General features: G+C 68.3%; 48 protein-coding genes and 2 tRNA genes (1 of these 50 cut by a window edge). 20 read left to right on the top strand and 30 right to left on the bottom strand.

The window, feature by feature from the left end; all coding sequences use genetic code 11:
* Positions 1 to 227: 227 nt before the first annotated feature.
* A complete protein-coding gene (locus J7500_RS18355) occupies positions 228 to 455 on the top strand; it encodes a hypothetical protein (protein WP_294063549.1) in 228 nt (75 codons plus the stop codon).
* Between the two features lie 101 nt (positions 456 to 556).
* Positions 557 to 946, top strand: coding sequence for a VOC family protein (locus J7500_RS18350; RefSeq protein WP_294063548.1), 390 nt, complete (start codon positions 557 to 559; stop codon positions 944 to 946).
* 108 nt (positions 947 to 1,054) lie between these two features.
* On the opposite strand, the gene J7500_RS18345 is transcribed toward J7500_RS18350, so the two are convergent.
* Positions 1,055 to 1,231 (bottom strand): hypothetical protein, encoded by a 177-nt coding sequence (locus J7500_RS18345; protein WP_294063545.1) that lies wholly within the window; start codon positions 1,229 to 1,231, stop codon positions 1,055 to 1,057.
* A 217-nt stretch (positions 1,232 to 1,448) separates the two neighbouring features.
* Here J7500_RS18345 and J7500_RS18340 point away from each other — a divergent pair, with 217 nt between their 5' ends.
* Positions 1,449 to 1,952, top strand: coding sequence for a hypothetical protein (locus tag J7500_RS18340; RefSeq protein WP_294063542.1), 504 nt, complete (start codon positions 1,449 to 1,451; stop codon positions 1,950 to 1,952).
* Between the two features lie 6 nt (positions 1,953 to 1,958).
* Here the strand turns inward: J7500_RS18340 and J7500_RS18335 are convergent, their stop codons facing one another.
* From J7500_RS18335 to J7500_RS18325, 3 genes are all read right to left on the bottom strand, one after another.
* On the bottom strand, positions 1,959 to 2,360 hold the full coding sequence (locus tag J7500_RS18335) for a DUF6491 family protein (protein WP_294063541.1): 402 nt from the start codon (positions 2,358 to 2,360) through the stop codon (positions 1,959 to 1,961).
* Between the two features lie 148 nt (positions 2,361 to 2,508).
* Positions 2,509 to 2,832 (bottom strand): DUF2218 domain-containing protein, encoded by a 324-nt coding sequence (locus J7500_RS18330; protein WP_294063540.1) that lies wholly within the window; start codon positions 2,830 to 2,832, stop codon positions 2,509 to 2,511.
* A 65-nt stretch (positions 2,833 to 2,897) separates the two neighbouring features.
* A complete protein-coding gene (locus J7500_RS18325; protein WP_294063539.1) occupies positions 2,898 to 3,488 on the bottom strand; it encodes a PadR family transcriptional regulator in 591 nt (196 codons plus the stop codon).
* 253 nt (positions 3,489 to 3,741) lie between these two features.
* Here J7500_RS18325 and J7500_RS18320 point away from each other — a divergent pair, with 253 nt between their 5' ends.
* From J7500_RS18320 to J7500_RS18305, 4 genes are all read left to right on the top strand, one after another.
* The gene (locus J7500_RS18320) at positions 3,742 to 5,076 is read left to right on the top strand and encodes a replication-associated recombination protein A (RefSeq protein ID WP_294063538.1); all 1,335 of its coding nucleotides are present in this window, start codon (positions 3,742 to 3,744) and stop codon (positions 5,074 to 5,076) included.
* On the top strand, positions 5,069 to 5,416 hold the full coding sequence (locus tag J7500_RS18315) for a hypothetical protein (RefSeq protein WP_294063537.1): 348 nt from the start codon (positions 5,069 to 5,071) through the stop codon (positions 5,414 to 5,416). Before J7500_RS18320 ends, J7500_RS18315 begins: the two co-directional genes overlap by 8 nt.
* A complete protein-coding gene (locus J7500_RS18310; protein WP_294063557.1) occupies positions 5,413 to 6,273 on the top strand; it encodes a hypothetical protein in 861 nt (286 codons plus the stop codon). The genes J7500_RS18315 and J7500_RS18310 overlap by 4 nt, the downstream gene beginning before the upstream one ends.
* Before the next feature lie 41 nt (positions 6,274 to 6,314).
* Positions 6,315 to 6,390, top strand: a tRNA-Thr gene (locus J7500_RS18305).
* 176 nt (positions 6,391 to 6,566) lie between these two features.
* Here J7500_RS18305 and J7500_RS18300 read toward each other — a convergent pair.
* From J7500_RS18300 to J7500_RS18260, 9 genes are all read right to left on the bottom strand, one after another.
* A complete protein-coding gene (locus tag J7500_RS18300; protein WP_294063536.1) occupies positions 6,567 to 7,742 on the bottom strand; it encodes a Yip1 family protein in 1,176 nt (391 codons plus the stop codon).
* 140 nt (positions 7,743 to 7,882) lie between these two features.
* A complete protein-coding gene (locus J7500_RS18295; RefSeq protein ID WP_294063535.1) occupies positions 7,883 to 8,887 on the bottom strand; it encodes a sugar kinase in 1,005 nt (334 codons plus the stop codon).
* Positions 8,884 to 9,639 carry a 2-dehydro-3-deoxy-D-gluconate 5-dehydrogenase KduD gene (kduD, locus tag J7500_RS18290; RefSeq protein ID WP_294063534.1) on the bottom strand — a complete coding sequence of 252 codons (756 nt, stop codon included), beginning with the start codon at positions 9,637 to 9,639 and terminating at the stop codon, positions 8,884 to 8,886. Before kduD ends, J7500_RS18295 begins: the two co-directional genes overlap by 4 nt.
* 135 nt (positions 9,640 to 9,774) lie before the next feature.
* Positions 9,775 to 10,614 carry a 5-dehydro-4-deoxy-D-glucuronate isomerase gene (gene kduI / locus J7500_RS18285; RefSeq protein ID WP_294063532.1) on the bottom strand — a complete coding sequence of 280 codons (840 nt, stop codon included), beginning with the start codon at positions 10,612 to 10,614 and terminating at the stop codon, positions 9,775 to 9,777.
* A gap of 14 nt (positions 10,615 to 10,628) precedes the next feature.
* Positions 10,629 to 12,077, bottom strand: a complete 1,449-nt coding sequence (uxaC, locus tag J7500_RS18280; protein WP_294063531.1) for a glucuronate isomerase — start codon at positions 12,075 to 12,077, stop codon at positions 10,629 to 10,631.
* A gap of 30 nt (positions 12,078 to 12,107) precedes the next feature.
* On the bottom strand, positions 12,108 to 13,409 hold the full coding sequence (locus J7500_RS18275) for an MFS transporter (protein ID WP_294063530.1): 1,302 nt from the start codon (positions 13,407 to 13,409) through the stop codon (positions 12,108 to 12,110).
* Positions 13,410 to 13,521: 112 nt separating this feature from the next.
* The gene (locus J7500_RS18270) at positions 13,522 to 14,799 is read right to left on the bottom strand and encodes a DUF885 family protein (protein ID WP_294063529.1); all 1,278 of its coding nucleotides are present in this window, start codon (positions 14,797 to 14,799) and stop codon (positions 13,522 to 13,524) included.
* 40 nt (positions 14,800 to 14,839) lie between these two features.
* Positions 14,840 to 15,634, bottom strand: coding sequence for a fumarylacetoacetate hydrolase family protein (locus J7500_RS18265; protein WP_294063528.1), 795 nt, complete (start codon positions 15,632 to 15,634; stop codon positions 14,840 to 14,842).
* Positions 15,635 to 15,754: 120 nt separating this feature from the next.
* Positions 15,755 to 17,236, bottom strand: coding sequence for a UxaA family hydrolase (locus tag J7500_RS18260; RefSeq protein ID WP_294063527.1), 1,482 nt, complete (start codon positions 17,234 to 17,236; stop codon positions 15,755 to 15,757).
* A gap of 140 nt (positions 17,237 to 17,376) precedes the next feature.
* Here J7500_RS18260 and J7500_RS18255 point away from each other — a divergent pair, with 140 nt between their 5' ends.
* Together J7500_RS18255 and J7500_RS18250 are read left to right on the top strand one after the other, a co-directional pair.
* Positions 17,377 to 18,951 carry a carboxylesterase/lipase family protein gene (locus J7500_RS18255; protein WP_294063526.1) on the top strand — a complete coding sequence of 525 codons (1,575 nt, stop codon included), beginning with the start codon at positions 17,377 to 17,379 and terminating at the stop codon, positions 18,949 to 18,951.
* Positions 18,952 to 18,976: 25 nt separating this feature from the next.
* A complete protein-coding gene (locus J7500_RS18250) occupies positions 18,977 to 19,969 on the top strand; it encodes an alpha/beta hydrolase (protein WP_294063525.1) in 993 nt (330 codons plus the stop codon).
* 69 nt (positions 19,970 to 20,038) lie between these two features.
* Here J7500_RS18250 and clpX read toward each other — a convergent pair whose 3' ends face one another.
* The gene (gene clpX / locus J7500_RS18245) at positions 20,039 to 21,304 is read right to left on the bottom strand and encodes an ATP-dependent Clp protease ATP-binding subunit ClpX (protein ID WP_294063524.1); all 1,266 of its coding nucleotides are present in this window, start codon (positions 21,302 to 21,304) and stop codon (positions 20,039 to 20,041) included.
* A gap of 149 nt (positions 21,305 to 21,453) precedes the next feature.
* Positions 21,454 to 22,110, bottom strand: a complete 657-nt coding sequence (locus tag J7500_RS18240) for an ATP-dependent Clp protease proteolytic subunit (RefSeq protein ID WP_294063523.1) — start codon at positions 22,108 to 22,110, stop codon at positions 21,454 to 21,456.
* Between the two features lie 149 nt (positions 22,111 to 22,259).
* Here J7500_RS18240 and J7500_RS18235 point away from each other — a divergent pair, with 149 nt between their 5' ends.
* Positions 22,260 to 23,576 carry a hypothetical protein gene (locus J7500_RS18235; protein ID WP_294063522.1) on the top strand — a complete coding sequence of 439 codons (1,317 nt, stop codon included), beginning with the start codon at positions 22,260 to 22,262 and terminating at the stop codon, positions 23,574 to 23,576.
* Here J7500_RS18235 and J7500_RS18230 read toward each other — a convergent pair.
* Positions 23,537 to 24,472 (bottom strand): glycosyltransferase family 2 protein, encoded by a 936-nt coding sequence (locus J7500_RS18230; RefSeq protein WP_294063520.1) that lies wholly within the window; start codon positions 24,470 to 24,472, stop codon positions 23,537 to 23,539. The two genes, J7500_RS18235 and J7500_RS18230, sit on opposite strands and share 40 nt — an antisense overlap.
* A gap of 97 nt (positions 24,473 to 24,569) precedes the next feature.
* Here J7500_RS18230 and J7500_RS18225 point away from each other — a divergent pair, with 97 nt between their 5' ends.
* Positions 24,570 to 25,127, top strand: a complete 558-nt coding sequence (locus tag J7500_RS18225) for an ABATE domain-containing protein (protein ID WP_294063519.1) — start codon at positions 24,570 to 24,572, stop codon at positions 25,125 to 25,127.
* Entirely contained in the window at positions 25,124 to 26,023 is a 900-nt protein-coding gene (locus J7500_RS18220; protein WP_294063517.1) for a cyclase family protein, read from the top strand. Before J7500_RS18225 ends, J7500_RS18220 begins: the two co-directional genes overlap by 4 nt.
* Before the next feature lie 137 nt (positions 26,024 to 26,160).
* Here J7500_RS18220 and tig read toward each other — a convergent pair whose 3' ends face one another.
* Together tig and J7500_RS18210 are read right to left on the bottom strand one after the other, a co-directional pair.
* Positions 26,161 to 27,783 (bottom strand): trigger factor, encoded by a 1,623-nt coding sequence (gene tig / locus J7500_RS18215; RefSeq protein WP_294063515.1) that lies wholly within the window; start codon positions 27,781 to 27,783, stop codon positions 26,161 to 26,163.
* Between the two features lie 66 nt (positions 27,784 to 27,849).
* A tRNA-Leu gene (locus tag J7500_RS18210) sits at positions 27,850 to 27,934 on the bottom strand.
* Between the two features lie 109 nt (positions 27,935 to 28,043).
* On the opposite strand from J7500_RS18210, the gene J7500_RS18205 reads away from it, so the two are divergent.
* Entirely contained in the window at positions 28,044 to 28,235 is a 192-nt protein-coding gene (locus J7500_RS18205; RefSeq protein WP_294063514.1) for a hypothetical protein, read from the top strand.
* A gap of 16 nt (positions 28,236 to 28,251) precedes the next feature.
* A complete protein-coding gene (locus tag J7500_RS18200) occupies positions 28,252 to 28,470 on the top strand; it encodes a hypothetical protein (protein WP_294063513.1) in 219 nt (72 codons plus the stop codon).
* A gap of 6 nt (positions 28,471 to 28,476) precedes the next feature.
* Here the strand turns inward: J7500_RS18200 and J7500_RS18195 are convergent, their stop codons facing one another.
* From J7500_RS18195 to J7500_RS18175, 5 genes are all read right to left on the bottom strand, one after another.
* The gene (locus J7500_RS18195) at positions 28,477 to 29,076 is read right to left on the bottom strand and encodes a hypothetical protein (protein WP_294063512.1); all 600 of its coding nucleotides are present in this window, start codon (positions 29,074 to 29,076) and stop codon (positions 28,477 to 28,479) included.
* Position 29,077: 1 nt separating this feature from the next.
* Positions 29,078 to 30,259 (bottom strand): M48 family metallopeptidase, encoded by a 1,182-nt coding sequence (locus J7500_RS18190; protein WP_294063511.1) that lies wholly within the window; start codon positions 30,257 to 30,259, stop codon positions 29,078 to 29,080.
* Entirely contained in the window at positions 30,256 to 30,978 is a 723-nt protein-coding gene (locus J7500_RS18185; protein WP_294063510.1) for a hypothetical protein, read from the bottom strand. The genes J7500_RS18190 and J7500_RS18185 overlap by 4 nt, the downstream gene beginning before the upstream one ends.
* A 124-nt stretch (positions 30,979 to 31,102) precedes the next feature.
* Complete coding sequence (locus J7500_RS18180) at positions 31,103 to 31,717, bottom strand: peptidylprolyl isomerase (RefSeq protein ID WP_294063509.1); 615 nt, start codon at positions 31,715 to 31,717, stop codon at positions 31,103 to 31,105.
* Positions 31,718 to 31,763: 46 nt separating this feature from the next.
* On the bottom strand, positions 31,764 to 32,084 hold the full coding sequence (locus J7500_RS18175; protein WP_294063508.1) for a metalloregulator ArsR/SmtB family transcription factor: 321 nt from the start codon (positions 32,082 to 32,084) through the stop codon (positions 31,764 to 31,766).
* 85 nt (positions 32,085 to 32,169) lie between these two features.
* Here J7500_RS18175 and J7500_RS18170 point away from each other — a divergent pair, with 85 nt between their 5' ends.
* Positions 32,170 to 33,075, top strand: a complete 906-nt coding sequence (locus J7500_RS18170; RefSeq protein ID WP_294063507.1) for an acyl-CoA desaturase — start codon at positions 32,170 to 32,172, stop codon at positions 33,073 to 33,075.
* Positions 33,069 to 33,461: a hypothetical protein gene (locus tag J7500_RS18165; protein ID WP_294063506.1), complete on the top strand. Its 393-nt coding sequence runs from the start codon at positions 33,069 to 33,071 to the stop codon at positions 33,459 to 33,461. Before J7500_RS18170 ends, J7500_RS18165 begins: the two co-directional genes overlap by 7 nt.
* A gap of 166 nt (positions 33,462 to 33,627) precedes the next feature.
* Here J7500_RS18165 and J7500_RS18160 read toward each other — a convergent pair whose 3' ends face one another.
* From J7500_RS18160 to J7500_RS18135, 6 genes are all read right to left on the bottom strand, one after another.
* Positions 33,628 to 34,833, bottom strand: coding sequence for a hypothetical protein (locus J7500_RS18160; protein WP_294063505.1), 1,206 nt, complete (start codon positions 34,831 to 34,833; stop codon positions 33,628 to 33,630).
* Positions 34,834 to 34,917: 84 nt separating this feature from the next.
* Positions 34,918 to 36,393, bottom strand: a complete 1,476-nt coding sequence (gatB, locus tag J7500_RS18155) for an Asp-tRNA(Asn)/Glu-tRNA(Gln) amidotransferase subunit GatB (protein WP_294063504.1) — start codon at positions 36,391 to 36,393, stop codon at positions 34,918 to 34,920.
* Positions 36,386 to 36,523 carry a hypothetical protein gene (locus J7500_RS18150; RefSeq protein WP_294063503.1) on the bottom strand — a complete coding sequence of 46 codons (138 nt, stop codon included), beginning with the start codon at positions 36,521 to 36,523 and terminating at the stop codon, positions 36,386 to 36,388. Before J7500_RS18150 ends, gatB begins: the two co-directional genes overlap by 8 nt.
* Before the next feature lie 10 nt (positions 36,524 to 36,533).
* Positions 36,534 to 38,021: an Asp-tRNA(Asn)/Glu-tRNA(Gln) amidotransferase subunit GatA gene (gene gatA / locus J7500_RS18145; protein WP_294063502.1), complete on the bottom strand. Its 1,488-nt coding sequence runs from the start codon at positions 38,019 to 38,021 to the stop codon at positions 36,534 to 36,536.
* Entirely contained in the window at positions 38,018 to 38,305 is a 288-nt protein-coding gene (gatC, locus tag J7500_RS18140; RefSeq protein WP_294063501.1) for an Asp-tRNA(Asn)/Glu-tRNA(Gln) amidotransferase subunit GatC, read from the bottom strand. The genes gatA and gatC overlap by 4 nt, the downstream gene beginning before the upstream one ends.
* 37 nt (positions 38,306 to 38,342) lie before the next feature.
* Entirely contained in the window at positions 38,343 to 40,124 is a 1,782-nt protein-coding gene (locus tag J7500_RS18135) for a DUF4153 domain-containing protein (protein WP_294063499.1), read from the bottom strand.
* A 228-nt stretch (positions 40,125 to 40,352) separates the two neighbouring features.
* On the opposite strand from J7500_RS18135, the gene J7500_RS18130 reads away from it, so the two are divergent.
* Genes J7500_RS18130 through J7500_RS18115 form a run of 4 tightly spaced genes read left to right on the top strand, consistent with a single transcriptional unit; the run spans position 40,353 to position 44,161 of the window.
* Entirely contained in the window at positions 40,353 to 41,456 is a 1,104-nt protein-coding gene (locus J7500_RS18130) for a DUF3089 domain-containing protein (protein WP_294063498.1), read from the top strand.
* Complete coding sequence (ruvX, locus tag J7500_RS18125; RefSeq protein ID WP_294063497.1) at positions 41,453 to 41,914, top strand: Holliday junction resolvase RuvX; 462 nt, start codon at positions 41,453 to 41,455, stop codon at positions 41,912 to 41,914. Before J7500_RS18130 ends, ruvX begins: the two co-directional genes overlap by 4 nt.
* 40 nt (positions 41,915 to 41,954) lie before the next feature.
* Entirely contained in the window at positions 41,955 to 42,944 is a 990-nt protein-coding gene (locus J7500_RS18120; RefSeq protein WP_294063496.1) for an aspartate carbamoyltransferase catalytic subunit, read from the top strand.
* Positions 42,941 to 44,161 (top strand): amidohydrolase family protein, encoded by a 1,221-nt coding sequence (locus J7500_RS18115; RefSeq protein ID WP_294063495.1) that lies wholly within the window; start codon positions 42,941 to 42,943, stop codon positions 44,159 to 44,161. Before J7500_RS18120 ends, J7500_RS18115 begins: the two co-directional genes overlap by 4 nt.
* A 3-nt stretch (positions 44,162 to 44,164) precedes the next feature.
* On the opposite strand, the gene J7500_RS18110 is transcribed toward J7500_RS18115, so the two are convergent.
* A protein-coding gene (locus tag J7500_RS18110; RefSeq protein WP_294063555.1) for an SPOR domain-containing protein crosses the window boundary here: on the bottom strand, positions 44,165 to 45,146 show its 3' portion. The gene runs 356 nt beyond the window's last position; 982 of the gene's 1,338 nt are visible here — the last part of the coding sequence; its start codon lies beyond the right edge, outside the window; it ends in the stop codon at positions 44,165 to 44,167.

Raw genomic sequence — 45,146 nt, 5'->3', positions numbered from 1 at the left:
ATACTGTCCCAGACCACTTTGAAGAGCGTCCGCCGATCCCGATCTCGCAATGAACGGCTGGGAACGGCAACTTTCCGGCCCTGTGCCCCCAAAGGGGCCGGACCGCTTTCCACCCGATCCCGGATATTCCGGGCTGGAAAGGAACGCCAAAAAGCGGACCGGCAGGAAACGCCCCGATAGCAGTCGTTGGCCAAGCTGCTATAAAGCTCTTGAGCCAGGAGGCGGCTATGACGTCGAAAGCACTGAAAACAGCGAGGCTGGCTCTGCTAATCTCGCTCGGTATCTGGGCGGTCATGATTGCCAGCAGCACCTCAAACCGTATGGAAAACGAGCTCATCTATGTGACCGCCATTTTTGCAGGCGTCGCCATGGGCATCAGCGCCATCGCTTGTGTCGTGCTACAAGCCCTGTCATCTGCCAACCGCAGGCCTCGAATACCGGCGAACAGCAGCTAACCACCCGATCCCGGCCGTTCAGCCCTTGCGCCGAGGCGGGCGTTTATGGGTTCACGACCTAGAATCCCCCGCCTCATCCCTCCGATAGCATGGAGCAAGCGATGCCAGAGACCGTCCCTACCGTCGGCGCCTTCGCCATCGTGCCTAACAACGATCTGCCCGGCGCCGTCGCCTTCTGGGAGCGCCTCGGCTTCGCGCGCGCGGGCGGCGCGCCCGAATATGTCATCATGACCGGCTGGGGCTGCGAAGTGCACCTCACCCAGGCCGGAACCGGCCCGTGGCGCGTGCCCGCCGAGCATAATCCGTTCGGAGTGTATCTCCGCACGCCCGACGTCGCGGCGATTGCCGCGCGCGTCGACGATCTGGTCATCCGCCCCGGCGGCGTGCTGCGCCACCGCGAATGGGGGCTTTACGAAGTGGGGATCGCCGGGCCCGACGGCCTCCTCGTCCGCATCGGATGGCCGTCGCGGCTGATGGATCAGACCCAATAGACACACCCACCCGTTCCCCGGCGAAGGCCGGGGCCCAGTCACGATATCGTTCGAGAGGTGCTCCTACGGTCCAGGGGGCCTCGTTGAACCGGCCCCGGCCGACCGCTTCTACCGCTGCGGCGGCTCCGCCAGCTCGATCGAGTCCGTTTCGAGCCGCTTGGCATATTCCGCTGCGAACTGCTGATGGATCAGGCTGATCGCCGGATCCAAGGCCTCGTCTGCCATCTGCTTGCTCGTACGCAGCCGATGCTCGAGATATTCGCGTTCGCTATGTTGTTGGGGCATGGAAAGCCCTCCGATAAAAGCGGCAGCTCTCCAGTTGCTGTCTGTTGACGTCGTGCTTCAGACTAGGCACGCCAATAGTGGTTTCTTACGCCTATCACGCGCGCAACACGAGCATATTCGTGTTGATGCAGATCAGCCAATCGGATTTGACCGCGCGAATCGGAATGCCGTCCGACGTTAATCGCGCAAAGCCGCCTCCTGAAACAGGAGGCGAAAATTGCAACGACACCCTCACCCCCGCGCCCATCATCCCAGGGCTCTTGCCGCACTCTCCGCCGGCCTTCTGCTGCTGCTTCCTGTCGTGGCGGCTGCCGGCCCGACGCGAACCGAGGAGCTGTCGCTCGGCGACAAGCTGGGCCAGTGGATACCGCTCGCAGAGGACCCCGCGCAGCCGATCACGCTCGACCTGATCCGCGCCGATGTCCGCATCGAGCCCTCGGCCGACGGCACTTCCCGGATGATGGTCCGCGCCAAACGCCCCGATCAGGCCATGCGCATCACGCTGCGCCTTCATCAGGATTCGCAGGCAATCGCGGTTACCGATCTCTACCCGATGCGCTCGCACCTCTTCACGTCGGCCGAATGCCTGCCGCCGCCCGACGTGCGCGGCGACTTCTGGCTGGTCGATGCGGGGCTGGAGGTGGTGCTGCGCGTGCCCCCGCGCACGCGCGTCACCGTCCGTCTGCGCGACGGCGCGGTGCGCGACCCGCGTACCCAGTAATTCCCGCTACGGCCGGTCGCGCGGGCGCAGTCCCTGGACCTCCTCGGGCGTCAGCGCGCGGATCGAGCGGACCTGGCAGCTCCGGCGGCCGCTGGGGCCGCGCGTCAGGATCGTCACGCCCAGCCCGGAGCCGACGCAGATCATCGAGCTGCCGCCGGTCGTCCGGATCGCCATGCGGTTGGTCCAGTTGAGGTCGGGGCAGACCCCGAAGGTCTCGACGCGATAGATGTCGCGGCCCACGCGCAGGTGGACGGTGGTCGAGTCCACGGCGGTGAAGTTGCGCACCTCGCGCGGCAGGAAACATCGCCGCGGCTCGCGGGGTCCGCTGTGACTCGGCTCGACGGGGGCGCATCCCGCCGCGGTCAGAAGCGCGATCGTCGCGGCGGCCCAGGCTGATGCTCTTGCCATCAATGCTCTCCTTCTACCGTCGCCGGCAGGATAGGAGAGGCCGGGCGGGCCCCACCATCGGGAAGAACCCGAATTTGGGCACGTCACAACCATGACGGCCCGCCCGGATCAGCCGGACGGGCCGCCTGTGCGCCGTGGGATAGGCGCCTTACTTCCAATCGTATCGCAACGCGCCTTCGCGGAAGGCGAAGCGATCGAGATGCCGCTCGACGGCGCCCTTCAGCCCGTCGAGCTGCTCCTCGGACGAGGCGTCGATGCGTATCTCCAGCCCCGTCTCGGCCACGTCGAAGGTCACCACCGCATCGCCGGGGTGGTTCGCGCCGCGCGCATCCTTGGGGAAGATCACGGTGCCGTTCTCGGGCGTGAACTCCACCTGCAGGTTATGCTCCCAATGCTTGCAGAGCTGCTGGAGATAGCGGCTCGCATGCTCGGTCGGCACCAGGGTCGTGGCGCTCGCGGTGGTGATCGTCATGCTTTCTCCCTTCCCTTGCGGCGCCAGCCCCAGCCGGCGCCGCAGCATCTCCAGTCGCGGCATCTTCAGAGCCGCTCGATCTTCCGCGCGGCCTCGTCGAGGATGTCGGCGACGGCATGCAGCGTCTCGGAGTCAACTTCCGAACCGCCCAGCCGCTCCTGCAGCACGGCGCGCAAATTGCCCATCGCACGGCGAATCGGGCCGCCGCTGGTGCGGGCCTGATGCTCGCCCAGCGCCGCGAGCCGCGCGAACAGCGCTTCGACCTCTTCGGCCTTCTCCTGCAACTCGGCGGTGCCGGCCTCGGTGATCGCGAACGCCTTACGCGTGCCCTCGGCCTTGGCCTCGACCAGCCCCATGTCGTCGAGCAGGGTCAGCGTGGGATAGACCACGCCGGGGCTCGGGGCATAGGCGCCGCCCGAGCGCGCCTCGATCTCGCGGATCAGGTCATAGCCGTGGCGCGGGCTCTCTTCGATCAGCTTGAGCAGGATCAGCCGCAGCTCGCTGCCGTCGAACATCCGTCGGCGTCCGCGGCCTTCGCCCCGGCCGCCTTCGTGCATCGCCCAGGCCATCGCCCAGGGGCCGCCGCGGCCCCAGCCGCGCGGACCGCACTCGTGGCGGCCGTGGCCGCCGTGCGGTCCATGATGATGAAAACGCATTTTCGTACTCCTTAATGCGAGTCGTGATGGGTCTAAGATATATCTTGAAAGCAACTTTGCAAGCGGCATGAACTTTTCGCTGTCCTACAGCCTCCAATCCATGCATTGTTCCCGATATGTTCGCCAAATCAGCCACTTGCGCCCTTCCGGCTTTATCTTCCCCCCTGCCCCCGCAGTGGTGCACATGCGCGAACTTCGGGAAGTTCGCCGCCCCCGATCGATACAAGCCGCGCGGAAGACGTTAGAAACAGCCATGGCCGACCTTTTCGCCTCCGACGAACAACAGTCCCCCGCCGCCGAGACACCCCCCGGCGGTCCGCTCGCCGATCGCCTGCGCCCGCAGCAGCTGGAGGATGTCGTCGGCCAGGAGCATCTCACCGGCCCCGAAGGCGCGATCGGCCGGATGGTAGCGGCGGGCAAGCTCTCGTCGATCATCCTCTGGGGCCCGCCCGGCACCGGCAAGACCACGATCGCGCGCCTGCTCGCCGATGCCGTGGGCCTGCGCTTCGTCGCCATCTCGGCGGTCTTCTCGGGCGTCGCCGATCTCAAGAAGGTCTTCGCCGAGGCGCGCGAATATGCCCGCCTCGGCCGCCGCACCCTGCTCTTCGTGGACGAGATCCACCGCTTCAACCGTTCGCAGCAGGACGGCTTCCTGCCCTATGTCGAGGACGGCACGGTGACGCTGGTAGGCGCCACCACCGAGAACCCCAGCTTCGAGCTCAACGCCGCGCTGCTCAGCCGCGCGCAGGTGCTGATCCTCCACCGGCTCGACCACCGCGCCCTGTGCAAGCTTCTCGACCGTGCCGAGGCACTCGAGGGCCGCCCCCTCCCCCTCACCCCAGAGGCACGCGACGCGCTTGTCGCCAGCGCCGACGGCGACGGCCGCTTCCTGCTCAACCAGGCCGAGACGCTCTTCTCGGTCAGCTTCGAAGAACCGCTCGATCCGGGCGCGCTGTCCAACTTCCTCCAGCGCCGCGTCGCGGTCTACGACAAGGATCGCGAGGGGCATTACAACCTCATCTCGGCGCTCCACAAATCGATCCGCGGTTCGGACCCCGACGCCGCGCTCTACTATCTCGCGCGCATGCTCGTCGCCGGCGAGGAGCCGCTCTATCTGCTGCGCCGCCTCACCCGCGCCGCGGTCGAGGACATCGGCCTCGCCGACCCGCAGGCGCTGGTACAGTGCATCGCCGCCAAGGATACCTATGACTTCCTCGGCTCGCCCGAGGGCGAGCTGGCGATCGTGCAGGCCTGCCTCTACCTCGCCACCGCTCCCAAATCGAACGCCGCCTACATGGCGCAAAAGGCCGCCTGGCGCTCGGCGAAGGAGACCGGCTCACTGATGCCGCCGGCCAATATCCTCAATGCCCCGACCAAGCTGATGAAGCAGATCGGCTACGGCAAGGGCTATCAATACGACCACGACGCCGAGGGCGGCTTCTCGGGCGACAATTACTGGCCCGCCGAAATGGCGCCCCAGACCTTCTACACCCCCACCGACCGCGGCCACGAGAAGCGCGTGTCCGAACGCATCGCCTGGTGGAATTCGATGCGCGAGAAGATGCGGGAGGGAGGCGGAGATGCGTGATTGGGAAGAAGCCTGCGCCTATGCCTGCACGCTCCCCGATGTCGTGATGGAGAAATGGTGGGGCACGCCCTGCCCCAAGATCAACGGCAAGGGCTTCATGTCGCGCAGCCGCGAGCCCGGCAGCTTCGGGCTGATGGTCACCCATCCTGAGAAGGAGCTGCTGTTCGACACCGATCCCGAGACCTTCTGGCAGACCCCGCACTACGCCAATTACCCGATGCTCCTCGTCCGCTTCGGCACCGCCAGCCGCGACCGGATCGAGCTCTACATCCAGCGGGCCTGGTGGGACCGCGCCAAGAAGCCCCAGCGCATCGCTGCTGGTATGGAAGAACGGCCCTGAACTTCACCGACTTTTACGCCGTCGATTGGTCCGGCCAGGCAGTCGAGCGTCCCAAAGGCCTCGCGGTCGCCCACGCGGCCGGGGGCACCGCAGCACCGGTGCTGATCGACCGCAACTGGTCGCGCCAGGACATCCTCGATTGGCTCGGAGAGCTCGCCACGCAGGGCACCCGCGCCCTCATCGGCCTCGACCTCTCCCCCGCCTTCCCCTTCCACGACGAAGGCGCCTATTTCCCCGGCTGGGAGGCGTCCCCGCCCGACGGCCCGTCGCTGTGGAAGCTGGTCGACGAGCTCTCCGCCGGCGACCCGCACCTCGCCGCCACCGGCTTCGTCAATCACCCAGACGCCCGCCGCCACTTCCGCCAGCGCGGCGACTGCGGCGACCTCTTCCCCGCCGGCCGCGGCCGCTTCCGCGTCTGCGAGCACGGTCAGGAGGCGATGCGCCTCTCACCCTACAGCTGCTTCAACCTCGTCGGCGCGAGCCAGGTCGGCAAATCGAGCCTCACCGGCATGCGCGTGCTCCACCGCCTGCGCGGCCGCGTGCCGCTCTGGCCCTTCGATCCGGTGCCGGAGCGCGGCCCGGTGCTGGTCGAGATCTACACCGCCCTCGCCGCGCGACTGGCGGGGATGCGCAAGGGCATCTCCAAGATTCGCGACGCCGCGACGCTCGACGCGCTGCTGGCCGCCTTTGGTGCGGAACCCCACGGCCCACTGAGCCGGACCGACGACCACGCCACCGACGCGATCCTCTCCGCCGCCTGGCTCCGCATCGCCGCCGGCCGGCACGAACTATGGTCCCCCGCCGCCCTCACCCCGGAACTCGCCCGAACCGAGGGCTGGACCTTCGGCGTTCCATGAAGCATGGGAGCGGCACCAGACAAACGGGGCTTCGCCCCGGGGCCGGTTTAGCTCAGCTGGTAGAGCAGCGGTTTTGTAAACCGAAGGTCGCGGGTTCGATTCCTGCAACCGGCACCATTTCCGTAGCCTCGTGATTGCCCCCCCTGGTGCCACCGCGCCAACGGTTTCGCTTGACTAGTAGGATTTGCTCTCAATTTGTTCTCGCCGCATCAACTGATGTGGAGGGGGCAAATGACTATATCGAGCGAAGCGCGACCGCGGGCGGCGGGGCGCGACCTCGCGCCCCTCGCCCCTCACCGCGCTGCGGCAGCAGCCTCCAGCGCGCCGAAGTTCACGGCGCTGACCGCCGCCTTGAGCGCGTCCATCTCGACGCCCCGGCCCTCGGCCTCGACCATGAAGCGCTCGGCGACGAGCACCCCGTACTTGCCTTGGCGCGCGGTCCCGTCCCAGCTCTCGGTGGTCATGCGGCCATCGACCTTGCCGACGCGCTCATAGCCCGTCTCGGTTTTCTGGTTCGATTCGACGTTGAGCGCCGCGCCCAGGCTGGCAAGCCCGCCCATCGGGCCGGCCATGTCGGTGATGGTCAGCTCGGCATTTGCGTCGCCGCTGCCGTAGCGCGCCTCGATGCTCGCCGCGCCGACGCCGCCAACGCTGTTCGAGGCGCTCTCGACGCCGCTGCGCGCCAGTCCGCCGATGCTCGCGGGCAGCAGCGCCTCAAGCTTGGCGGGATCGACCAGCTTCGGCGGATTGGCGTTCCCTGCTTCAGCACGCTTTGCCGCTGCTTCGAGATCCTTCGACGCTGCATCGAGCTTGCCGAGATCGACCGAGCCGACGCCCGGCACGGAGAGATTGCCCGAGACCGAACCTTCGGCGAGCGCAGACGGGTAAGGCTGGAAGAGTCGCGAGGCGGGCGCCGCGAGCAGCCCCAGCACCAGCGTCACCACCACCGCGACGATGATCACCGCCGCGAGATAGGGCACCGACTTCTCGGCCGGCACCTTCATCAGCCGCGGAAGCCCCAGATAGAGGAGATACAGGCTGTAGAGTCCCAGGATCGAGAGCCAGCCGATCGGCGGAAGCAGGCCGAAGATGCCCGCCACCCAGCTCGCGGTTGCCGAATAGGCCGCCACCTTGAACGCCTGCACCGGATCGCGCGTAGCCGAGAAGGTCGGCGCCAGCGCGTTGATGATCCACGCGATCAGTGCGACCGAGACCAGCGCGAGCACATATTGGATCACCGCACTCGACAGGGCGCCGATGATCGACGGGCGATAGGTGAGACCGAACGCCGACCAGCCGAAGAGAATCGAACCCAGGAACCCGGCCACGGCCGGAATCGCTGCAAGGAAGATCACATAGTTGCGGTAAATCGAGCCGATCGTCGCCGGCTCGGCATCAACCCGTTCCCATTCGGGTTTCGGTTGCAGGAGAATATTCTTTGCGCGCTCGATTATTCCGTTCGTCTCCATCGATAGTACCTCCCCAAGTCCCCGGCAGGTATTTGCCCAAGGGAGAGCCTAACCCGATATACCGAATTGGCAAAACGGAGCATTCGGATGCAGCGGGCTAAACACCGCATCCGATGGAGAACTTGCCTTTCTACAAAGATTTAACGGCGAACGTCCATTCCGCCGGCGTCGAACGCGGCAAGGTCCGCGCGCGTGAACAGGCTCGCGTCGCCGGGGAGCGAATGCTTGAGCGCGGTCAGCGCGAGGCCCGATTCGGCCGCCGCACGCGCGTCGCCACCCTCCAACAACCCGTGGAGAACGCCCGCCGCGAAGGCGTCGCCCGCGCCGATCCGGTCGACGATGCCGGCGACCAACACCTCGTCGGTCTGGTGCCCGCCCGCGCGCGTATCGACTCGTGCGGCGATGCGGTGGCTGTCAGCGTCCTGCACATGACGCGCGGTCGAGGCGATGAGCTGAAGCTTGGGGAAAGCCGCGAAGGCGGCTTCGGCCGCTTCGCGCCGCCGGTCCGAGCCTTCGCCCGAGAAGCTCTTGCCGAGTAGCAGCGAGACGTCGCGGTGGTTGCCGAACAATATGTCGGCATGACCGATCAGCTGGGTGAGCACGCCGCGCGGATCGCTGTCCCACGCCTCCCACAGCTTGGCCCGATAATTGCCATCGAAGGAAACCGGGATACCCCGCGCGGTCGCCGCTTCAGCCGCGGCAATGGCGGCCGCGGCGGTGTTGGGCCCGAGCGCCGGGGTGATTCCCGACAGATGGAGACGAGTCGCGCCGTCGAGCGCGGCATCCCAGTCCCAGGCATCGGCGGCGCGGTCGGCGAACACCGAATGCGCGCGGTCATAGACAACCTCAGAAGCACGCAACCCCGCGCCTGGCGTGAGGAAATAGAGGCCGAGCCGGCCGGGCTCGGAAACCACGGTAGCGGTATCCACCCCGCGCCGCCGCAATTCGCCGATCACCGCGGCGCCGAGCACATTGTCGGCGACCGCGCTGACCATACGGACCTTGTGGCCGAGGCAAGCGAGACCGGTGGCGACATTGGCCTCGGCGCCGCCGACGTTCACCTGCAGCACAGGCGTCTGGAGCAGCAGCTCGCGCCCCGGGGGCGAGAGCCGCAGCATCAGCTCGCCGAAAAAGGCGATCGTCATCGCGCCAGCCATCCGCCGTCGACGGCCAGCACATGGCCCTGCACATAGTCCGCCGCCGAAGAGGCGAGGAACACCGCGGCGCCGCCCAGATCGTCGGGCGAACCCCAACGTCCTGCCGGAATGCGCTCCATGATCTGACGGTTACGGGTCTCGTCGGACTGGAGGGCGGAAGTGTTGTTAGTGCTGATATAGCCGGGGGCGATCGCGTTGACGTTGATGCCCTTGGCCGCCCATTCGCAGGCGAGCAGCTTGGTGAGCCCGGCGACCCCCGACTTGGACGCAGTGTAGCTCGGCACCCGGATGCCGCCCTGGAAGCTCAGCATCGACGCGATGTTGATGATCTTGCCCCCGCCCTGGGCGACCATGTGACGGCCGGCGGCCTGGCAGAGGAAGAACACAGACTTGAGGTTGGTGTCGATCACCGCATCCCAATCCTCCTCGGTGAAATCGAGGCTGTCGTTGCGGCGGATGATGCCGGCGTTGTTGACGAGAATATCGAGCCCGCCAAGCTTTTCCACAGCCTCGTCCACAACCCTGCCCACAGGCTCGATGGTGGAAAGGTCGGCCGAGATGATCTCGGCGCGGCGGCCGAGCGCGCGGGCCTTTTCGACGGTTTCCTCGGCCGGCGTGCGGCCGACCGCGGCGATGTCGGCGCCCGCCGCAGCGAGCGCGAGCGCGATGCCCTGGCCGATGCCGGTGTTCGCGCCGGTGATCACGGCGACCTTGCCGGTGAGATCGAAGGGATTGGTCATTCCATGCTCCTCCCCTCCCGTTTGCGGGAGGGGCCGGGGGGTGGGCGCCCGCTATCAGCGAGCGATGAATTTCATGGAGGGCGGGCGCCCACCCCCCAACCCCCTCCCGCAGGCGGGAGGGGGAGCACGAAGTTTTTACGCCAGCTGGCAGATGTCCAGCACGTTCATGTCGGTATAGTCCTGGTTCTCGCCGGCCATCGCCCAGATGAAGGCATAGGCCTTTGTGCCCGAACCCATGTGGACCGACCAGGGCGGCGAGATCACCGCCTCGTCGTTGGCCATGACGATGTGCCGCATGGCATCGCCTTCGCCCATGTAATGGAAGACGCGGTCGTTGGGCCCGTCGAGCTCGAAGTAGAAATAGATCTCGCTGCGGCGCTCGTGGACGTGCGGGGGCATGGTGTTCCACACCGAGCCCGGCTTGAGCACGGTCAGGCCCATCACCAGCTGCGCGCTGTCGCACACGCCGGGGATGACGAGCTGGTAGATCGTCCGCTCGTTCGATTCCTCGAGGCTGCCGCGGTCGAGCGCATTGGCATCCGCGATCGAGAGCTTGCGCGTCTGGAACGCCTTATGCGCCGGGCACGAGGCGAGGTAGAATTTGGCACCGTCGCCCGAGAAGAGCACTTCCTTGGCGCCCATCGTCACATAGAGGCAGTCCTTGTTGCCCAGCGCGAAGGCCTCGCCGTCGACGGTGACGGTGCCCTCGACCGAGCCCACATTGACGATCGCCAGCTCGCGCCGTTCGAGGAACGGATGGCCGGCGGCCGATGCCGGCTCGGTCTGGTCGGGGAGCTTCACCGGCGTGGCGCCGGCCAGCACGCCGCCGATCACGAAGCGGTCGGCATGGGTGTAGTTGAGCACGCACTCGCCCTGGCGGAACAGGTCCGAGATCAGATAGCGGTCCCGAAGCTCCTCGTTCGAGACGCACTCCATCATGTCAGGGTGCGTGGCGTAGTAAGTACGGTCGAACATATGTGCTCCGTCTGTCAGGCTGCGGCGGCGACGGGCGCCGGCGCGGGGGTTTCAAGCTTGTAGGCGCGCTTGACGAGGCCGTTGGTGAGCTCCTGGGCAAGCTCGGCGGCTTCCCAGTCGAGCATCCGGCCCTCGGCCACCAGGCGCGCGAGGAAGGCGCAGTCCACGCGCCGCGCGACGTCGTGCCGCGCGGGGATCGAGAGGAAGGCGCGCGTATCGTCGTTGAAGCCGACGGTGTTGTAGAAGCCCGCCGTCTCGGTGGTCATCTCGCGGAAGCGGCGCATCCCCTCCGGGCTGTCGTGGAACCACCAGCTCGGGCCGAGCTTGAGGCACGGATAATGCCCGGCGAGCGGCGCCAGCTCCCGCGCGTACGTGCTTTCGTCCAGCGTGAAGAGGATGATCGAAAGATCGGTGTTCGTGCCGAACCGGTCGAGCAGCGGCTTGAGCGCGCTGACGTAATCGGTGCGCAGCGGGATGTCGGCGCCCTTGTCGCGGCCGTGGCTGTCGAACAGCCCGCCATTGTGGTTGCGGAACGAGCCGGGGTGGATCTGCATCACCATCCCGTCCTCGACCGACATCGCCGCCATCTCGGTGAGCATCTGCGCGCGGAACAGCTCCGCGTCGGCGGGCGTCCAGCGATCCGACAGGATCGTGCGGAACAGCCGCTCGGCCTCGTCACGGTTGAGGTTGGCCGTCTGGGCGGTGACATGGCCGTGATCGGTCGCGGTCGCCCCCGCCGCACGGAAATCGGCGCGGCGCTTGCGGTGCGCGGCGAGATAGCCGTCCCAGCTGTAGACGTCCTCGCCGGTCACTTCGGCGAAGGTGCGCATCGCCCCGGTGAACTGCTCGTGCTCGACGTCGATCACGGCGTCCGGGCGATAGGTGGTGACCACCCTGCCCTGCCAGCCGCTCTTATGGATCGCATGGTGATGCGAGAGGTCGTCCTGCGGCCCTTCGGTCGTCGCGAGGAACTCGATCCCGAACCGGTCGAACAGCGCGCGCGGGCGGAAGGCGTCGGTCGCCAGCTTCGCGTTGATCGTGTCGTAGTAGAGATCGGCGGTCGAGGCATCGAGCTGGACGTCGATCCCGAACACCTCGGCGAAGACATGGCTCAGCCACATCGACGACGGCGTGCCGCGGAACAGACGCCAGTTCTCCGCCAGGGTCCGCCACGCTTTCCGGGGATCGGTCGCCGGCATCCCCGCCTTGCTCGGCACGCACAGATCGTCGAGCGCGATGCCCTGCGAATAGAGCATGCGGTAGAGATAATGGTCGGGCGAGAGCAGCAGCTCGGTCGCGTTCGACCAATTCTCATCGGTGGCGAACCAGCGCGGGTCGGTATGCCCGTGCGGGCTGATGATCGGCAGGCGTGCAATCTCGGCATAGAGCGCGCGCGCGATTCCGCGCGTACGCTCCTCTGCCGGGAAGAGCCGGTCGGGATCGAGCTTCAGCGGCTTGGGCATTGAACTACTCCGTGTACTGAATGGCGGCCATCACGCCTGCGGGGCCTGCGCGATATCCACGCGCGCCAGCCGTGGCGAGAGCAGATGGACGCAGATCAGCGCAAGGAAATAGGCGCTCGCAGCAACCGCGAACAGCGGCCAATAGGTACCTACGCGCTCGAGGATCTCGCCGGCGTAGAACGACATCAGCATGCCGCCGACCGCGCCCGCGGTACCGCCGATGCCGACCACCGAGCCCACCGCCGCGCGCGGGAAGATGTCCGCGGGAAGCGCGTAGAGATTGGCGGAGAAGGCCTGGTGCGCGGCTGTCGCGATGCCGATGATGAGCACCGCCATCCACACACTCGAGATCGACTCGGCGAAAGTGACGGGCACCACGAGGCAGGCGCAGAGCAGCATCGTGACCTTGCGCGCCCGGTTCGCGGTCCAGCCCGCGCTCATCAGCCGCGAGGAGAGCCAGCCGCCCGCGACGCTGCCGAAGTCCGAGATCAGATAGATCGCGGCGAGCGGGATGCCGAAGGTGAGCAGGTTCAGGTCGTAGCGCTCGAACAGATAGCCGGGCAGCCAGAAGAGGAAGAACCACCAGATCGGATCGATGAAGAACTTGCCGAGCGCGAAGGCCCAGGTTTCCTTGCGCGTGAGCACGGCACCATAACCGAGCGGAACCACCGGATCGGCCGGGTCCTGCTCGATCCACTCGAGCTCGGTCTGGCTGACCTTCGGATGCTCGCGCGGGTCGCGGTACATGAACCACCAGGCGATCAGCCACACGAAGCTGACGGCACCGGTGATCACGAAGGCGCTGCGCCAGCCCCAAGCGATGACCATCAGCGGCACCACCAGCGGCGTGACGATCGCGCCGATGTTCGAGCCGGCATTGAACACGCCGATCGCGAACGCGCGCTCGCGCGCGGGGAACCAGTCGGTCACTGCCTTGATGCCGGCAGGGAAGTTACCCGATTCGCCGATGCCGAGGCTGAAGCGTGCGAGCGCGAAATGGGTCATTGTGGTGGCAGCGCCATGCGCGATGTGCGCGAGCTGCCAGATGATGAAGGCAATGGTGTAGCCGACGCGGGCGCCGACCTTGTCGACGACCCGGCCGAAGACGATGTAGCCGATCGCATAGGCGAACTGGAACCAGATGATGACGCTGGCGAAATCCTTCTCGTCCCATTTGAGGTCCGCCATCAGGGTCGGCTTGAGCACGCCGATCATCTGGCGATCGACATAGTTGATCACCGTGGCGGCGAAGAGCAGCGCCACGATCATCCACCGATAGCGCCCCACACGCCCGGCAGCGCTCATCACTGCTGCCTCCCTCGTGTCGCTCATTCAGCCTCTCCCAAAGCGATTATCTCGTCCCGCATAGCGCGACAATGTTTCTGATAGTGGTATAAAACGCCCGGGAAAAGCCGAACGTGGGTACCCGAACCGGTCCGATGTATCACGGCTGGCCCTCCCGCAAGAGCCGCAATGGTTTGCGTCCCCCAAGAAGGATGCGCTGCTGCTGCCGGCGCCGCTGCTCGGCGGAAGGCTGGGCGGCGACTAGCGCCGACAGCTCGAGCCAGGCAAGCGCCTCGGCCGCGCGCGAACCGGGCTCCCGCCCGATCCGGTCGATGTCGGCACCGAAAGCCGCGAAATAGGCCGGCACGCCCTGCACGCCTCCGATCTCGGCGCGCGCCTGGTCGAGGCTCCAGCGCCGGTGATGGATGCCGGTGTCGGCAAGTCCGCGGGCGAGACGAAAGAGCAGCCAATGGATATGGCCAATCTCGGCGAACGCATCGCCGCGATAGGCGCCGTCCGCCGCCATCAGCTGCTCGGCGTGGATCGCCCAGCCTTCGGAAAAGGCGGGCAGATAGGCGAGCCGCTGCGGGTGCGGGTTGGCCGCAGCCTCGATCGGCCCCTGGATCATATGGCCGGGCAGCAGCTCGTGGTGCGCCACGCTCGCCAGGCTCCAGCGCGGGCGCCGGGCAATATCCTCGAGGTCGACGAAATAGGCACCCGGCCGGCCCGCGGCAGGCATGTCGCGATAGCCGCCCTTCCCCGCGGCTTCGTCGGCGCGGGTCATTCGGCGCGCGCGGACATCAAGGCACTCGGCGGGAACCGGACCGATCAGCGTGGCAACGCGCGACCGGGCGCGGTCGAGCCAGCGGTTCATGTCGGCAACGGCCTGGTCGCGCCCGGAGTCATTGTCGGGATAGTGCCAGCGGGAATCGGCGAACATCGCGCGATAGCGCTCGGCCACGCTTCCGCTCGCGAAGCCCAGCCCCCGCATCAGTGCGTCCGCGCGCCGCGACAGCCGCGCGATCTCGCGCTCAAAACGGCGATGTGCGTCTTCGGGTTCGACTGCCATGCCGAGCTGGCGTTCGAGCAGGAGGCGATAAGCGCGGGCGCCATTGGCATGGCGCCAGAGGCCCGGCTGATCGGCAGGAGGCAGACGATAGGGACCCTCCCCCTTCCCGCCCGGAACCAGCCGCGACAGCGCGACGTCGATCGCGAGCGCATCGCGCACGGTGCGCAGGTCGATCTTTCGCGAAGGCCCGAACGCCCTGGGATCGAAGCGCTGGAGAAGCGCCAGCCGCTCGGCATAGCTGCCGGGCGCGTCGAGCGCGCGGAGCAGCTCCGCATCGCCGTCGGATCGACGCGCGAGCGCGGGAGCGGCTGCAAGCGCCGCCGAAGCGGCGAGCCCGCCGAGCACCGCGCGCCGCCCCTGCCGAATCACCCGCGCCTCCCGCCCGCTTTCGTCATGGAGGCCCCGCCGCTCACGCCGCGCTGATCGTGCAGCGCGTCTCGAGGCCTCCGCCGAAGCGCGCCACCACGGCGTCGCCGGGCTTCACCTGGTGGACGCCGGTGACCGCGCCGCTGGAAACCCACTGGCCCGGCTCCAGCGCGATCCCGCGCGCCGCCATCAGCTCGAGCAGGAAGCGCACCGCGCCCATCGGGCCATCAAGCATCGTCTCTGCGGTCGCGGCACCGATCTGCTCGTCGTTGATCAGCAGCTCGACCGGCCAGGCCTTGAAACCCACGCTGCGCCAATCGGGAATCGCGGGGCCGATCACGAGGCCGTTGTTGTTGCCGAAATCCGAGATGGTCACCGTGGGGCCCAGCTCGTTGATCGTCGGCAGCGGCGAGCTCGCGATCTCGATCCCGACATGGACTGCGTCGATCAGCTCGGCAGCCTCATCCTCGGTGAAGCTGCGCTTGCCCGCGGGGGGCGCCTTGCCGAAGCGCAGCAGATATTCCGCCTCGGCCGCGCCGAACCCTTCGGCGAAGACGGGCATGGCCAGGCTGGCGCCATCGGCCGGATAGATACTGTCCGTGAAGATCGGGCCCGCCAGCCGATCGATACCGTCGCGCGGCGGATTGATCCGCCCGACCTTCCAGCCGCCGACGCGGCGACCGTCGAAGCCGATCGCGAAATCCTGCACCGCATAGGCATCGTCGAGCGCCGGCGGGATCGCGCCCGGATAGTCGGGAAGCCCACGCCGGGCGCGCCGCGCCTCGACGAAGCTCTCGGCAATTCGGCGTGCTTCGTCGGCAAACTGTACGGATCCCACCTGGTTACTTTCCTCTCTGGCTGGACTTGCGGCGGACTGGTTTGTTGGGTCGGATAAGGGAAACCGGTGTCAAGAGCAACGGGACAATGCGAATTTCGGCATCCTCGTCCCATCGCCACGCTAGAGCGTTACGCCGCGCTTCCAGAAGGCGATTTCGCGCTCGCCGTTGCGCTCGGCCGCGGTCTCCTCGCCCGAGGCGATCGCGACGATGCGGTCGAGCAGCGCAGCCTCGGCGGTTTCAAATCCCTCGCTGAGCACCTGCCCCGCATCGAAGTCGATCCAGCCCGGCTTGCGCTGCGCCAGGTCGCTGTTCGACGCGATCTTGACCGTGGGCACCGGGAAGCCGAGCGGCGTGCCGCGGCCGGTGGTGAAGAGGATCACGGTCGCGCCCGAAGCGGCCAGCGCCGTCGAGGAAACGGCGTCGTTGCCGGGGGCTTCGAGCAGCGTCAGGCCGGGCCGGCGGATCCGCTCGCCATAGCGGCGCACGTCGGCGACGGTGGCGTGGCCGGCCTTCTGCACCGCACCGAGCGACTTCTCTTCGAGCGTGGTGATGCCGCCCGCGAGATTGCCCGGCGACGGGTTCTCGGAGACTGGCTCGCCGTGGCTGAGAAAGTAATTCTTGAAGTCGTTGACGACGCCGACGACCTCCTCGAACACCGGTGCGCTCTCGGCGCGGTCCATCAGCATCTGCTCGGCGCCGAAGATCTCGGGGATTTCGGTGAGCACGACGCTGCCGCCCGCGGCCGCGACCAGGTCGCTCATCCGCCCGACGAGCGGGTTGGCGGTGAGGCCGGAAAAGCCGTCCGATCCGCCGCACTTCACGCCGAGCACGAGCCGGTCGAGGCCGACCGGCTGACGCTTCACCTTGGCGGCCTCGGCGGCGAGCTCGGCAACCAGCGCGAGTCCCTCCTCGAGCTCGTCGGCCGAATTCTGGGCGACGAGCGTGCGGATGCGGCCGCGCTGCCCCTCGGGCAGCTCCTCGAGCAGCCGGGAGATCTGGTTCGATTCGCAGCCGAGCCCGATCAGCAGCACGCCGCCGGCATTGGGATGCGCGGCGAGCGCGGCGAGCATGCTCCGGGTCGCGCCGAGGTCGTCGCCGAGCTGCGAGCAGCCATAGGGGTGCGGAAAGCCATGGACGCCGTCGACCTCGCCGGCATGGCGACGGCCGGCCTCGGCGGCGATCCGCTCGGCGGTGCGGCCGACGCAGCCGACGCTCGGCAGGATCCAGATTTCGTTGCGCGTACCGACGCGGCCGTCTTCGCGCACATAGCCGAGAAAGCTGCGCGCCGCGGGCGGCGCGTCGTGCGGGCGCTCGGCGGGCTGGTAGCGATAGTCGAGCGTGCCCGAGAGGCCGGTCGCGAGATTGTGCGTGTGGACATGGTCGCCCGCGCGGATGTCCGCGGTGGCGCGGCCGATCGGGAAGCCGAACTTCACCACTTCGGCGCCCGCAGCAATGTCGCGCAGCGCGATCTTGTGGCCCTTGGGGATATCCATATTCGCTGCGACCGTCACGCCCCCCGCCGTTACGGAATCGCCGGCGGAAACGGGCTCGAGCAGAGTCGCGACATGGTCGTCGCCATGGATCTGGAGGGCGTTGGTCATTTGCTCGCTATGTGGTTCGGATCGGCTGCTCGCGCAACGTTGCAATCGTTTCTGACACCGGTTACCCGAAGGTGCAACCCGGCGCCGACAAATGCCGGCCGCAAAAGCGGCGGATGCGGTGCACGGGAGAGGAGACGCGCATGACCGGCAAGCAGCACGATTCCCTGTTCTCGCGGCGCACGGTGATGGCGGGCGGCGGCGCGTTGCTGCTGACCGGCGGAAGCGCGCTCGCGCAGGCGACGGCGCCGGTGCGCTGCAAGGCGGGGGCGTTCCAGGGCACCGTGGAGCGCGGCGTGCGCGTGTTTCGCGGCATCCGCTACGGGCGGGCGGAGCGGTTCAAGGCACCGGTCGCCGTTCCTGCCCCGGCGGGCGTGCAGCCGGCGGCGGCCTTCGGCCCGGTCTGCCCGCAGGCGGGCGACCGCTACGGCCCGCAGTCCGAGGACTGTTTGTTCCTCAACATCTGGACCAGCGAGGCGGACCCGCGTGCCCGGAAGCCGGTGATGCTCTACATCCACGGGGGCGCCTATTCGACCGGCAGCGTCACCGATCCGCTCAACGACGGGCAGGCGCTGGCCGCGCGGGGCGATGTGGTGGTGGTGACGGTCAACCACCGGCTCAACGCCCTCGGCTATCTCTATCTCGCACGGCTCGACCCGCGCTTTGCCGACAGCGGCAACCTGGGGCAGCTCGATCTGGTGCTGGCGCTGCAATGGGTGCGCGACAATATCGCAGCGTTCGGGGGTGATCCCGCGCGAGTGATGGTGTTCGGCCAGTCGGGCGGCGGCGCCAAGATCGCGACGATGATGGGCATGCCCGCGGCCAAGGGGCTGTTCCACCGCGCCGCGACGATGAGCGGGCAGCAAGTGACTGCGTCCGGGCCGCTCAACGCGACCGCGCGCACCCGCGCCTATCTGGCGAAGCTGGGCGTGGCGGAGGGCAATCCCGACGCCTTGCTCGAGCTTGCGGTCGAGCGGCTGGTCGAAGGGCTGGCGGCGACCGACCCCATCCTGGGCGGCGGAGTCTATTTCGGCCCGGTGCTCGACATGCGCTGGCTGACGCGCCACCCCTTCTGGCCCGACGCGAACCCGCAGTCGCTCGGCATTCCGATGGTCCTGGGCAACACCCGAGACGAGACGCGCGCATTCATCGCGCCCGATTCGGCCAAGCTGCAGGGGCTCGGCTGGGACAATGTCGCCGAGCGGATCGCGCCCGAGCTGCGCATCGACGTGTTGCCCGAATGGGTGGTGGCGCAGTATCGCGCGCAATTCCCCGACTGGTCGCCGAGCGACGTCTTCTACGCGGCGACCACGGCGGGGCGGAGCTGGCGCGGGCAAGTGATCGAAGCGGAAGAACGCGCGCGGGCCGGTGCTCCGGGATGGGTCTATCAGCTCGATTTCGGCTCGCGCACCGATCCGCGGCGCGGCGCCTTCCACACGATGGACATACCGCTGGTGTTCGGGACGCTAGATGCGGCCGGCTCGCATACGGGGAGCGGCGCCGATGCGCGCGCCGCGTCGCAGGCGATGCAGGACAGCTTCGTGAGTTTCGCTGCGACAGGCGATCCCAACCACCGCGGGCTGCCGCAATGGCCGCGCTATGACCTCGAGCGGCGCGCGACGATGATCTTCGATGTGCCCCCGCACGTCGAGAACGACCCGCGCAAATGGCAGCGCGAGCTGTTCGCGCGCGTGCCTTATATCCAGCCCGGCACCTGAGACCGGGCGCAACAGGGAGATGCCCATGAAGCTCGATCGCCGATCCGCCCTGCTCGCCGGCCTGGCGACGCCGCTCGCCGCGGCCGCGCAGACCTCGCCGCCGGCGCTCGCCGACAAGCCGGTGCCCGCGGGACTTCCCGAGCCGAGCGAGACGATCGACCTCTGGCCCAAGGGCGTGCCGGGGCGCCCAGCCAGGTTGCCGGTGGAAACGGTGATCGAGCGCAGCTCCGAGGCGCAGCTGGCCGACCGCGCGGTGAGCGGGATCGCCAACCCGCGGCTCGTCGTGTTCCGCCCGCGAATCGCCAACGGCGCCTCGGTGCTGATCATGCCCGGCGGCGGCTATGTCCGCGTGGTGATCGACCGCGAGGGCTATGAGATGGCGCGCTGGTTCGCGGCGCGGGGCTTCACGGCCTATGTGCTCTTCTATCGCCTGCCCGGCGACGGCTGGGCGGCGGGGCCGGACACGGCGCTTTCGGATGCGCAGCGCGCGATGCGCCTGATCCGCGCCCGCGCAGGCCGCGACGGGCTCAATCCCGAGAAGGTCGGCGCGATCGGCTTTTCGGCGGGCGGGCACCTCTGCGCCGATCTCGCCACGCGCTTCGCCGCCGACACCTACAAGCCGGTAGACGCGGCCGATAAGCTCGGCGCGCAGCCCTTCGTCGCGGCGCCGATCTATCCGGTGATCTCGATGACGGCCCCCATCGCCCATGCGGGGTCGCGCGAGCAACTGATCGGCAAGGACGCCCCGCCGGCGCTGGAGGCGGCGCATTCGCCGGACCGCAACGTCACCAAGGCCACCCCGCCCTGCTTCCTCGTCCATGCCGAGGACGACGGGACGGTGCCGGTGGAGAACAGCCTGCTCTTCCGCGCCGCGCTGCGTGCCGCCGGGGTGCCGGTCGAGACGCACCTGTTCACCGCGGGCGGGCACGGCTTCGGGCTGCGCAGAGCCGCGGGCAAGCCGGCCGAGGTGTGGCCCGAGCTGTTCCTCAGCTGGGCGCAGACCCAGGGCTTCGGCTGAGCCCCAAAAAGAAGAGGGCGACCGGTCAGCCGACCGATCGCCCTCCCCTCAATTCTTGCCGTCGGCCGATCAGGCGGCGTCGCCGGCCTTCTTCTTCTCGGCATAGACGCGGACCGGCTCCTTGGTGCCGGCGACCACGTCCTTGTCGACCATCACTTCGTCGACGCCGTCCATGGACGGCAGGTCGAACATCGTGTCGAGCAATATGCCTTCGAGGATCGAGCGGAGGCCGCGTGCGCCGGTCTTGCGCTCGATCGCCTTCTTCGAGACCGCGACCAGCGCGTCGTCGTTGAAGCCGAGCTTCACGCCCTCCATGTCGAACAGCTTCTGATACTGCTTGACCAGCGCGTTCTTCGGCTCGGTCAGGATCTTCACCAGCGCCTCGACGTCGAGGTCCTCGAGCGTCGCGATCACCGGCAGGCGGCCGACGAACTCGGGGATCAGGCCGAACTTGAGCAGATCCTCGGGCTCGACCTGCTTCAGCGTCTCGCCGGTGCGGCGCTCGTCGGGAGCCGCGACATGCGCGCCGAAGCCGATGGACTTGCCCTGCAGACGGTCGCCGATGATCTTCTCGAGCCCCGAGAAGGCGCCGCCGCAGATGAACAGGATGTTGGTCGTGTCCACCTGCAGGAATTCCTGCTGCGGGTGCTTGCGGCCGCCCTGCGGAGGCACCGAGGCGGTGGTGCCTTCCATCAGCTTGAGCAGCGCCTGCTGGACGCCCTCGCCCGACACGTCGCGCGTGATCGACGGGTTCTCGGCCTTGCGGCTGATCTTGTCGATCTCGTCGATGTAGACGATCCCGCGCTGCGCCCGCTCGACATTGTAGTCGGAGGCCTGGAGCAGCTTGAGGATGATGTTCTCGACGTCCTCGCCCACGTAACCGGCTTCGGTCAGCGTGGTGGCATCGGCCATGGTGAAGGGCACGTCGAGGATGCGGGCGAGCGTCTGCGCGAGCAAGGTCTTGCCGCAGCCGGTGGGGCCGACGAGCAGGATGTTGCTCTTCGCCAGCTCGACGTCGGCACCCTTCGCGCCGTGGTTGAGCCGCTTGTAGTGGTTGTGCACCGCGACCGACAGGACGCGCTTCGCCTGCTTCTGGCCGATGACATAGTCATCGAGCACGTCGCAGATTTCCTGCGGCGTCGGGACGCCGCCGTCCTTCTTCGACACCAGCGCGGACTTGGTCTCTTCGCGGATGATGTCGTTGCAGAGCTCGACGCACTCGTCGCAGATGAAGACGGTCGGCCCGGCGATGAGCTTGCGTACCTCGTGCTGCGACTTGCCGCAGAACGAGCAATAGAGCGTGCTCTTGGAGTCACCGCCGCTGAGCTTGGTCATTCAATTCATCCTTCACGCGCCGGACGCGTACACCGCTCCCCCGCATCCTACACGCGGGGTTCCATCCGGCAATCCATAATCGGCCCGCACCCCGGCGGTTCCGTCCCCTCCGCGACCTGGTCGTCGGCGGAGGGGATAATGCAAAGTCCTTAACCGGCCGCTGACGCGTCCTCCGCGGGCACCGGCCGCTTCTCGTAAACCTCGTCCACGATGCCGAACGCCTTGGCTTCCTCGGCCTCGAGGAACGTATCGCGGTCCATCGCGCGCTCGATCTTCTCGAGCGGCTGGCCCGTGTACTTGGCATAGAGGTCATTCATCCGCTGGCGAATACGGAGAATCTCCTTAGCCTGGATTTCGATGTCCGAGGCCATGCCCTGGGCGCCGCCCGAAGGCTGGTGGACCATGATGCGGGCGTTGGTGAGCGCGACTCGCAGCCCCGGCTCGCCCGAGGCGAGCAGGAACGAACCCATCGACGCGGCCTGACCGATACACACCGTGCCCACGCGCGGACGGATGTACTGCATCGTGTCGTGGATCGCCATGCCGGCAGTCACCACGCCGCCCGGCGAATTGATGTACATCCAGATGTCCTTCTTCGGGTTCTCGGACTCGAGGAAGAGCAGCTGGGCGGTGATCAGCGAGGCCATGTGATCCTCGACCCCGCCGGTGACGAACACGATCCGCTCGCGAAGCAGGCGCGAATAGATGTCGAAGCTGCGCTCGCCGCGGCTCGACTGTTCGATGACGATCGGAACGAGGCCGCCGGTTACGGGGTCGATGGTCATCTGACCGGAAAGCGGATGCATGTGTGGGAATCTCATGTGTCTGTTTTTGCCCAGCCCCTTACATCGGCGCTCGGGCAGGGCCGCGCAAGGGGGGTTGTCGGAGCAACGCCGCGCTTGGCGCCGGCGCGCGGTTAACCGGCCATAGACCATGCGCCGCTAAGCAGGGCGCCATGCAAACGGCCGAATCGGCGCGCGAGGAAAGGCGCTTCCTGCTGCTGGTGCTGCTCGGCGGGCTGGCGCTGCGGCTGATCTGGCTGGTCCGCGCCATGGGCCCGATCGACGGCTTCTACGGATCGGCCGAGGCGACGCAGGTGGCACTCGCAGTCGCGCGCGGCGACGGGATCGCCGATGCCTATTACCAGGGCTATGGGCCGACCGCGCACCTTCTGCCCGCATCGCCCGCCATCGCAGGCTTCTGGATGTGGCTGTTCGGCCCCGGGACCAGCGCGGCGAACATCGCGCTGCTCGGCTGGTGCCTGGCGCAGGTCGTTGCGGCCTGGCTGCTGCTCCGGGCGCTGTTCCGTGCGCTCGACGCCGATCCGCGCGTGACGCGCTGGGGCATGGCGCTGCTCTGCCTCGCACCCGCCTTCGCCCCGCAGGAGGCGATCGACTTCCGCTATTGGGAAGGCGCCAGTGCGCTGGCGCTGGCGGCGCTCAACCTGCTACTGATCGTGCGGCACGATGCCGGCCGCCCCTTCGGCTGGCGTGCGCTGGGCAGCGCGGCGGCGCTGTGGGCGCTGACCTTCTTCATCTGCCCGCCGGCAGGGCTGGCGACCGCCGCGTGCTGGGCAGTGTTCGCGCTGCGCCGCCTGCCGCCGTCGCGCCGGCTGGCGTTCGGCGCGGCCTCGGCGCTGGCGGCGGCGCTGCTCCTCGCGCCCTGGGCGCTGCGCAACCAGCGCGTGCTCGGCGCGCCGGTGCTGCTCAGGAGCAATTTCGGGCTCGAGTTCGCGATCGCCAACCATCCCGCTGCGATCTCCGGGCACAGGCCCGAATATGTCTTCGCCAGCCGGCTGGCGGCGATCCACCCCTACGGGAAGGCCAGCCCGGGACAGGCGGCTTTGCGCGCGGCGGGCGGCGAGGTCGCCTATTCGCGCGCGCTCGGTGCCGAAACTTGGCGCTGGGCCGCAGCGAACCCATGGGACTTCGCGCGGCTGTCGCTGCGCCACTTGCGCGAATTCTTCTTTCCGCGGCCGTGGCAGATGTACTTCACCGGCTGGGAGGGAATGCGGGCGGCGCGTGCATACACGATCGCGCTGGTCAACCTGCTGGGCCTGATCGGGCTCGCGATCGGGCTGTGGCAGCGCCGGCGCGGCTATTGGGTGCTGGCCGTCTATCTGGCGGTGCTGGCGCTGCCCTATGCGCTGCTCCAGCCCATGTCGCGCTACATCTATCTGGCGTACGGCGTGCTCGCCTTCCTGGCGATCGAGGCGGTGCTGGCGGGGCTGCGCTACGCCGAGGTGGCGAAAGGCCCCGGGATCGCCAGATAGGCGAGGCGCCGCATCTCGCGCCGGCCGCGCACGACCGTGTCGAGGATGAGCCCCGAGAAGAAGTTGAGGAAGGCGACGATCACCAGCCCGGTGGCGAGGATCGCCGTAGGCAGGCGCGGGACCAGCCCGGTCTGGAGATAGGTGATCGCCAGCGGGATCGAGAGGATCACCGCGAGCAGCAACAGCGCCGCACCCGCCACGCCGAAGAACAGGATCGGCCGCTCGATCCGATAGAGCGTGGCGATGGTGTAGGCGATGCGAAAGCCGTCGCGATAGGTGCTGAGCTTCGAGGTCGACCCCTCGGGCCGCGCGAAATAGCGCGTCTCGATCTCGCCCACCGGCATCTTGAGCTCGAGCGCATGGACGCTGATCTCGGTCTCGATCTCGAAGCCGGCCGAGAGCACCGGGAAGCTCTTCACGAAGCGGCGCGAGAAGACTCGGTAGCCCGAGAAGATGTCGGTGAAGCTGCGTCCGAACAGCCCGGCGAGCAGCCCGGTCATCGCGCGGTTGCCGAGCACATGGCCGCGGCGATAGGCGTCGGCGGCCTCGTGGACGCGCGTGCCGACGACCATGTCGAGCCCCTCGCGCACCAGGTGATCGACCATCAGCGGCGCGACGCTCGCGTCATAGGTCGCGTCGCCATCGGCCATCACATAGACGTCGGCATCGACGTCGGCGAACATGCGGCGCACGACGTTGCCCTTGCCCTGCATCCGCTCGCTGCGGACCACCGCGCCGGCTTCGCGGGCGACTTCGATCGTGCGGTCGCGGCTGTTGTTGTCATAGACGTAGATCGTCGCGGTCGGCAGCGCGGCGCGGAAGCCCGCGATGGTCTGCGCGATCGCGGTTTCCTCGTTGTAGCAGGGCAGGAGTACGGCGATGCGCGGTTCGGTCATGCGCACGCCATAGAGCCGAAACGATACGAGTTCGATAATTTTTCGGGACGTTCCTGACGCCTTGCGCCAGCCGTACACCGGTATTACAGGTTACAGCATGACGAGACCGCTGGAATTCGCGGCAGGCTCCCCTGCCCTCGACCTGGTCGACACGGTCGCCGCGCGCGGCAGGACATCGGCAGAGCTGCTGACGGATCCCGCGGTCCTGGCCGACTGGCTGGTCCGCGCCGGCCTGCTGCCCGAGGCGCCGGAAGTCAGCGTCGCGCAGCTCGATCAGGCGCGGGTGCTCCGCGAGGCGATCTTCCGCTCCGCGACCGCCGCGATTGCGAACACCGCGCCGTCCCCCGAGGACGTCGACGCGATCAACCGGGTCGCCGCATTTCCCGGCTTCCGCCCCCAGCTCATCGACGGCGCGATGGTGCTCCAGGCCGCCGATCCTGCGGAAGCGGCGCTGTCGCTGCTGGCCGCGGACGCGATCGGGCTGCTGACGCCCCCCTATCGCGACCGCCTGCGCACCTGCCCCGGCTGCAACATGGTCTTCGTCGACCGGTCCCGCCCTGGGCGCCGGCGCTGGTGCTCCTCGTCCGCCGGGTGCGGCAATCTCGCCAAGGTCCGCAGCTTCAGAAGCCGCAAGAAGAAAGGTGATCCGATATGAGCGACAAGCGTGTGTGCTTCGATTTCGAAGTCGATTTCTCGAACGGGGGCGGCATCCAGGGCCAGGACTTCCGCCTCGACATCGAGGGCGACCAGATCTCGGACGAGGCGCTCGCAGCCCATGTCATCGCCGACCTGCGGCTGCTGATGGTCGCCGAAGTGCGTATCCTCAACAAGCGCATCATCGAGGAGCGCCACAAGCGCGCGGCCAGCGCGGAGGCGGGCGAATCCGCGCCCGACGCCGCGCGCTATGTCGACCTCAGCCACACGATCGAGGACGGGATGATCACCTATAAGGGGCTCCCCGCGCCGCTCCTCTGCGATCATCTCTCCCGCGAGAAATCGCGCGCGCTCTATGCGCCGGGAACCGAGTTCCAGATCGGCCGGATCGAGATGGTGGGGAACACCGGCACCTATCTCGACACGCCATACCACCGCTACCCCGACGGTCATGACCTGGCCGGGCTTGCGCTCGACCGCGTCAGCGGCGTTCCCGCGGTGGTCGTCCGGGTGGAAGGCGCCGCGTCGCGCGCGATCGACTGGACGAGCTTCGCCGCGAGCGACGTCGCCGGCCGCGCGGTGCTGGTGCAGACCGGATGGGACCGGCACTGGCGCACCGACCAGTATTTCGAGGATCACCCCTTCCTCACCGCCGCCGCGGCGACCTGGCTGCGCGACAAGGGCGCGCTGCTCGTCGGGATCGACTCGTTCAACATCGACGACGTCTCGGGCGGCGAGCGACCGGTGCACAGCATCCTGCTGGCCGCCGGCATCCCGATCGTCGAGCATCTCACCAACCTCGCCGCGCTGCCCGTCGACGGCTTCCGCTTCTGGGCGGTCCCGCCCAAGATCAGCGAGATGGGCACCTTCCCGGTGCGCGCGCACGCGATGCTCTAGGTCGGACTCTTTCCCCAATCCTCCCCGCCAGGGGGTGGATTAAAGGAGTGCCGGAGACCGAAGCACCCGCCACAAACAAAAGGCCCGCCGTTCCGGGTGGAACGGCGGGCCTGATGTTCGATGCGAAGCCTGAGGGCTTAGTCGGCCTTCTTCTTGGCCGGGGCCTTCTTGGCGGCGGGCTTGGCAGGCGCCTCGCCTTCCGCGGCTTCGGCCTTCTTGGCCGGCGCCTTCTTGGTGGCAGCCTTCTTCACCGGCTCGGCCTCGACCAGCTCCTCGGCGGGAGCGGCTTCGGCCTTCTCGGCCTTCTTCTTGGCGGCCGGCTTCTTCGCCGGAGCCTCGCCGGCGTCCTCGGCCTTCGCCTTGGCGGCGCCCTTCTTGCGCGGCTTGTGGTTGTCGTGGTCGTGGTGGTGCGTGCCGGTGTCGAAGCCCTCGTCGGACTCGATCGCGGCTTCCAGCTCCTCACGCGTCACTTCGCGGTCGCTGATCTCGGCCTTCTCGAAGAGGAAGTCGACGACCTTGTCCTCGAACAGCGGGGCGCGGAGCTGCGCGGCAGCCATCGGCTCCTGCTGGACGTACTGGATGAAGCGCTGGCGATCCTCGGGGCCGTACTGCGACGCCGCCTGGGCGATCAGCCGGTTCATTTCCTGCTGAGTCACCTCGACGCCGTTGGCGGTGCCGATCTCCGAGAGGAGCAGGCCCAGGCGCACGCGGCGCTCGGCGATCTTGAAGTAATCGTCGCGCTCGGCCTCGAGCTCGGCCTTGGCGGCAGCCGGATCGGCCTCATGCTCCGCCTCGTGCTGAAGCTGGTGCCAGATCTGCTGGAACTCGGCGTCGACCATCGACGGCGGAACCGGGAAATCGTGGCCCGCGGCGAGCTGGTCGAGCAGCTTGCGCTTCATATAGGTGCGGGTCAGGCCGTTCAGCTGCTGCTCGATCTGGCCCTTGAGCAGGCCCTTGAGCTGCTCGAGGTCCTGCAGGCCGAGCTGCTTGGCGAAATCGTCGTCGATCTTGGTCTCGCCCGCGGTCTTCACCGCGGTGATCTTGAGATCGAAGGTCGCGGGCTGGCCCGCGAGGTCCTTGGCGCCGTAATCCTCCGGGAAGGTGACGCTGATCTGCTTCTCGTCGCCGGTCTTCACGCCGACGAGCTGGTCCTCGAAACCCGGGATCAGGCGGCCCGAGCCGATCTCGACCGACATGCCCTCGCCGGTGCCGCCCTCGAAGGCTACGCCGTCGGCGGTCTTGCCGACGAAGTCCATCGTCACCTGGTCGCCGGTCGCCGCCTTGTGCTTGGCGGGGGCGTCTTCCCAGGCCTTCTGGCCGCTGGCGAGCTGCTGGAGCTGCTCGTCGAGCTGCTCGTCGGTGACCGGAACGGTCAGGCGCTCGAGCTTGAGGCCGTCGATCGAGGGCGCCGGCACGTCAGGGAGCACTTCGAGCTCGACCTTGACCTCGGCGTCGCCGCCGGCGGCATATTCGCCCTCGAGGCTCACCGACGGCTGCATCGCAGGGCGCAGCTTGTGCTCGGCGATGAGCTTCTGCACGCCTTCCTGGATCGAGCTGTTGAGCGCGTCCTGCGCCAGCGCCTCGCCGTGCATCTTGCGGATCAGGTTGGTCGGCACCTTGCCGGGGCGGAAGCCGGGCATCCGGACCTGCGGCGCAACGCGCTTCACTTCGGCATCGACCTTCGAGTCGATGTCCTTGGCAGTGATCTTGAGCGTGTAGGCGCGCTTGAGGCCCTCGTTCAACGTCTCGACAGTCTGCATTCGTTCAGGCTTCCAAAGTGAAAAGGAGTCGCGGCTCCGGTGATACGGGCACACGAGCGGCGATGCTGGTGCGGGCGGAGGGACTCGAACCCCCACACCTCTCGATACCAGAACCTAAATCTGGCGCGTCTACCAGTTCCGCCACGCCCGCAGGGGCACCGCCGGTCGGCGGGCTCTATAGCAGCCGTGGGACCGGGGGCAAGCCGCGAAGCAACTTGGGGCCCAAGCGAGGCGTTGAGGACGGGACAAGGAGAGCCCCGATGCCCGTCGAACCGCCGATCCCGACCACCCCTCCGCCCGAGAGCCCGGTGCCTGCGCCGGCCCAGCCTTCGCAGCCCGGGCAGCCGGTGGCGCCCCCGCCCGAACTGACGCCGCCGGGACCCGACATCGACGTGCCCGCGCCCAATCCCGGCGGCGATCCGGGCACTGCGCCCGGGCAGCCGCTCGCCTGACTTGGAGAAGATATTCATGGCCGACACCAAGAGCGACGCCGAGCTTCGCGCGCCCGTCACCGGCGAGGAAGACGATCCCCGGCCCGACATCCAGCAGGCAGTCGAATCCCGCGCTGACGAGGCCGAGCGTGCAAAGGGCGGCGGCAACACCTCCCCGCTCGAGCCGACGGGCGTGCACGACGGCGTCGGCGGCACTGCGGGCGAAGTGAAGAACCAGGACCGCACGCAGCAATAGCGGCCGCTAAAAGCGTGCGCCGTCCAGCGTCGCCTGCACCTCGGCAAGGCGCGAGGGGAAATAGTGCAGCCGCGGCGCGTGGAAGTTGGCGGCATAGAGCTTGCCCCTGACGATCACGAGGCGCGCCACGCCCTGCCGCACCAGCCTGTCTTCGGGCAGGCTGAAGCTGTAGCGCAGCGCGATGCCGCGATGTCCGCCGAAGTCGGCGGGCGTGACGCTCTCGACGGTGAAGTCGGTGAGGTTGTTCGCCACGCGGAAGCTGCGCTCGAAAAGATCGGCCAGGTCGGTCGGCAGCATGCCGCTGCGGAACTTTGGCATCGGGTTCCGCCTGCGGCTGCGCTCGCGATACAGGGGCTCGCCGGAGCCGATCCCGGAAAATATCTCGAGCCGGTCGAGATCGAATCCGTCGTGGGTGAGCGCGACCGCGCGCTTGCCCGGCCGCGCGGACGCGCGGTTCCAGTCGCTCTTCGGCGTGATCGTCACGGCGTCCACGGCCAGTGGCTTGCCGGCGGGGATCAGCTTCCATCCGGCGAGCGCGGGCCCCGAAACGCCGGCGAGCGCGACGAAGCCGATGAGCGCGCCGATGCGCCTGGATCGAAGCCTCACATCAATTCTCCATGACCATCTTCACCGCCGCCGCGTCGGGCGCATGGGGCGCGCGGCGCAGATATTCGGCGAGCGCCGCCCTCCCCTCCGCAGCCGCCCCCTGCCGCATCGCGATCAGGCCGAGGCCGCGCCAGCTTTCGGGCGGCGCATCGGCCCGAGCGATCGACTGGCCGAACAAGTCCTGCGCAGTCACCAGGTCGCGCGGATGGCCGCGCTGGCGATAGAGCTCGGCGCGCAGATAGAGCAACTCGCCGCTCCACCCCAGCGCATCGCCGCGCGAGCGCAGGACATAGTCCGCACCGGCGAAGTCATTGCCCTTGATCAGGCTCTCGAACAGGACCGGGAGCACGCGATCGGTGGCCTGGCGATAGCCGTCGACTCCCTCGTCGCCCGCGTCGGCGACTTCGGCCTCGAGCCTGGAGAAATAGCCGAGCCGCTGACGCTCGGTGGGATGCGTGTCCATCATGCTCGGCGTTTCGCGCCGGATCTTGCGCAGGCCCCGCTCCGCCCGCAGCGCATCCTCCTCTGCGATCACCCGCTGCCAGACGGCCGAGGCGCGCAACGGGTAGCCAGACGCCCGGACGAACTGGACGCCCAGCAGGTCCGCCTCGACTTCCTCGCTGCGCTCGAAGCGGAAATGGCCGGCGACGAGCGCAGTCATCACCGCTCCGGTGGGCCGGCGGGTGACGGCGCCGAGCAGCGCAACCCAGGCGAGCGCATCGCCGGTGGTGCGCCGCGAGCGAAAGGCGGCGAGCGTGTGCCTTTTCTCGAAGTGGCCGAACTCGTGCCCCAGCACCGTCGCCAGCTCGGCTTCCGAATGGAGCCGCGCGAGCAGGCCGGTGTGCACGAACATCACTCCATTGGGGGCCATGCTCGCGTTGAACGAACTGTCCTTCACCACATAGACCCGCACGCCGCGGCAGCGGTCCTCCCCCACCGTGCGGCACAGGACGCCGCGCACGAAATCGTGTAGCCCGGGGTCGGGCAGGACGAAGGGCGAGGCCTGGAGGAGCCGCTCATCCTCGTCCATTTCCATCCACAGGCCGCGCTCGTCGATTCCCTGCGGCTCATAGGCGCCCGCATAGGGCGGCCGCGCGAAACTCCTCTGCGCGACGGCGGGCTGGCAGGTGATCCAGGGCGCCAGAGCGAGCGCGAGCCCGCAGTGAAGGCGGCCGCCCCTCATTTGGCCGGTGCCGCGCGAACGGGCAGATCCTCGAGCAGCTGCGCCACGCGCTTCTTCATGCCCTCGGCGTCGCGCACATCGCCGCCCATCGCTTCGTCGGCGTTCAGCCAGAGCAATTCCCCGGTTTCGAGGTCGACGAGCCCGGCATAGCCGCGATGCACGCCCGATTTGACGCTCGCGCCCAGCCCGGCGGCGAGGATCTGGAACGCCTTGCGCCCGAACGACCCATATTCGTCGTGGATGAGGAGGAACAAGCCGTAGCGGGCGCCGGTGCGCTCCGACAGGCGCCGCGCGCCTGGCCCCAGCGTCCAGTCGAACGGCTTGTTCTTGCGCGTGGGGAGCCGATTGCCCCGGAAGAACTGGTAGGTGACGACAGCGTGCGCCACCGTATTGAACAGCGCCTTGTGCTCGGCGAGGTCGAGCGCGTCGTCGCCGGATAGCTCGGGCTCGGGCAGGATCGGGTTGGCCGATCCGGCGAGCCGGGCCCGGAGCTCGGCCTCGAGCAGGCCGCGCGCCTGCTCGGTCCAGTCGCCGTTGGGCTCCGCCATGCCGCCGGTGGACTGCGATCCCACCCACACGTCGGGCCGGAACAGCAGGACCTTCTGCCCGCGCAGCATCCCGGCGGAGAACCCGGGGCGAGTCGCACCTTTCTCTTGCGCCTGCGCCGGGACGGCGAGCAGAAGCATGCCGGCGAGCGCCGACACCACCAGTCTCCGCATGCTGCTTCCCCCATCGACCGGCAGTCCCCCGCCGACTCGAAGCCGATCCTATTCGGCAGAATGCAGTCCGCAAGCCGAAACGACTGGCAGACTGCACCAATGTGGGAAGATGTTCCCGAGAGGATTACTGCGCGATTCGGCGCGCGGTGACGATCTTCACCGGCGCGACCGGCACTTCGCCCTTGAAGCTGCCCTGCAGCGTCTTGGTGGGCGAGGTCGGCGCGTCGAAGATCTTGAGCACGACATCCATCCCCTCGACCACGCGCGCGAAGGCGGCATAGCCGAGATTGTCGCCCGGCCGCGCCGGATCGGCGTCGAAGCTCGGCTGGTCGCCGACGCTGATCGTGAACTCGCCGCGCGCAGTGCCGGGGGCCAGACGCGGCATCGAGAGCGTGCCGTCGAGATGCTTGATCCCCGTCTGGCTGGTCGGCTCGTGCTTGACCGGCGGGAACATCTTGGCCGGCGCGTTCTGCACGCCAAACTGCACGAAGCCGAACCGGTCGGCGACCTTCACGGTGCGGTAGAAGGTGATGCCGTCGAACCGCTTGGCGTCGACGTAGCGGAGGAAGTTCTTCGCGGAAATCGGCGCCTTGTCCTGGAAGACCTCGACCACGATGCGCCCGGCGCTCGTCTCCAGCGCGACGCGCGGATTGGGCGCGGGCGCCGGGGCGGCGGTCTGCGCCGCGGCGGGGGCGGCGAGCAGGAGGAAGAACATCAGGAACAGGCGGCGCATCGTCATCCTCGCATCGAGTGATTCCGCCAGGATAGTAGCAGCCGAGCCGCGCCTAGCTACCCGGCTCGCGGCGCTTCTTGTCGATCTCGGCGCTCTCGCCCTTGAGCGGGCGCGAGACGGGGCAGACTTCCTGCAGATAGCCGTTGAGCGTGTTCGCGAGGTGATCCTCGACCAACCGGTAATGGACATATTGGCCCCGCTTCTCGCTGGTCACGAGGCCCGCGGCCTCGAGGATCGCGAGATGCTGCGACACCGCGGGCTTGGAGATTTCGAACCGCGCCGCGATCTCTCCCGCCGTCAGCTCGGCATGGGCGAGATAGGCGAGAATTTTCCGCCGGACGGTGGAGGACAAGGCTTCGAACACGCGCTGCATGGGTCGCAGTTAAGCATTTTCTTCATTGCTTACTAGCCGGACTTGCATCAATTAAGTGATACCTTAATTCCTTAAGGAGTTGACGATGCACGATCCTCATGCCGTGAACACCGTGATCGAAACGCCGGACGCGAGCGCGATCGAGGGCCGCGTGGCATGGGACCCGGTATGGTCGTTGTGGAACGGCGGCATGATGGCGGCGACGCTGGTGCTCGGGCCACTGACGCTGACTCCGAGCGCCGCCCTAGTGTTCGTAATCTCGACGGGCGCGACGCTGCTTCTCGGCCATTCGGTAGGCTTCCACCGCCGGCTGATCCATGGCAGCTTCGAATGCCCGCAGTGGCTGGAGCATGTGCTCGTCTGGTGGGGCGTGCAGGTGGGCATGTGCGGACCACTGGGCATCATCCGCACGCACGACCTGCGTGACTGGGCGCAGCGCCAACCCGCCTGCCACCCCTATCTGAGCCATGCCAACTCGATGGCAAAGGATGGGTGGTGGCAACTCCACTGCCGGCTGAAACTCGACAATCCGCCGCAATTCGATCTCGGCAGCGCCGGGCGGAATCGCCTCTATCGGTTCCTCGAAGCGACCTGGATGGCGCAGCAGGTCCCGACCGCGCTCCTGCTCTGGTGGGCGGGCGGCTGGAGCTTCGTGGTGTGGGGCCTCTGCGCGCGGACCTTCGCCTGCGTCCATGGACACTGGCTGGTGGGGTACCTGGCGCACAATCGCGGCCCGCAGCACTGGATCGTCGATGGCGCGGGCGTGCAGGCGCACGACGTGCCCTGGGCCGGCCTGATCACCATGGGCGAGGCATGGCACAACAACCACCACGCCTTCCCCGGATCGGCGCGCATCGGGCTTTGTCCGGAGCAGAGCGACCTCGGGTACGTCTTCATCCGATTGCTGGTGAAGCTTGGTCTCGCGTGGGACGTGCGAACGCCTGAGACGCTGCCCGTCCGGAGCGAGCTGCTCGACTGGGGGCAATGCTGATGGAACGGCCTTCCGACTTCGAGGACTTCTTCTCTCACCTCGCCGCCCTGGCCGCCGCCAGCGGCGCCGCCTCGCTGGTCCTGTTCTTTCCGACATGGACCATGCTTCCGGACGTCTGGCCGGTGATCTGCCTATATGGGCTGATTTTCGCGATGCCCCTTTATGCGCTTGCCTTCAAGCTCGGGCATACCGGCTGGATCGGTGCCGCCGCCTTGGGATGTGCTTCGACTGCGCCGCTTTTGCTCTTCACCGGAACGAGTCCCTGGATATTGCACCTCGGTGCCGCCGGCGCCGTTGCTGGGCTGACGTTCCGGCTGGTCGTGGCGATTTTGATCGGAACGAGCTGGCTGCCCCCGCCAGCACCCGACGATGACCTTGAAAAATAGGATTTCGCCTGCTTGGCTCCGGGTCCGCCGGTCGCAACGGCGGCGCTCTTTCCACCGTTGAATCCGCCACGCACGCCGCACAACGAAATGCCTACGCCGTGAAACTTTATGTCACGATTCGCGGGAAAAGTGGGAAGCTAGGCCCTCGCGAAGCCCGCTCGCTGCCTCATCGCCGGTCCGGCGTGAGAGGAGCCACGTCAAGCACCAACCGCCACGGCGCGGGCAGATAGTCGAGCGACATGTAGAAATAAAACGCGCACGAGCCGTCGCGGCGGTAGCTTGCGCCCTTGACCACGCCGAAGGCCGTGGTGCCGCTGAACACCGGTCCGCCGCTGTCGCCGCCCTTGCAGCCCGGCCCTGCGACGGTGACCCAGGTCGGCAGGCACGCGCCGCCGCACAGATCGCCCGCGGGCGCGAAATCGAGCAGCTCGACTTCGGCACAGCTGTAGCCCGTGCTCTCGCCGCGATGGCAGACGAAATCGCCCGCGCGCGTGCTGGGCTTGCTGCGCTGCGCCTCCACCGGACGCGCGATCGTGCGCGCCGTGTCCGAATAGACCAGCGGACGCTCGGGCAAGACGCCGGCGTGGATCTGCACGTCGTGGTAGCCCCAGCCCCACTGGCCGACGAAGCTGAGCGGCGTCGGACGCTGCGCCGGGTCGTAATAGGTCATGTCGTCCAGGCAGTGGGCGGCCGTGGTGATGCCGGTGCGTGTACCGTCGCTGACGAGGAAGCCGGTCGTGCAGCGATAGCGTTTGCCGTTGTCCGGGCTGATACCGTCGAGCCGGCCGCCGCCGTGCAGGTCCAGGTTCACGTCGGTGCGTTCGAGCAGGCGTATCTGAACCGGAACGCCGGTCAGCGCCTCGAGCCGGGCGTCGAGCGCCGCGGCGCCGCCGTCCGCCGCGGCGACGGCATTGCCGACGATGACGACCAGCTCGCCGGTGCGCGGATCGAGGCCCATCGACGGCGGCCCGGACACTGCCGCACGGATCGCCGCCTGGTGATAAGTGATCGCCCAGACCACGCGGTCGCGGCTGGCCTTGGCGCCGGTACGAAAGACAATCGGCACGTTCATGCCGCCGGCGCGGATATTCGTGGCGGGCACCGGATCGTCGCCGGTCAGATAGACGATGTAGCGATAGTCCGGGCGATGCTGGACCGAGATGCCTGTCAGCCGATCGCGGTAGCGCAGCGCGATCGCATCGGTCGCGGCGACGCTGTCATGCTGCGCGTGCAGCCGCCGAAGCGCCTCTTCCTGCGACACGCCGTAGAGGCGCGCATATTCGCCCGCGTCCTGCGCCAGCGCCGCTTCGCGCGTCTGCACGGACTGGGCCGCGGCGGGCTGGATCAGCGCCGCCGCGAACAGGATCAGCAATGACCGCAACGCTCCACCCGGGCTCATGCGGCGCAATCTAGGCGCGCCGCGACTCGCCGCAAGCCCGGGGGTTTCCCGCAGGACTCAGCCGGCGAGCGCCTTCTTGAGCAGCTCGTTGACCACCGCCGGATTGGCCTTGCCCTGCATCGCCTTCATCGTCTGGCCGACGAAGAAGCCAAACAGCGCTTCCTTGCCGCCGCGATACTGTTCGAGCTGGCCGGGGTTCTTGGCCAGCACGTCGGCGATCACTGCCTCGATCGCGCCGGTGTCGCTGGTCTGCTTGAGCCCGCGCTCCTCGACGATCTGCGTGGCGCCCTGGCCGGTCTCGAGCATGATCTCGAAGACCTGCTTGCCGAGCGTGTTCGAGATGGTGCCGTCGGCGATCAGGCCGAGCAGCTCGGCGGCCTGGGCCGGGCTCACCGGGCTTTCGGTGATGTCCTTGCCGAGGCGATTGAGCGCGCCGAACAGCTCCGCGCCCACCCAGTTGGCGGCCTGGACCGGCTTGGCGCCGGCCTCCAGCAGCGCGTCGAACCAGCGCGCGGTGTCGACATCGGCAGTGAGCACGCCGGCGTTGTACGGCGTGATGCCCTGTGCCTCGTAGCGGCGGCGCTTGGCGTCGGGCAGCTCGGGCAGGCTCGCCCGGCATTCGTCGAGGAAGGCGTCCTCGAGCTCGAGCGGGAGCAGGTCGGGATCGGGGAAGTAGCGGTAATCGTGTGCGTCTTCCTTCGAGCGCATCGAGCGCGTCTCGCCCTTGTCCGGATCGAACAGGCGCGTTTCCTGGACGATGCGGCCGCCGCTTTCGAGCACTTCGATCTGGCGGCGCGCCTCGACCTCGACCGTCTGCATCACGAAGCGGACCGAATTGACGTTCTTGGTCTCGGTGCGCGTGCCGAACGGCTCGCCGGGCTTGCGGACGCTGACGTTGACGTCGGCGCGCATCGAGCCCTGATCCATGTTGCCGTCGCAGCTGCCCACATAGCGCAGGATCGAGCGGAGCTTGGCCAGGTACGCGCCGGCTTCCTGCGGCGAGCGCATGTCGGGCTTGGAGACGATCTCCATCAGCGCCACGCCGGCGCGGTTGAGGTCGACATAGCTGCGCGTCGGGTGCTGATCGTGCATCAGCTTGCCCGCGTCCTGCTCGACATGGATGCGCTCGATGCCGATCTTCTTTACATCGGCATCGGGGTTCTTCTCGTCGAGGCTGATCTCGATCGTCCCCTCGCCCACCAACGGGTGGTAGAGCTGGCTGATCTGATAGCCCTGCGGCAGATCGGCGTAGAAGTAGTTCTTGCGATCGAAGCGCGACCATTTGTTGATCACCGCGCCCAGCGCCATGCCGGTGCGCACCGCCTGGCGGATGCACTCGCGGTTCGGCGTCGGCAGCATGCCGGGCATCGCCGCGTCGATCAGGCTGACCTGCGAGTTGGGCTCGGCGCCGAACTCGGTCGCGGCGCCCGAGAAGAGCTTGGCGTTGGAGGTGACCTGGGCGTGGACCTCGAGGCCGATCACGACCTCCCATTCGCCGGTGTCGCCTTTGATGCGGTAGCTGCTCTCAACCATAATCTATCGGTCCGTTTCGCTTCTTGCGCTGTTCGCGCTTGAGCCGGCGTTCATCGCGACGTTCCTTCCATAGGTCGTACACGAGCCAGCCGAAAAACTCGGCGATCGACGTCACAATGAAGTCGATCACCAGTCCCAAGTTACCACCACTGCTCCGGCCGCGCAGTGAAGCCCGCGCGCTGCTCGATCGCGAGGCCGACGTTGAGCACGCCCTGTTCGTCGAGCGGTTTGCCGATGATCTGGAGGCCGAGCGGCAGCCCGCCCGCATCGAGACCGCCCGGAACGCTCATCGCCGGCAGGCCCGCGAGCGAGCTCGGCACGGTGAAGACGTCGTTCAAGTACATCGCCAGCGGATCGGCCGACTTTTCCCCGAGCGCGAACGCCGCGGACGGCGCAGTCGGCGTCAGCAGCAGGTCGCACTGGTTCCACGCCAGCTCGAAGTCGCGCGCGATCAGCGTGCGGACCTTCTGCGCCTGGGTGTAATAGGCGTCGTAGAAACCCGCGGAGAGAACGTAGGTGCCGATCAGGACGCGGCGCTTGACCTCGTCGCCGAAGCCGGCGGCGCGCGTGGCGGCGTACATGTCCTGCAGGTTCGCGCCCTCGGGCAGCTCGCGCAGGCCGTAGCGGACGCCGTCATAGCGCGCGAGGTTCGACGAAGCCTCGGCCGGCGCGATGATGTAATAGGCCGGCAGCGCATATTTGGTGTGCGGCAGCGAGACCTCGACGATCTCGGCGCCGGCGTCCTTCAGCCAGTCGATGCCCTGCTGCCACAGCGCCTCGATCTCGGCGGGCATGCCGTCGACGCGATATTCCTTGGGAATGCCGATCCTCTTGCCGCGCAGGTCGGCGGAGAGATTGGCTTCCCACTGCGGCACCGGGAGGTCGAGCGAAGTCGAGTCCTTGGCGTCGAAGCCGGCCATGTTCTCGAGCAGGATCGCGCAGTCGCGCACGTCGCGCGCCATCGGTCCGGCCTGGTCGAGCGACGAGGCGAAGGCGACCACGCCCCAGCGCGAGCAGCGGCCATAGGTTGGCTTGATGCCGCTGATGCCGGTGAAGGCGGCGGGCTGGCGGATCGAGCCGCCGGTGTCGGTGCCGGTCGCACCGGGCGCGATGCGCGCCGCGACTGCGGCCGAGCTGCCGCCCGACGAGCCGCCCGGCGCGAGCGGGGCATTGTCCCCGCCCCCGCGCCGCCACGGCGAGATGACGTTGCCGAAATAGCTGGTCTCGTTCGACGAGCCCATCGCGAACTGGTCGAGGTTGAGCTTGCCGAGCATGCCCGCGCCGGCTTCCCACAGCTTGCCCGAGACGGTCGATTCATAGACCGGCTTGAAGCCCTCGAGGATGTGGCTGGCCGCGGTGGTCTGCACGCCCTTGGTGGCGAACAGGTCCTTCATGCCGATCGGCACGCCGGCGAGCGGCTTGAGCGTCTCGCCCGCGGCGCGCGCCTCGTCGGCGGCCTGGGCAGCCGCGATCGCATGCTCGGGGGTCTCGACGATGAAGGCGTTGAGCGCCTTGGCCTTGCTCACTGCGACGATGAACGCATCGGCCACTTCACGCGCCGAGAAGGTGCCGGCGCGGACGCCGTCGCGCAGCGCCGCGACGCCGAGGTCGGTCAGGTTCGTGCTCATTCGACCACCTTCGGCACGGTGAAGAAGCCGTGCTCGCCCTGGGGCGCGTTCTGCAGGACCGCGTCGCGCTGGGCGCCCTCGGTCACCACGTCGTCGCGCAGGCGCAGGGTGTTGGGGATCACGGCGGTCATCGGCTCGACGGCCGAGGTATCGACCTCGCCGAGCTGCTCGATCCAGCCGAGGATGTTGTTGAGCTCGGGCGCAAGGCGCTCGGCGTCGGCATCGCTGATCGCGATGCGCGCGAGGCTGGCCACCTTCTTCACGGTTGCAGTGTCTACGGACATGAGGCGCGCCTAACAGAGCGCAGGCGCGCCGCGCAACCTATTCGAAGGCTTCCCCGACAGGAACGTCGCCGATGAACACCTGACGGCGCTCCACCTTGCGGATTTCGATCCGCCCTTCTCGGTAGGCGGCGCCGCGCGGCCCCGGATCGCCCGGAATCACTTTGCCGAAGTCCGTCGTCGGCTCCGCCCATTTCCCGTCGATCAGAACATAGCGCGACATGATGCCGCAGTCTGAATATCCCGAAATAGTCTTGCCGGTCTTCCTGTCGGTGCGGCTGACGCCTCCCCTCTCGAAGCACTGGTCGCTGAACAGCAGGGCTTCCTGAGCGCCAAGCAGGGACAGAGTGCATTTGCTGTTGCCGCTGCACTGGGCGCTCGACGCGATCGTTTCGAGTAGCCCTGCAGGCATGGCGCCCCCCTTCGGCAATAGTCTGACGTTCCTCGCCGTTTCCGCGCGGCGCCTGCCGGCTTCGTCTCCCGCCTGCACTTCCCATCGGCTGTCCGCCCGCGCGGCATTCTCCGCACCGGCGCGGATGGTTGCGTTGGCCGATCGGCGCAGCTTCTCGAGCGCGGCCTTGCCCGGCGTGCCGAAATCGAAGGCGAGCGCGCGCCAGTCGAATTCCTCCGGTTTCACCCTGCCCGATTCGAGGCGGGCGAGTTGATCGCGAGTCGAGATGGCGTTGAAGCTCACCAGCGGAGTCGCCAGCAGCAGGGCGATGCCGCAAGTGACGAAGGCCAGCGCAAGGTTGGCCGGTCGCACTCGCGCCGCCCAGCCGAGCCGGCCCAGCGCCAGCGAGACGAGATAGGCGGCGCCGTAAAGGCAGGCGAGCGTCACGAACACCATGGCCCAGAGGCGCTCGGGCGTGAAGCCGTACTGGCCGATGCGAAGCCCGGTCGCGATCGCCGCGATGATCGCGAGCGGCAGGATCGTGGCCGCGAGCACCATCGCGCCGTAGCGCAGCAGCGGGAAGCGGCGCTCGTGCTCGGGCATGTTGCCGATCACCGCATTGGCGAGGATCAGCGCCCCGACCACGCAGAAGAGCAGGATCGGCGTGGTCGCGCTGGTCGCGTCCCACAGCGCCTGGAGCCCGGTGAAGGGCAGCGCGAGCAGGAACAGCGCCAGCCCGATCGCGAGCACCGGCGCCAGCACCGCGAGCACGGTCGCCACGACGCGCTGGAGCAGCCGGACGACCGCGTCGTTCTCGCGCAGCAACCCCAGCCCGGCGCCGAAGGCCAGCCCGATCAGCGCGCGCCAGAACCATTCCTTCTCCAGCAGCTCGCACAGCAGATGGATCTTGATCAGCTCGAACAGCGCCGAGAGCAGCCACGCCATCAGGAAGACGATGACGACGAACAGGCAGCATGCGCACCAGAGCACGACGTTGGTCCAGGCGTGGTCGTGTACCGTGGCATAGGGGAAGCGCGGCGCGTTCTCGTCCCGCGCGGCCTGGAAGAGCGGCGCGGCGATGGCGACGGCGAGCAGCAGGCTGATCGTCCGCCAGCCTTCGCTGGCGCTCCAGCCTCCGGGAGAGCCGTTCCAGTAGATCACCAGCGCGGCCACCAGCGCCGTCGCAAGCGAGAACAGGATCGAGGCCCACCAGAGCCGCCGCTCGAGCGTGAAGCCCGTCAGCACGGCGGCCAGCGCGATCCCGCTAATCGAAGCGGCCTGGACCGCGCTGAGCTGATACTCGAAGCGCACGCCGCTCATCACCAAATGGACCAGCAGTCCGGCGACCAGTCCGAGCCCGGCGAGGATCAGCGGCCGCAGCGGCCAGTCCGGCGCCTGCGCTGCGGCGCCCGTGTCTTCCCCTGCCTGCATTGCCCCACCTCCAAAGCCGGACGTGGCGCCGGGATGCTCCCGCCTGCGCCTGAGCGGCATGAGCAAAGGCTGAGGCTTTGCTGAAAACGCCCGTTCGTCCCCCGTACGGCACGGAGCATCGGCGAGAGCCCCTGGTTCGTCAACGCGGTTGCATCCTTCACAACCGTGCGCCACGGAACGCGATTGCAACACTTCCCGTTTATGTTGCATCGCACAATGGAGATGGGCTTGGCCCGGAAGTTCCTCTATGTCGTTGCAGGCCTGATCGTGCTCGCCCTCGCCGCCGCCTTTGCCTACCGTTTCTACGGTGTGCAGCTCATGCGCCAGTTCATGGTGCCCGCGGGGAAAGTGGTGGCGCTGCCGCCGCCCGCCCCCAACGCCTATGCACGCGCCGACATGTGGATCGCCCGGCCCGACCGCCCCGGCAACCCGGCGCTGTGGGTGCCCGAGGGGTACAAGCCGGCCGCGAACCCGACGGCCGCGGTGTTCTTCATCCACCCGACCTCGTTCCTCGACACCAAGACGTGGAACGCGCCGCTCGACAATGCCGACGCCAACAGCCGTGCCGAGCTGTTCCTGCGCGGCCAGGCGAGCGCGTTCAATTCGATCGGCGCGATCTGGGCGCCGCGCTATCGCCAGGCGACGTTCGGCGCCTTCCTGACCAGCAAGGCACAGGCGCAGCAGGCGCTCGACTTCGCCTATCGCGACGTGCTCGCGGCGTTCGACCAGTTCGTGAAGGAAGCGGGCGACCGGCCGATCATCCTCGCCGGCCACAGCCAAGGCGCGCTGCATCTCGCCCGCCTGCTCGTCGACCGAGTCGCCGACAAGCCGATCGCCCGCCGGATCGTCGCGGCCTATGTCGTCGGCTGGCCGGTGTCGCTGACCGCGGACCTGCCGCGCATGGGGCTTCCCCCCTGCGCCGGGCCGGACCAGGCCGGGTGCATTCTCTCATGGCAGAGCTTCGGCGAACCGGCCGAACCCTCGCTGCTGCTCGACGCCTTCGACGCGAGCGCGGGCTTCACCGGCAAGCCGCGCGCGGGCACGCCGATGCTGTGCACCAATCCGATCACCGGCAAGCCGGGCGACGAAGCCCCTGCGGAGGCGAACCTGGGTACGCTGATCCCCGAGGCGAGCTTCACCGCGGCGCGGCTGGTGGCCGGGCGCGTCCCGGCCAAATGCGTCGGCCGCGGCATTTTGAGCATCGGCGCCGCCGCGCCCGACTTCGGCCAATATGTGCTGCCGGGGAACAACTACCACGTGTTCGACTACAGCCTGTTCTGGGCCAATGTCCGCAAGGACGCCGAGCGACGGCTCGCGGCGTACCGGCCATGATCACTACCGTCACCGCCGATTTCCGCGCCGCGCTCCCCGCCGGCGGACGGCTGCTGGGGCTCGACGTCGGCACCAAGACGATCGGGACGGCGCTGTGCGACGCGGGCTGGAGCTTCGCGAGCCCGGCGCAGCTGGTCCGGCGGACCAAGTTCACCAAGGACAAGGCCGCGCTCGCCGAGCTGATCGGGGCGCAGGCCGTGAAGGGGCTGGTGATCGGCCTCCCGCTCAACCTCGACGGCACCGACTCCCCGCGCACCCAGTCGACGCGCGCCTTTGCCCGCAACCTCGACGACATGGACCTGCCGATCCTGCTGTGGGACGAGCGCTGGTCCACCGTCGCGGTCGAGCGGGTGATGATCGAGCAGGACCTGAGCCGCGCCAAGCGCGCCGAGCGCATCGACTCGATGGCCGCCGCGCACATCCTCCAGGCCGCGATCGACGCGCTGGTGAATGCCTGACCTTGCCTCCCCGCCCCGCCGGGTCTAGGCCGCAGCTTTAATGCAAGCTTCCGATCACAGTCCCGCGGCGCAGCTCCCTGGCCGCGCCGCTTTCCCGCACCGGCATCTCACCGGGATCGCGGGACTCCAGCCGCACGAGATCGTCTTCCTGCTCGACGAGGCCGAGCATTGGGTGGAGGCGAATCGTACCCATGCCAAGAGCGACAAGCGGCTCGAGGGCATCACCCAGATCAACGCCTTCTTCGAGAATTCGACGCGGACCCTGCTGTCGTTCGAGATCGCTGGAAAGCGGCTGGGCGCCGACGTGGTCAACATGCACGCGGCGCAAAGCTCGGTGAAGAAGGGCGAGACGCTGATCGACACCGCGGTGACGCTCAACGCGATGCGCGCCGACGTGATCGTCATCCGCCACATGAGCTCGGGCGCGGTGCAGCTCATCGCCGACAAGGTCGACTGCCCCGTGCTCAACGCCGGCGACGGCTGGCACGAGCACCCGACCCAGGCGCTGCTCGACGCGCTCACCATCCGCCGCCGGCGCGGCAGCGTCGCGGGGCAGCGTGTGGTGATCTGCGGCGACATCCTCCACAGCCGCGTCGCGCGCTCCAACATGCTGGCGCTGACTGCGCTCGCCGCCGAGGTGCGCGTCGTCGCCCCCTCGACGCTGATGCCGCCCGCGATCGAGCGGATGTACGTCACCCCCTTCACCGATTTCGACGCGGCGCTCGAGGGCGCCGATGTGGTGATGATGCTCCGCGTCCAGAACGAACGGATGGCGGGCGGCTACATCCCCTCCACGCGCGAGTTCCACATGCGCTACGGCCTCACGCCCGAGCGGCTGGCGCGCGCCAAGCCCGACGCGCTGGTGATGCATCCGGGGCCGATGAACCGGGGCGTCGAGATCGAATCGAGCGTCGCCGACCATCCGGAGCGCAGCGCGATCACCGAGCAGGTGGAAATGGGCGTGGCGGTGCGCATGGCCTGCCTCGACGTGCTGACGCGACGCGCGCGCGGGGTGGAGGGCTGGGCATGAAGACGGCTTTCCTCAACGCGAGGCTGGTCTGCCCCAAGGGCGGAGTCTCCACGGGCGGACTGCTGGTCGACGGCGAGACGATCGCCGCGGTCGGCGGCTTCGACGTGCCTTCGGACGCCGAGCGTATCGATCTGCAGGGCAAGACCCTGGCCCCTGCCCTGGTCGATCTGGGCGTGTTCGCGGTCGACAAGGCGGCGTGCCGCGCCGGCGGGATCGCGCGCGTCGGGCTGATGCCCGATCAGTCGCCGGTGCTCGACGATCCCGGCATCGTCCGCCGCGCGGCGCTGTCGGGCAAGCCCCAGCTCTGGGTGCATCCGATGGCCGCCGCGACGCGCGGGCTGGCAGGCGAGGATCTGGGCGAGATGGCGATCAACGCCTCGGCCGGCGCGCGCGCAGTCGCGACCGGGCGGCGCTGGATCGATTCCTCGGGGACGATGCGCAAGCTGCTCGCCTATGCGCACGACTGCGGGCTCACCGTCGTCGCGCATGCCGAGGACGGGGGGCTCGCAGACGGCACCGTCGCCACCGCAGGAGAGACCGCGACGCGCCTCGGCCTGCCCGCCGCGCCGGCTATCGCCGAGGCACTGGCGATCGCGCGCGACCTGGCGCTCGCCGAGGAGACGCAGGCACGCATCCATTTCCGCCAGGTCACCACCGCCGCCGGTTTCGACCTGATCCGCGCGGCCAAGCGGCGCGGCGTGGCGGTCACGTGCGGCATCACCCCGGCGCATCTGCTGCTCTCGGACATCGCGGTGAGCGACTTCCGTACCTTCGCGCGCCTCTCCCCGCCGCTCCGCGACGAGAGCGATCGCCAGGCGGCACTCGCGGCGGTGAAGGACGGCACGGTCGACGTGATCGGGTCGGGCCATGACCCGCGAGGGCCCGAGGCCAAGCGCCTGCCCTTCGCCGATGCGGAGCCGGGCATGTCGGGCGCCGAGACGCTGCTCGCGCTGTCGCTGGGGCTGGTCCGCGATGAAGTGCTGCCGATCGAGCGGCTGTTCGCGCTGCTCGCCGCCAATCCGGCGCGCGTGCTCGGGCTCGACACCGGCACGCTGGAGGCCGGCAAGCCGGCCGACCTGATCGTGCTCGACCCCGATGCGCCCTGGGTGATCCGCGAAACCGCGATGCAGGCCCGCGCCGGCAACACGCCGTTCGACGGGCTCCCGGTTCAGGGCAAGGTGCTACGCCTGTTCAAGGGCGGCACGCCGGTCGACTGAGGCTTAGCGCGAGGCGACCTGCAGGCTGCCGGGCTTGACCCAGCTGGCAACCGTGTCGCCCGCGGCCACGCGGACGAAGCAATTGCCGCCGCTCGCCTTCACCTGGCGGCAGAGCGCGTCCGCATCGGTGCGCGCGAAGCCGCCCACCGAGAGCCGGTAGAAATTGCCGGCGCGCGTCGAGACCTGCGCGCCCTGCGGCGTGGTGCCGTTCAGGGCCGAGACGCGGCGCGTGTAGCGGGCCCAGGCGTCGCGGGCGACGGCGGCGTTCACATAGGCGCCGAGCTGGACATAGTGGTTGCCCGAGGCGCGGCGCGGCGCCGTCGCCGTGCGCGCGGGCTGGGTCGCCGAAGCGACGCGCACCGGAACCGCGGCGGGAACGCGAGCCGCGGGGACCGCCTGGACGATCTCATCGCGCGCACCGAAGACCACCTGCGGCCCGGTGCCGGCCACCTGCTGGGGCTCGGCCTGCGGTTCGGAAGGCGCTTCGACTGCAGCCTGCTCGACCGGGGCGGGCGTGGCGCCCGGCATATAGGCGTCGACCGGATCGGCAGCCGGCGCGGTTGCCGCTGCGGCGACCGCGACGTTGGGCTGTTGCGAGAGCGCGAGCGCGACCGGCTGGCCCGCGTCCTCGATCGGACGCACGCCGAGCAACGCGGCGACCTGATCATAGGCGTTGGTGGGCCGCGCGAAGTTGGTCCACTCCATGATGCGCGCGCCGAGCTGGTCGGGCGGCACGTCCATCGCCGCCATCTGCGTGGCTTCGCGCCAGCGGCCGGCGAGCGCGAGGCTCAGCGCAAGGTTCTGGCGGGTCTTGGCAGTGGCCGAGGCATCGCGCACCGCGGGGGTCAGGATCTCGACCGCCGTGACGGGGTCGCCGGCGAGCGCTAGGGCGAGGCCGCGGTCGCTCACCGGAATGGTCTCGGCGTGGGCCTGGAGCAACGTGCGCGCGCCGGCCCAGTCGCCCTGGCCGATCTTCGCGAGCGCA

Source organism: Sphingomonas sp., from assembly GCF_017744835.1.
Taxonomy (GTDB): Bacteria; Pseudomonadota; Alphaproteobacteria; order Sphingomonadales; family Sphingomonadaceae; genus Sphingomonas.
This window is presented reverse-complemented; position numbering and strand designations above follow the sequence as displayed.

What these genes read in the sequence shown, in the direction of transcription:
- J7500_RS18355 (WP_294063549.1), top strand. Translation starts at nt 228, where the DNA reads ATGACGTCGAAAGCACTGAAAACAGCGAGGCTGGCTCTGCTAATCTCG.
- J7500_RS18350 (WP_294063548.1), top strand. Translation starts at nt 557, where the DNA reads ATGCCAGAGACCGTCCCTACCGTCGGCGCCTTCGCCATCGTGCCTAAC.
- J7500_RS18345 (WP_294063545.1), bottom strand. Translation starts at nt 1,231, where the DNA reads ATGCCCCAACAACATAGCGAACGCGAATATCTCGAGCATCGGCTGCGT.
- J7500_RS18335 (WP_294063541.1), bottom strand. Translation starts at nt 2,360, where the DNA reads ATGGCAAGAGCATCAGCCTGGGCCGCCGCGACGATCGCGCTTCTGACC.
- J7500_RS18330 (WP_294063540.1), bottom strand. Translation starts at nt 2,832, where the DNA reads ATGACGATCACCACCGCGAGCGCCACGACCCTGGTGCCGACCGAGCAT.
- J7500_RS18325 (WP_294063539.1), bottom strand. Translation starts at nt 3,488, where the DNA reads ATGCGTTTTCATCATCATGGACCGCACGGCGGCCACGGCCGCCACGAG.
- J7500_RS18320 (WP_294063538.1), top strand. Translation starts at nt 3,742, where the DNA reads ATGGCCGACCTTTTCGCCTCCGACGAACAACAGTCCCCCGCCGCCGAG.
- J7500_RS18315 (WP_294063537.1), top strand. Translation starts at nt 5,069, where the DNA reads ATGCGTGATTGGGAAGAAGCCTGCGCCTATGCCTGCACGCTCCCCGAT.
- J7500_RS18300 (WP_294063536.1), bottom strand. Translation starts at nt 7,742, where the DNA reads ATGGAGACGAACGGAATAATCGAGCGCGCAAAGAATATTCTCCTGCAA.
- J7500_RS18295 (WP_294063535.1), bottom strand. Translation starts at nt 8,887, where the DNA reads ATGACGATCGCCTTTTTCGGCGAGCTGATGCTGCGGCTCTCGCCCCCG.
- kduD (WP_294063534.1), bottom strand. Translation starts at nt 9,639, where the DNA reads ATGACCAATCCCTTCGATCTCACCGGCAAGGTCGCCGTGATCACCGGC.
- kduI (WP_294063532.1), bottom strand. Translation starts at nt 10,614, where the DNA reads ATGTTCGACCGTACTTACTACGCCACGCACCCTGACATGATGGAGTGC.
- uxaC (WP_294063531.1), bottom strand. Translation starts at nt 12,077, where the DNA reads ATGCCCAAGCCGCTGAAGCTCGATCCCGACCGGCTCTTCCCGGCAGAG.
- J7500_RS18275 (WP_294063530.1), bottom strand. Translation starts at nt 13,409, where the DNA reads ATGAGCGACACGAGGGAGGCAGCAGTGATGAGCGCTGCCGGGCGTGTG.
- J7500_RS18260 (WP_294063527.1), bottom strand. Translation starts at nt 17,236, where the DNA reads ATGACCAACGCCCTCCAGATCCATGGCGACGACCATGTCGCGACTCTG.
- J7500_RS18255 (WP_294063526.1), top strand. Translation starts at nt 17,377, where the DNA reads ATGACCGGCAAGCAGCACGATTCCCTGTTCTCGCGGCGCACGGTGATG.
- J7500_RS18250 (WP_294063525.1), top strand. Translation starts at nt 18,977, where the DNA reads ATGAAGCTCGATCGCCGATCCGCCCTGCTCGCCGGCCTGGCGACGCCG.
- clpX (WP_294063524.1), bottom strand. Translation starts at nt 21,304, where the DNA reads ATGACCAAGCTCAGCGGCGGTGACTCCAAGAGCACGCTCTATTGCTCG.
- J7500_RS18240 (WP_294063523.1), bottom strand. Translation starts at nt 22,110, where the DNA reads ATGCATCCGCTTTCCGGTCAGATGACCATCGACCCCGTAACCGGCGGC.
- J7500_RS18235 (WP_294063522.1), top strand. Translation starts at nt 22,260, where the DNA reads ATGCAAACGGCCGAATCGGCGCGCGAGGAAAGGCGCTTCCTGCTGCTG.
- J7500_RS18230 (WP_294063520.1), bottom strand. Translation starts at nt 24,472, where the DNA reads ATGACCGAACCGCGCATCGCCGTACTCCTGCCCTGCTACAACGAGGAA.
- J7500_RS18225 (WP_294063519.1), top strand. Translation starts at nt 24,570, where the DNA reads ATGACGAGACCGCTGGAATTCGCGGCAGGCTCCCCTGCCCTCGACCTG.
- J7500_RS18220 (WP_294063517.1), top strand. Translation starts at nt 25,124, where the DNA reads ATGAGCGACAAGCGTGTGTGCTTCGATTTCGAAGTCGATTTCTCGAAC.
- tig (WP_294063515.1), bottom strand. Translation starts at nt 27,783, where the DNA reads ATGCAGACTGTCGAGACGTTGAACGAGGGCCTCAAGCGCGCCTACACG.
- J7500_RS18205 (WP_294063514.1), top strand. Translation starts at nt 28,044, where the DNA reads ATGCCCGTCGAACCGCCGATCCCGACCACCCCTCCGCCCGAGAGCCCG.
- J7500_RS18200 (WP_294063513.1), top strand. Translation starts at nt 28,252, where the DNA reads ATGGCCGACACCAAGAGCGACGCCGAGCTTCGCGCGCCCGTCACCGGC.
- J7500_RS18190 (WP_294063511.1), bottom strand. Translation starts at nt 30,259, where the DNA reads ATGAGGGGCGGCCGCCTTCACTGCGGGCTCGCGCTCGCTCTGGCGCCC.
- J7500_RS18185 (WP_294063510.1), bottom strand. Translation starts at nt 30,978, where the DNA reads ATGCGGAGACTGGTGGTGTCGGCGCTCGCCGGCATGCTTCTGCTCGCC.
- J7500_RS18180 (WP_294063509.1), bottom strand. Translation starts at nt 31,717, where the DNA reads ATGACGATGCGCCGCCTGTTCCTGATGTTCTTCCTCCTGCTCGCCGCC.
- J7500_RS18175 (WP_294063508.1), bottom strand. Translation starts at nt 32,084, where the DNA reads ATGCAGCGCGTGTTCGAAGCCTTGTCCTCCACCGTCCGGCGGAAAATT.
- J7500_RS18170 (WP_294063507.1), top strand. Translation starts at nt 32,170, where the DNA reads ATGCACGATCCTCATGCCGTGAACACCGTGATCGAAACGCCGGACGCG.
- J7500_RS18165 (WP_294063506.1), top strand. Translation starts at nt 33,069, where the DNA reads ATGCTGATGGAACGGCCTTCCGACTTCGAGGACTTCTTCTCTCACCTC.
- gatB (WP_294063504.1), bottom strand. Translation starts at nt 36,393, where the DNA reads ATGGTTGAGAGCAGCTACCGCATCAAAGGCGACACCGGCGAATGGGAG.
- gatA (WP_294063502.1), bottom strand. Translation starts at nt 38,021, where the DNA reads ATGAGCACGAACCTGACCGACCTCGGCGTCGCGGCGCTGCGCGACGGC.
- gatC (WP_294063501.1), bottom strand. Translation starts at nt 38,305, where the DNA reads ATGTCCGTAGACACTGCAACCGTGAAGAAGGTGGCCAGCCTCGCGCGC.
- J7500_RS18135 (WP_294063499.1), bottom strand. Translation starts at nt 40,124, where the DNA reads ATGCAGGCAGGGGAAGACACGGGCGCCGCAGCGCAGGCGCCGGACTGG.
- ruvX (WP_294063497.1), top strand. Translation starts at nt 41,453, where the DNA reads ATGATCACTACCGTCACCGCCGATTTCCGCGCCGCGCTCCCCGCCGGC.
- J7500_RS18120 (WP_294063496.1), top strand. Translation starts at nt 41,955, where the DNA reads ATGCAAGCTTCCGATCACAGTCCCGCGGCGCAGCTCCCTGGCCGCGCC.
- J7500_RS18115 (WP_294063495.1), top strand. Translation starts at nt 42,941, where the DNA reads ATGAAGACGGCTTTCCTCAACGCGAGGCTGGTCTGCCCCAAGGGCGGA.